This is a genomic window from Nitrincola tapanii (assembly GCF_008368715.1).
Taxonomy (GTDB): Bacteria; Pseudomonadota; Gammaproteobacteria; order Pseudomonadales; family Balneatricaceae; genus Nitrincola; species Nitrincola tapanii.
The window spans coordinates 173,015-230,685 of record NZ_SMRS01000004.1 but is presented as its reverse complement, the minus strand read 5'-3'; the positions used below and the strand labels follow the sequence as shown (position 1 = coordinate 230,685).

At 51.1% G+C, this 57,671-nt stretch carries 54 protein-coding genes (1 of these 54 cut by a window edge); 15 read left to right on the top strand and 39 right to left on the bottom strand.

The window, feature by feature from the left end; genetic code table 11:
* The 3 genes in view from E1H14_RS06920 to E1H14_RS06910 are tightly spaced (at most 2 nt apart) and all read left to right on the top strand, a layout consistent with a single transcriptional unit that may run on beyond the window.
* Positions 1-259: the 3' end of a 3'-5' exonuclease gene (locus tag E1H14_RS06920; RefSeq protein ID WP_149390726.1), read on the top strand. Its footprint begins 1,781 nt before the window's first position; only the last 259 of its 2,040 coding nucleotides appear in the window; the start codon falls outside the window, past its left edge; the stop codon is at positions 257-259.
* A 2-nt stretch (positions 260-261) separates the two neighbouring features.
* A complete protein-coding gene (locus tag E1H14_RS06915; RefSeq protein WP_149390725.1) occupies positions 262-465 on the top strand; it encodes a hypothetical protein in 204 nt (67 codons plus the stop codon).
* A complete protein-coding gene (locus E1H14_RS06910; protein WP_149390724.1) occupies positions 455-3,238 on the top strand; it encodes a sensor histidine kinase in 2,784 nt (927 codons plus the stop codon). Before E1H14_RS06915 ends, E1H14_RS06910 begins: the two co-directional genes overlap by 11 nt.
* Positions 3,239-3,257: 19 nt before the next feature.
* Here the strand turns inward: E1H14_RS06910 and E1H14_RS06905 are convergent, their stop codons facing one another.
* Positions 3,258-4,391: a DUF294 nucleotidyltransferase-like domain-containing protein gene (locus E1H14_RS06905; protein WP_149390723.1), complete on the bottom strand. Its 1,134-nt coding sequence runs from the start codon at positions 4,389-4,391 to the stop codon at positions 3,258-3,260.
* A 322-nt stretch (positions 4,392-4,713) separates the two neighbouring features.
* Here E1H14_RS06905 and E1H14_RS06900 point away from each other — a divergent pair, with 322 nt between their 5' ends.
* Together E1H14_RS06900 and E1H14_RS06895 are read left to right on the top strand one after the other, a co-directional pair.
* Positions 4,714-6,045, top strand: a complete 1,332-nt coding sequence (locus tag E1H14_RS06900) for a peptidoglycan DD-metalloendopeptidase family protein (RefSeq protein ID WP_200834052.1) — start codon at positions 4,714-4,716, stop codon at positions 6,043-6,045.
* A 23-nt stretch (positions 6,046-6,068) separates the two neighbouring features.
* Entirely contained in the window at positions 6,069-6,785 is a 717-nt protein-coding gene (locus E1H14_RS06895; RefSeq protein WP_149390721.1) for a hypothetical protein, read from the top strand.
* On the opposite strand, the gene E1H14_RS06890 is transcribed toward E1H14_RS06895, so the two are convergent.
* The gene (locus E1H14_RS06890) at positions 6,726-9,494 is read right to left on the bottom strand and encodes a glycosyltransferase (RefSeq protein ID WP_149390720.1); all 2,769 of its coding nucleotides are present in this window, start codon (positions 9,492-9,494) and stop codon (positions 6,726-6,728) included. The two genes, E1H14_RS06895 and E1H14_RS06890, sit on opposite strands and share 60 nt — an antisense overlap.
* A gap of 159 nt (positions 9,495-9,653) precedes the next feature.
* On the opposite strand from E1H14_RS06890, the gene E1H14_RS06885 reads away from it, so the two are divergent.
* Both E1H14_RS06885 and E1H14_RS06880 read left to right on the top strand, forming a co-directional pair.
* Positions 9,654-11,030 (top strand): two-component system sensor histidine kinase NtrB, encoded by a 1,377-nt coding sequence (locus E1H14_RS06885; RefSeq protein ID WP_149390719.1) that lies wholly within the window; start codon positions 9,654-9,656, stop codon positions 11,028-11,030.
* Positions 11,031-11,033: 3 nt separating this feature from the next.
* A complete protein-coding gene (locus E1H14_RS06880; protein WP_149390718.1) occupies positions 11,034-12,614 on the top strand; it encodes an ABC transporter ATP-binding protein in 1,581 nt (526 codons plus the stop codon).
* 156 nt (positions 12,615-12,770) lie between these two features.
* Here the strand turns inward: E1H14_RS06880 and E1H14_RS06875 are convergent, their stop codons facing one another.
* The 4 genes from E1H14_RS06875 to nfuA form a co-directional block, all read right to left on the bottom strand.
* Positions 12,771-14,651 carry a SurA N-terminal domain-containing protein gene (locus tag E1H14_RS06875; RefSeq protein ID WP_149390717.1) on the bottom strand — a complete coding sequence of 627 codons (1,881 nt, stop codon included), beginning with the start codon at positions 14,649-14,651 and terminating at the stop codon, positions 12,771-12,773.
* 160 nt (positions 14,652-14,811) lie between these two features.
* The gene (locus E1H14_RS06870; protein WP_268814360.1) at positions 14,812-15,138 is read right to left on the bottom strand and encodes an HU family DNA-binding protein; all 327 of its coding nucleotides are present in this window, start codon (positions 15,136-15,138) and stop codon (positions 14,812-14,814) included.
* A 76-nt stretch (positions 15,139-15,214) separates the two neighbouring features.
* Entirely contained in the window at positions 15,215-17,641 is a 2,427-nt protein-coding gene (gene lon / locus E1H14_RS06865) for an endopeptidase La (protein WP_149390715.1), read from the bottom strand.
* A 164-nt stretch (positions 17,642-17,805) separates the two neighbouring features.
* A complete protein-coding gene (nfuA, locus tag E1H14_RS06860; RefSeq protein WP_149390714.1) occupies positions 17,806-18,399 on the bottom strand; it encodes a Fe-S biogenesis protein NfuA in 594 nt (197 codons plus the stop codon).
* Positions 18,400-18,559: 160 nt separating this feature from the next.
* On the opposite strand from nfuA, the gene rlmD reads away from it, so the two are divergent.
* Together rlmD and E1H14_RS06850 are read left to right on the top strand one after the other, a co-directional pair.
* Positions 18,560-19,906: a 23S rRNA (uracil(1939)-C(5))-methyltransferase RlmD gene (gene rlmD / locus E1H14_RS06855; protein WP_149390713.1), complete on the top strand. Its 1,347-nt coding sequence runs from the start codon at positions 18,560-18,562 to the stop codon at positions 19,904-19,906.
* A gap of 17 nt (positions 19,907-19,923) precedes the next feature.
* Positions 19,924-20,544, top strand: a complete 621-nt coding sequence (locus E1H14_RS06850; protein WP_149390712.1) for an RluA family pseudouridine synthase — start codon at positions 19,924-19,926, stop codon at positions 20,542-20,544.
* A 74-nt stretch (positions 20,545-20,618) separates the two neighbouring features.
* On the opposite strand, the gene E1H14_RS06845 is transcribed toward E1H14_RS06850, so the two are convergent.
* The 4 genes from E1H14_RS06845 to dapA are packed head-to-tail and all read right to left on the bottom strand — an operon-like array spanning position 20,619 to position 24,646.
* Complete coding sequence (locus E1H14_RS06845) at positions 20,619-21,569, bottom strand: 2-hydroxyacid dehydrogenase (protein ID WP_149390711.1); 951 nt, start codon at positions 21,567-21,569, stop codon at positions 20,619-20,621.
* Positions 21,570-21,578: 9 nt separating this feature from the next.
* Entirely contained in the window at positions 21,579-22,304 is a 726-nt protein-coding gene (gene purC, locus E1H14_RS06840; protein WP_149390710.1) for a phosphoribosylaminoimidazolesuccinocarboxamide synthase, read from the bottom strand.
* Positions 22,305-22,358: 54 nt separating this feature from the next.
* Positions 22,359-23,759: an outer membrane protein assembly factor BamC gene (gene bamC / locus E1H14_RS06835; protein ID WP_149390709.1), complete on the bottom strand. Its 1,401-nt coding sequence runs from the start codon at positions 23,757-23,759 to the stop codon at positions 22,359-22,361.
* Between the two features lie 11 nt (positions 23,760-23,770).
* Complete coding sequence (gene dapA, locus E1H14_RS06830) at positions 23,771-24,646, bottom strand: 4-hydroxy-tetrahydrodipicolinate synthase (protein ID WP_149390708.1); 876 nt, start codon at positions 24,644-24,646, stop codon at positions 23,771-23,773.
* A gap of 175 nt (positions 24,647-24,821) precedes the next feature.
* Between dapA and E1H14_RS06825 the strand changes: the two genes are divergently transcribed.
* Entirely contained in the window at positions 24,822-25,289 is a 468-nt protein-coding gene (locus E1H14_RS06825) for a peroxiredoxin (RefSeq protein ID WP_149390707.1), read from the top strand.
* A gap of 4 nt (positions 25,290-25,293) precedes the next feature.
* Here E1H14_RS06825 and E1H14_RS06820 read toward each other — a convergent pair whose 3' ends face one another.
* Positions 25,294-26,382 (bottom strand): AI-2E family transporter, encoded by a 1,089-nt coding sequence (locus E1H14_RS06820; RefSeq protein WP_149390706.1) that lies wholly within the window; start codon positions 26,380-26,382, stop codon positions 25,294-25,296.
* A gap of 15 nt (positions 26,383-26,397) precedes the next feature.
* On the bottom strand, positions 26,398-26,646 hold the full coding sequence (locus E1H14_RS06815) for a sulfurtransferase TusA family protein (RefSeq protein WP_149390705.1): 249 nt from the start codon (positions 26,644-26,646) through the stop codon (positions 26,398-26,400).
* A 202-nt stretch (positions 26,647-26,848) separates the two neighbouring features.
* On the opposite strand from E1H14_RS06815, the gene E1H14_RS06810 reads away from it, so the two are divergent.
* On the top strand, positions 26,849-28,312 hold the full coding sequence (locus E1H14_RS06810) for a M48 family metallopeptidase (protein WP_235017408.1): 1,464 nt from the start codon (positions 26,849-26,851) through the stop codon (positions 28,310-28,312).
* A 124-nt stretch (positions 28,313-28,436) separates the two neighbouring features.
* Here the strand turns inward: E1H14_RS06810 and nadA are convergent, their stop codons facing one another.
* From nadA to E1H14_RS06725, 17 genes are all read right to left on the bottom strand, one after another.
* Entirely contained in the window at positions 28,437-29,480 is a 1,044-nt protein-coding gene (nadA, locus tag E1H14_RS06805) for a quinolinate synthase NadA (RefSeq protein WP_149390703.1), read from the bottom strand.
* 196 nt (positions 29,481-29,676) lie between these two features.
* The gene (queC, locus tag E1H14_RS06800) at positions 29,677-30,363 is read right to left on the bottom strand and encodes a 7-cyano-7-deazaguanine synthase QueC (protein ID WP_149390702.1); all 687 of its coding nucleotides are present in this window, start codon (positions 30,361-30,363) and stop codon (positions 29,677-29,679) included.
* A 9-nt stretch (positions 30,364-30,372) separates the two neighbouring features.
* Positions 30,373-31,128 (bottom strand): tol-pal system protein YbgF, encoded by a 756-nt coding sequence (gene ybgF / locus E1H14_RS06795; protein ID WP_235017414.1) that lies wholly within the window; start codon positions 31,126-31,128, stop codon positions 30,373-30,375.
* Between the two features lie 42 nt (positions 31,129-31,170).
* Positions 31,171-31,686 (bottom strand): peptidoglycan-associated lipoprotein Pal, encoded by a 516-nt coding sequence (gene pal / locus E1H14_RS06790; RefSeq protein ID WP_149390700.1) that lies wholly within the window; start codon positions 31,684-31,686, stop codon positions 31,171-31,173.
* Between the two features lie 59 nt (positions 31,687-31,745).
* The gene (gene tolB, locus E1H14_RS06785; RefSeq protein ID WP_149390699.1) at positions 31,746-33,041 is read right to left on the bottom strand and encodes a Tol-Pal system beta propeller repeat protein TolB; all 1,296 of its coding nucleotides are present in this window, start codon (positions 33,039-33,041) and stop codon (positions 31,746-31,748) included.
* Positions 33,042-33,045: 4 nt separating this feature from the next.
* Complete coding sequence (tolA, locus tag E1H14_RS06780; protein WP_149390698.1) at positions 33,046-34,065, bottom strand: cell envelope integrity protein TolA; 1,020 nt, start codon at positions 34,063-34,065, stop codon at positions 33,046-33,048.
* A gap of 6 nt (positions 34,066-34,071) precedes the next feature.
* Entirely contained in the window at positions 34,072-34,488 is a 417-nt protein-coding gene (tolR, locus tag E1H14_RS06775; protein WP_149390697.1) for a protein TolR, read from the bottom strand.
* 10 nt (positions 34,489-34,498) lie between these two features.
* The gene (gene tolQ, locus E1H14_RS06770) at positions 34,499-35,176 is read right to left on the bottom strand and encodes a protein TolQ (RefSeq protein WP_149390696.1); all 678 of its coding nucleotides are present in this window, start codon (positions 35,174-35,176) and stop codon (positions 34,499-34,501) included.
* Positions 35,177-35,185: 9 nt separating this feature from the next.
* Positions 35,186-35,596 carry a tol-pal system-associated acyl-CoA thioesterase gene (gene ybgC, locus E1H14_RS06765; RefSeq protein WP_149390695.1) on the bottom strand — a complete coding sequence of 137 codons (411 nt, stop codon included), beginning with the start codon at positions 35,594-35,596 and terminating at the stop codon, positions 35,186-35,188.
* A 101-nt stretch (positions 35,597-35,697) separates the two neighbouring features.
* On the bottom strand, positions 35,698-35,979 hold the full coding sequence (locus E1H14_RS06760; RefSeq protein WP_149390694.1) for a TraR/DksA family transcriptional regulator: 282 nt from the start codon (positions 35,977-35,979) through the stop codon (positions 35,698-35,700).
* 67 nt (positions 35,980-36,046) lie between these two features.
* Positions 36,047-37,075 (bottom strand): Holliday junction branch migration DNA helicase RuvB, encoded by a 1,029-nt coding sequence (gene ruvB / locus E1H14_RS06755; RefSeq protein ID WP_149390693.1) that lies wholly within the window; start codon positions 37,073-37,075, stop codon positions 36,047-36,049.
* Positions 37,076-37,090: 15 nt separating this feature from the next.
* Positions 37,091-37,720: a Holliday junction branch migration protein RuvA gene (gene ruvA / locus E1H14_RS06750; protein WP_149390692.1), complete on the bottom strand. Its 630-nt coding sequence runs from the start codon at positions 37,718-37,720 to the stop codon at positions 37,091-37,093.
* Positions 37,717-38,430, bottom strand: coding sequence for a trimeric intracellular cation channel family protein (locus E1H14_RS06745; RefSeq protein ID WP_149390691.1), 714 nt, complete (start codon positions 38,428-38,430; stop codon positions 37,717-37,719). Before E1H14_RS06745 ends, ruvA begins: the two co-directional genes overlap by 4 nt.
* Positions 38,427-38,942, bottom strand: a complete 516-nt coding sequence (gene ruvC, locus E1H14_RS06740) for a crossover junction endodeoxyribonuclease RuvC (protein ID WP_149390690.1) — start codon at positions 38,940-38,942, stop codon at positions 38,427-38,429. Before ruvC ends, E1H14_RS06745 begins: the two co-directional genes overlap by 4 nt.
* Before the next feature lie 13 nt (positions 38,943-38,955).
* Positions 38,956-39,690, bottom strand: coding sequence for a YebC/PmpR family DNA-binding transcriptional regulator (locus E1H14_RS06735; protein WP_149390689.1), 735 nt, complete (start codon positions 39,688-39,690; stop codon positions 38,956-38,958).
* An 84-nt stretch (positions 39,691-39,774) separates the two neighbouring features.
* On the bottom strand, positions 39,775-41,538 hold the full coding sequence (aspS, locus tag E1H14_RS06730; RefSeq protein ID WP_149390688.1) for an aspartate--tRNA ligase: 1,764 nt from the start codon (positions 41,536-41,538) through the stop codon (positions 39,775-39,777).
* Positions 41,539-41,651: 113 nt separating this feature from the next.
* Positions 41,652-42,101, bottom strand: coding sequence for an HIT domain-containing protein (locus E1H14_RS06725; RefSeq protein ID WP_149390687.1), 450 nt, complete (start codon positions 42,099-42,101; stop codon positions 41,652-41,654).
* Positions 42,102-42,489: 388 nt separating this feature from the next.
* On the opposite strand from E1H14_RS06725, the gene E1H14_RS06720 reads away from it, so the two are divergent.
* Positions 42,490-42,774, top strand: coding sequence for a hypothetical protein (locus E1H14_RS06720; protein WP_149390686.1), 285 nt, complete (start codon positions 42,490-42,492; stop codon positions 42,772-42,774).
* A 68-nt stretch (positions 42,775-42,842) separates the two neighbouring features.
* Here the strand turns inward: E1H14_RS06720 and E1H14_RS06715 are convergent, their stop codons facing one another.
* Together E1H14_RS06715 and E1H14_RS06710 are read right to left on the bottom strand one after the other, a co-directional pair.
* The gene (locus E1H14_RS06715) at positions 42,843-44,639 is read right to left on the bottom strand and encodes a potassium/proton antiporter (RefSeq protein ID WP_149390685.1); all 1,797 of its coding nucleotides are present in this window, start codon (positions 44,637-44,639) and stop codon (positions 42,843-42,845) included.
* A gap of 29 nt (positions 44,640-44,668) precedes the next feature.
* Positions 44,669-45,007, bottom strand: coding sequence for a hypothetical protein (locus E1H14_RS06710; protein WP_149390684.1), 339 nt, complete (start codon positions 45,005-45,007; stop codon positions 44,669-44,671).
* A 281-nt stretch (positions 45,008-45,288) separates the two neighbouring features.
* Here E1H14_RS06710 and E1H14_RS13365 point away from each other — a divergent pair, with 281 nt between their 5' ends.
* Complete coding sequence (locus E1H14_RS13365; RefSeq protein WP_149390683.1) at positions 45,289-48,024, top strand: cation-translocating P-type ATPase; 2,736 nt, start codon at positions 45,289-45,291, stop codon at positions 48,022-48,024.
* 67 nt (positions 48,025-48,091) lie between these two features.
* On the opposite strand, the gene E1H14_RS06700 is transcribed toward E1H14_RS13365, so the two are convergent.
* Positions 48,092-49,021 carry an electron transfer flavoprotein subunit alpha/FixB family protein gene (locus E1H14_RS06700; protein ID WP_149390682.1) on the bottom strand — a complete coding sequence of 310 codons (930 nt, stop codon included), beginning with the start codon at positions 49,019-49,021 and terminating at the stop codon, positions 48,092-48,094.
* Positions 49,021-49,770, bottom strand: a complete 750-nt coding sequence (locus E1H14_RS06695) for an electron transfer flavoprotein subunit beta/FixA family protein (RefSeq protein WP_149390681.1) — start codon at positions 49,768-49,770, stop codon at positions 49,021-49,023. Before E1H14_RS06695 ends, E1H14_RS06700 begins: the two co-directional genes overlap by 1 nt.
* A gap of 85 nt (positions 49,771-49,855) precedes the next feature.
* Here E1H14_RS06695 and E1H14_RS06690 point away from each other — a divergent pair, with 85 nt between their 5' ends.
* The gene (locus tag E1H14_RS06690; protein ID WP_149390680.1) at positions 49,856-51,502 is read left to right on the top strand and encodes an electron transfer flavoprotein-ubiquinone oxidoreductase; all 1,647 of its coding nucleotides are present in this window, start codon (positions 49,856-49,858) and stop codon (positions 51,500-51,502) included.
* A gap of 70 nt (positions 51,503-51,572) precedes the next feature.
* Here the strand turns inward: E1H14_RS06690 and E1H14_RS06685 are convergent, their stop codons facing one another.
* From E1H14_RS06685 to E1H14_RS06670, 4 genes are all read right to left on the bottom strand, one after another.
* On the bottom strand, positions 51,573-51,758 hold the full coding sequence (locus E1H14_RS06685) for a hypothetical protein (protein ID WP_149390679.1): 186 nt from the start codon (positions 51,756-51,758) through the stop codon (positions 51,573-51,575).
* Positions 51,759-51,795: 37 nt separating this feature from the next.
* Positions 51,796-52,875: a ferrochelatase gene (gene hemH / locus E1H14_RS06680; RefSeq protein WP_149390678.1), complete on the bottom strand. Its 1,080-nt coding sequence runs from the start codon at positions 52,873-52,875 to the stop codon at positions 51,796-51,798.
* Positions 52,876-52,977: 102 nt separating this feature from the next.
* Positions 52,978-54,183, bottom strand: coding sequence for an enoyl-ACP reductase FabV (gene fabV, locus E1H14_RS06675; RefSeq protein WP_149390677.1), 1,206 nt, complete (start codon positions 54,181-54,183; stop codon positions 52,978-52,980).
* Between the two features lie 198 nt (positions 54,184-54,381).
* A complete protein-coding gene (locus E1H14_RS06670) occupies positions 54,382-56,154 on the bottom strand; it encodes an acyl-CoA dehydrogenase family protein (protein ID WP_149390676.1) in 1,773 nt (590 codons plus the stop codon).
* 156 nt (positions 56,155-56,310) lie between these two features.
* On the opposite strand from E1H14_RS06670, the gene E1H14_RS06665 reads away from it, so the two are divergent.
* A complete protein-coding gene (locus tag E1H14_RS06665) occupies positions 56,311-56,742 on the top strand; it encodes a MaoC family dehydratase (protein WP_149390675.1) in 432 nt (143 codons plus the stop codon).
* A 72-nt stretch (positions 56,743-56,814) separates the two neighbouring features.
* On the opposite strand, the gene E1H14_RS06660 is transcribed toward E1H14_RS06665, so the two are convergent.
* Together E1H14_RS06660 and E1H14_RS06655 are read right to left on the bottom strand one after the other, a co-directional pair.
* Complete coding sequence (locus E1H14_RS06660; protein WP_149390674.1) at positions 56,815-57,180, bottom strand: HepT-like ribonuclease domain-containing protein; 366 nt, start codon at positions 57,178-57,180, stop codon at positions 56,815-56,817.
* On the bottom strand, positions 57,177-57,467 hold the full coding sequence (locus tag E1H14_RS06655; protein ID WP_149390673.1) for a nucleotidyltransferase family protein: 291 nt from the start codon (positions 57,465-57,467) through the stop codon (positions 57,177-57,179). Before E1H14_RS06655 ends, E1H14_RS06660 begins: the two co-directional genes overlap by 4 nt.
* Positions 57,468-57,671: the final 204 nt, after the last annotated feature.

Genomic DNA, 57,671 nt, shown 5'->3' with positions numbered 1-57,671 from the left:
GTTTAATATGCCCGTACTCGACACCTTACTCTTGTCGCGCGCCATCGATCCCGATTTTGAAGGCCATGGACTGGATGCTTTAGCAGAGCGTTTTCAAATTCAGATTCCACAAGGCCTGCGCCACACCGCTTTGGGTGATGCACAAGCCACGGCTGAACTGCTACTCTATTTACTGCCGCGCCTTGAGGCGCGTGGCATTACCACGCTTGATGAGGCTTTAAAACTTCAAGCCCAAATGGAACCCATACAGGTAGGTTAACCATGCTGCAGCCGCCCTCACGCCTCACCAGTCGCTTATTGTCACTCACTCTGCTAGGGCTGCTGCTGTTCACCCCCCCTCTACTACTTTTGCTGGATCGTCCCTCTAGTCACGGACTCTCTTGGCTACCAGCCTGGCTGTTTTTGATTTGGTTGGGTTTAATCGGCTTGGCCGCCTGGATACTGGAGCGCCAAGATGCGCAATGAAGCCATCGTTCTGGTTGTGGCCTTTGGTTATCTGGCACTGCTGTTTTTAATCGCCGCCATCGGAGATCGGCGGGCCGAACAAGGCCGCTCCCTGATCGGTTCATCTAGTGTGTATGCTCTCTCAATTGCGGTCTACTGTACCGCCTGGACTTTTTACGGCAGCGTCGGACGTGCCACCGAAGCCGGCCCTAGCTTTTTACTCATCTACCTCGGCCCTACACTCGCCATGCTGTGCGGTTGGATGTTGATTCGAAAAATGGTGCGCATTGCCCGCGCCCAGCGCCTCACCTCAATCGCGGACTTTATCAGTGCACGCTACGGTAAAAGCCAAAGTATCGGCGCCCTGGTCGCCCTGATTGCGGTGATTGGCATCATTCCTTATATCGCGCTACAACTCAAAGCGATTACCGTCAGCTATGCCATCCTGATCGACTATCCTGCTCAAACCTCGCTTCAGCATGCGGAGAGCCTGTTTTTTGCCGACAAGTCTTTCTGGATCGCGCTGGTATTAGCCGTTTTCATCATCTTATTTGGGACACGCCAACTCGATGCCAGTGAGCGCCATGAAGGGATGGTCACAGCCATCGCGTTTGAATCCCTAATCAAACTCCTGGCATTCCTGGCCGTTGGCATCTTTGTCACCTTTGTGCTCTATCAAGGCCCCGTGGATCTTTTTGCACGTGCTGCCGAGGACCCAAAACTTCTGCACCTTCTGGGCCTAGATAACGTCCCCGGCGGAGCCGCGGGCTGGGTTGGGCTGCTCATCCTTTCCACCCTCGCTTTTTTAACTTTGCCACGCCAATTTCAAGTCATGGTGGTAGAGAATGTCGATGAGCGCCATATCAAGCGCGCTTCCTGGTTGTTTCCACTCTATCTGCTCGCCATCAATATCTTTGTCATTCCCGTGGCGCTGGCAGGGTTAATGCTGGGCGAGGCCGCCCAGACACCGGACAGTTTTGTCCTCACCTTACCGCTCGCAGCGGGCTTGGAGTTTTTACCTCTGCTGGTCTTTATCGGCGGGTTATCGGCGGCCACGGGGATGGTCATCGTTGAAACCATCGCACTTTCCACCATGATCAGCAACCAGTTGGTGATGCCGCTTCTGCTGCGCTGGCGCCACCTGCATCTGGATCATCTGTATGATCTCAGTGGCTGGTTATTAGGCATCCGCCGTGTCGCGATCCTGTTTATTCTGTTTCTCGGTTATCTCTATCATGCACTGATCGGAGACTCTTACAGCCTGGTTACCATCGGGCTGGTGTCTTTTGCGGCAGCTGCACAATTTGCACCAGCCCTTTTGATCGGACTCTATTGGCGAGGAGCTACTCGTATTGCAGCGGCAGCCGGCTTGATGGGCGGCATTCTTGTCTGGGGCCACACCTTATTAATTCCAGGTTTTGCTCAATCCGGTTGGCTGGAAATGAGTTTGATTACAGCCGGCCCCTTTGGTATTGAAGCTCTGCGTCCCTACCAGCTTTTTGGGCTGCAAGGTTTGGATATTTACAGTCACTCCCTGTTCTGGAGTATGTTAGTCAATATAGGCTTGATTTTGCTGGTTTCACAATTCACCCAACCCAGCCGCCTCGAACAAACGCAAGCGGTCCTCTTTACCGATGCCCTTCAGAATGAACATCTGCACACCCCTGTTTGGCAAGGCCATACCAGTCGAGGTGAACTACGCCAACTGGTGCATCGTTATCTGGGCGCACAAGCCACGGAGCGTTTATTTGCACCCTTCCAATGTGAAGGCGATCTTTGTGACGATCAAGATCCAGCGCCCTCAGAGATGATTCACCAAGCCGAAAAACAGCTGGCGGGAGCGTTGGGCAGCGCCTCGGCACGGGTGTTGATTAACTCCGTCGTGCGTGGTGAAGCCCTTGATCTACAGGCTGTGCTTAGCATCCTCGATACCACTTCACAAACTCTGGAATACAATCGCCGCCTTGAGCAAAAATCCGAAGAGTTGACGCGCATTGGTCAAGAGTTAAAAGAAGCGAATGATCGCTTACGCGAACTGGATCGACTCAAAGACGAGTTTGTGGCGATGGTCAGCCATGAGCTACGCACCCCCCTCACCTCCATACGTGCATTCGCTGAAATTCTACGCGACACCCCCGATTTACCCGCTACCAAGCGTCAGCATTTTCTGGAAGTGATTGTGCGGGAAAGTGAGCGGTTATCCCGCCTGATTGAAGAGATTCTGGATCTTGCCCGCCTCGAATCGGGACGTATGACCCTGAATTTGCAAAAACTGAATCTGGTCGAAGTGGTTCAGCAAACACGCGATGCCGTGGCACGCCTGTATGAGGACGGCGGTGTTACCCTCACCTTTACACATCAGGCCCAGGATCCCTGGGTCAGTGCGGATCCCGATCGTTTACATCAGGTACTGATTAATTTGCTGGAAAACGCACGTAAATTTGCGAAAACAGGCGCGGGTGAAGTCAGCGTTTCCCTCAGCCAAGTCGGTCGTCACCTCCGCCTGGAGGTCGAAGACAATGGTGAGGGCATTCCAGAATCGGAAAGAGAAAAGGTTTTTGAGAAGTTTCACCAAGTCGAACAGGGGAATCAAGCCCGCCCTAAAGGACGGCCTCGTGGCACTGGCCTAGGCTTGCCGATCTGCCGTGGTATTGTGGCGCATCATGGCGGGCGACTCTGGATAGATGAGCCGGCTGATCTCGGTGGGGCTAATGTCATTCTCGAGCTGCCTAGAATTCCGCCTCCGGCTCAGGCACAGGATCTCGATGCCGTCACAACAGAGCCTTCTCCCTAACCCACTCCCTAATGTCCCCCTAGGACAAGGTTTTACTGTGTGCCGCTAGGCGCTGTAGATCACGCACGGCCAGCATCGCCAGACGCAGCGTTTGTTGCTGCTGGCGAGTGAGCGGACGCAGATCTATCCAACCATCAGCCTGACGTCCTTGCTCCAGAGCCTGCAGCTGCGCCTCCAACAAATAAGTGATAAAAACATGAAAAGCTTGCGTCACATCCACTGCCAGCGTTTTTTTCAGACTGCCCTCTTGCTGCAAAGCCTCAATCCGACTCAAACAATCGATTTCGGGCAGCTGCCGCTTCAGCGCCAACAAACGCAGCGCGCTTTGCAGGGGTAATAATCCCTGGCGCTTTAAATTTAACGCTTGCTGATGCGGAGCCTCTTTACCATCAGCAACCAAACGCTCAAAACGATCTAAGGCCACAGGCGTTTCCGTCATCAGTTCTGCCATTTCATCGAGAAACAATCCGGCGCGTGGCATCATCTGTAAGATGGATGAACGTAAGGTTTCGGTCAGCTCGGGATCACCGTACACCGTATTAAAGTCTAGAAAAATATTGGAGAACTGAACTTGGCGCACCAAACGGCGTCCCGTCCATAAGCGCATCTGCTGGGTCCATTGCGATAAGCTTTTGCGCCATAAAGGCCAGCGCGCCATGACATGGCCTTTACACAAGGGAATACCGGCCAAATCCAAACGTTCAGTAAAACGCTCAGCCAAACTCTGGAACCAGGTATCAATTTCATTGTGACGATCATCCGGATAGTCTTCGATGATCATGGCATTATCTTGATCAGGGCGCAGCAAGCTTTCATGACGCGCACCCGAACCCAGGGTTAAGACCGCAAACCGACAGGGCGCTTCTCCCCAACCTTGAACCGCCATCTCGGCCAGAGACTCACGCAGTGTATGCCGATAAATCCAGTCATTGTGATCACTGATCAATTGAGCAATCAGATAGGCAGGTAAACTCAATTCACGTAGCGCCTGCACCAGAGCCAACTGCCAGGCTTTAGCGTCTTGCAAGCTAGGCTGGGGTCCCAAATCTAAGAAGGCTTGTCGTAACCCTTGCAGCATCTCGGGCCATTGCTCAGTCGCGGGCAGACTCTCTGTTGCAAATAAGCGACGCCAGCTCGACTCTGACCTTGGCATGTTTATCATCCTTTTACTCATCTATTTTTATTTTTTCTTTGTTATACCCCTTAATCCTGCCAATCGCTTTAGGCCAAAAGTCTGATAGCACCGAGGTAGAATCCGTCAGATTCCCATGTAAAATCAGGTGCTATCACTTTTTATCTGAGTTATATCAAAAACTTTACACTTTGAATGCGGCCTGATGATTGCATTCCCCTTGCAGATATAGTGATAATGTATCGCCTTGATAGTTCAAATTGCTAATTGCAGAGAAACCGGATCCGACATGCAATTAAACCTGCCTCAAAATACCAAGAACCGCCTGCAAGGATTGCCCGTGATGCATCTTGGTGCCCTTGCGGTCGTCACAGCGATTACACTCACGGCACTTCTTTGGCCTGAATCTTCGCATGATGAACAAAGCGCTTGGACAGCTTCTGAACTGTTGGATCATTCAGCGCTGATCCGCGATGAAGACCTGCAACACGACTTCTTTAATCACAATCTTTTCTTAGATGAGTCTGAATTCTTAGCCAGCCTCAATGCCCGCCAAGCGGAACCCGGTGTTTTTCACTACAGCATTCAACAGGGTGATACGCTGAGTACAATTTTTGACAAGGCTGCAGTCGGCCAGACGATCATGCATCAGATCCTGGCCGCCGATGAACAGCTGTTGGCGCTCGATATTTTGCGTCCTGGCAACCACCTGACATTCCGTAAAGATGTCGAAACAGGCCATCTAGAAGAGATGGAGCTGTATATCCATGCTGGCAATCGTGTGATCTACCGCCGTGTGGATGAAAACAACTTTGAATTTGAAGAGAAGCTCATTCCTGGCAGCTGGGAGCAGCAGATTGTCAGCGGTGAAATCTATGGCAGCTTTTATGTGTCAGCCATTCGTGCTGGCTTGAGCAAAAGTGAGATTCTCGAAGTCAACAAACTGATGGGCGAGCAGATCGATTTTAATCGCCATATCCGTGCCGGTGATCGCTTCCAGGTGATCCGCAAAGCACAATTCGTTGAGACAGAAGCGACTGGGCAGTCACAAATTCAAGCCATTCGCTTACAACAAAATAACCGTGCTTACACCGCTTTCCTGTTTGAAGATGGTAACTACTATGATGCCAAGGGCGAGAGCTTAACACGTGCCTTCCGCCGCCTGCCGCATGATCAAAACTATCGCATCAGCTCGCCTTTTAATCCCAGACGCTTACATCCCGTAACACGCCGTGTTTCACCGCATAACGGTACAGACTTTGCGATGCCGATTGGTACGCCTGTCGTTTCGATTGGTGATGGTGTGGTCACTCGCGTTGAAAACCATCCTTTTGCTGGACGCTACATTGAGATTCAGCATGGCAGCACCTACAAAACTCGTTATTTGCATCTACATCGCCAATTGGTTAAGCGCGGCGATACGGTGAAGCGTGGTGAGCGTATCGCGTTATCCGGTAATACCGGACGCTCAACCGGCCCTCACCTGCACTTTGAGCTGCATGTAAATGGTCGTCCTGTGAACGCCATGACCGCCAGCCTACCTTTAGCCAAATCGGTTCCACGCGAGCAGTTGGCAAAGTTTAATGAGCAGGTGAATCAGTTGGTGAGTATCATGGATACCGCCTCTCAGGAACAGATTGCACAAAGACAGGATGCGAATCAGCCTGGCAGCTGATTCCAACTCTGAAGGTGAAGCCCATGCCTGTGCTGTCTAATCAAGGCCCTTCTCTCTTAGGTGTCCTACTCGATACGCATCAGCGTGCTTGGGCTAGGCAGGTGAGACGCTCCAGTCTTTGGGTGGTTGGGATTTACCTGCTATTGTCCTCCTCTTTTGTTTCCAGCCAAGAGAATCTAAACGCCGGTTATCGCTTTCTGGCCACACCTTCTGTTCTACAGCAGGGTGCCGGTGAAGTTCTCAACGCTTACATCCCTGCCAACTGGCACACCCTACACCGTGGCTGGGAAGATCAACGCGGCCTTGAAGAGTGGGCACCTCTCGGCCAAACCCTACTTAATTGGCGTGAGATGTTGGCCTTTCAATTATTGGAAGGTGTGCAGATGCAACCTGCCGCTTACTTGCGCCAGCAAGCTGAACACCTATCACGTCATTGTCATTTCAGCGCCTTCCATTCTCTCCCAGTACAGACAAGCAGTGCTCTGCAAGCACCCAACTATCCCAGCGCCATGCAAGCAAGCTGGTGTGGTCAGGTAGAGGGAGCGCCTTGGGGCGAGATACTCCTGACACGTGTCGTTCAAGGTGAACGCACACTGTATATCCTGAGCAAATCTTGGCGCACCATTCCCTTCACCTCCGTGGTGGGCATCGGACTACCGGAAAGCGAAATACAGCTCTGGTCAGAGACGCTCAGCCGCTCTTTCCTCTGCGACTCCAACCTTAACAACTGCCCTTTCTAAAGCGGCCACCCCATCACTAGAAACCGCCTCTAGACTCATGCCCTTAATTGGCATCATTGATGTCGAGGTATGCTGGCCTAAACCCAGATCAGACAACAGCTTCGCCAGAATTTCTCCAGCTTGATAGCTTTGTGCACGTTGAAAAGCCGCTTCGCGCATGGCGGCATGCAAGGGTGGACAACTGAAATAGGTCATACAGGCGTGCAGCATCTCTTGCTCACTCTCGACCAAGTAGCCACAGATTTCATGCTGAAGGATATCCTGCGGTCCCTTGTCACGATAAGCCACAACCGGTAAACCACAGCTCAGCGCTTCCAACACCACACAACCGAAGGTATCAAAGCGCGAGGGCAACACCAGCAGACTCGCCTGCTGATAAATTTCGACTAGGCTCGAGATGGGCAACCAACCTAAAAAACGCGCATGTGGCATTTGTGCTTCCAACTCTGCTTTTAACGGCCCATCACCGGCAATCCAAAGTTGCGCCTTGGGAAAACGCGCCTTGATCTGAGCAAACAGTGCCGGTAATTGTTTGACGCCCTTTTCATCACTCAAGCGCCCAACATAAAGCAATACCTCATCCTTAACGAGACCTATCTTCCCGGCTTGATCACGTAGCGGCTGGAAGACCTGGTTGACCCAGTGTCGCGTCAGCTTCACCTTCTCCACCGGTATATTCATCGCCTCTGAACTTAACCATTGAGCTTGTGCCGTATTTAAAACCAGTAGTTGATCAAACTGTTGATAAAACAGTCGTAACAAGCGGCGTAATCGATCTAAGTGCTGTCGATGATGCGGCTGGGTTTGTTCAAAATAACTCAGCCAATCGGTGTGTAGATAAAAACTCGCCGGAACCGAGTAGGCCTGCTTAAGATAGAGCGCGACCAATCCCATCACCAGCTCCGTTGAACAGACAATACGATCATAACCACCCTGTTCAAACAAGCGCTGGATTTCGAGCAGATCCGGCAGGTGTAAGACTTGATCCGATAAGGGTTCTAAAGGGATAGATTGCAAGGGTCTGACAACTTGCAGATGGGCTTGAGTGTTTAACTCTGGATCACACACGAGAAGATCGATCGGCAGATGGCGCTCACGCACTTCCTGCAAAAGTGTTTTTAAAACAGCCGATACACCGTTACTCCCTTGAAAACTATCTGTCAGCCACAGCACTCTTTGTGGGTGCTGATGCGTATTCAGCTCATCTGCAAGCTGATTCAAAAACTCACGATTAGCATATAACACCTGAGTTCCGGCAAACGAAGCCCCTGCCGTCACCGCTCCGGCCAGAGAGGGGAAGGTTAAACGATCCATCCAGCGCAGAAGATTGACTGAGTTCATACTCTTAGGCGTTTGCCGTTCGGCACCAAACAGGCTTCGCAAAGAGGTTGGCATCTCCAAATGGCTTAACAACTGATCCAAAGAACCACAGGCTTTTGTCTGCGTCGAAACCCGCGCCCACTCCTCCCCCAGACGCGCAAACAGAATACGACTGATATCTGTGAACAAACCTGGAATACTTTCTTCTAAACACTGTGTTAAATATTCAGGTTGTTGACGACGTGTGCGCGCGATCTGTTTTACGCGCTTTAAAACCGGTTTGAATTCTCGACTCACCCCGAGGCTGGTCCATAGCTTAGGACGCTTACCCGCCAAGGATTTATGAAAAGTATGCAGAAAAGTTAGTGTGTAACGATGACGACGCAGCTCCTGCATGACGTTGCTCACGCCCAAACACAAGAGTTTGTCCTGCATCGGTCCCTGATGCATAAACAGACGCAATAACCCCGGATCTTCCATATTCAGCGCCACCTGCGCAAAATAATCCAAAAAACTCGTGGTTAAGCGTTCACTGCCACCGGGATCGCCATAAGGAACACAGTGTCCTTCACGCAGCGCCTGCAAGGCGAGCTGAGAGGCCGGCTGATCCTTGAGCACTTGTTGTAGATTGGGCACCCACAACTGAGTCCCGCAGTGTCCCGCAAAAATGCCATTATGATCATCCGACCCCCCGGTCATCACTTTACGATAGGGATGCTGGCAAAACTCATCCAGGGCAATGCCTTGCTCACGACTGAGCCTATCTAAGCGCTCAGGTGTCAAACTTTCCACCCAAGCACGCGTAAGCTGGTTCTGCCAAACTCCACGCTGACCATTGAGCACTTCAAAACGCTCAAAGAGAATCGCCAACCTGTCTAGAAGTCTGGGATCTATTTTTTGGCGTTTAGAATAAAAAAACAGAGGATGCGGCAGTACCGTCGGCAGATGATGCAAACGGGTATAAGCCAAAAACTCATAGATATTATGGCGCAGGCGCTGTAAACGCCCCTCCTGTTCCGGCGTAAACCCATAGGTGAGAACATGAACACTCAAATGACCATCGGGAAAATGGCAGGTGAATTCAGCCGCCGCGAGAATATCCAAGCCCTGCTCCATTAAAGCCCAGCAGGAGCGTGCATTATTATGATTGGTGATGGTCAGAGCCTGGCAGCCAGCACCTTGTAACTGTTGTACGAGGTCTTTCGTTTTGAGCCAAGTTTCCGGCAAACCCAGTAACCGCCCCCAGAGCTCATCCGGTACATCACTGTTGGCATCATGACAGTGCAGATCCAGACGTAAACAACTTTGCGCATCCTGACTGGCAAGGCCCTGTTGAATAAACTGACGGTAATCTTCACGTAGCTGCTGATGAAACGGGCTGACCTTCATTCCTAAACTCCCCTATGGCGATCTAGACATGCTAGAAGGCAAAGATGACAAGCTTTTGACAGGGAATCACACCACCAGGGGTCAGCACCGATAGATTGGCCGAATTTGGCAAAAAACTGCTAGAATGCAGGCAGTTATTGGCGATCGGGACAGTTTTTTATGGCATCACGTTTCTGGGCAAGCTGCCTGTTGTTTATCAGTCCTCTGGTTTGGGCAGAAAACGGATTCATCAGTTATTTTAAAACCGAAGATGGCCGCACGAATTGGCAATATATCGCCAACTTCTCCAGTGGTGTGTTAATCATTCTGTTATCGATCAGCGCCTTGATTCTGCTGTTGATCTGGCGCAAAGCTTGGCATGCTAACCGCGAGCTTACCGCAATACGCAACGAGCTGGAGCTACGCGTTGAACAACGCACTGCCGAATTACGCGCTTCTGAGACCTATATTCAAAACATTTTACGCTCCCTCCCGCTGATGCTGGTGGGACTCGATCGCTCTGGCAAGATCACCCATTGGAACCAACGTGCCGAAGAGATCGCCGGCATCCCCATGGAAGAGGCTTTAGGTCATGATCTTTGGCAGATCTATCCGACGATTTCAATTGCACCGGATCAGATTCGCCAAGCTTTAGATCAGAATCAGACGCTGTACTTTAAGCAGAACCAGAGTGGCCTCTATTACTTTAATATCACCATCTATCCACTTCAGGATCAGAGTGAAGCCGGTGTGGTCTTGTTGATTGATGATGTGACACAAAAAATCATCGCCGAAAATATGCTCATCCACAATGACAAGATGGCGACTATGGGTGAACTGGCGGCAACCATGGCACATGATATCAACGCTCCCTTACAAGCCATTCTCTTTGATCTGAGTAGCTATCAAAGCCTACTTGAAAAAAGCACCCTGATGAACGATGAGTCGCAATGTAATCGTGAGGTGATGCGCTTAAGCACCCTGCTCACCGATGCCTCAGAAAAAGGACGTCAAGTCGCCGCCATCATCAACAACCTGCTTAACTTTGCACGCCGACGCAGCGATGAAAAACAAGCCGCGCAGCTGCCTGAGGTGATGGAACATGCCATTGAGTTAGCCCGAGATGTGTTGAATCTACCCGATCAACCGGCTTTCCGTGATATTCAGATTGAGCGCAACTACCAGGCGAATCTTCCACCGATTCCCTGCTATGTTATCGAACTGCAACAAGCCTTCCTCAACCTTTTGCGCCATGCCTATGAAGCCTTGATCGCCTGCCCACGTGATATTACCCCCACCCTGCGTATCTCCATGCAGGAATACTACGACCAAGCGATCTGGATTAAGATCGAGCACAATGGTTTGGGATTAAATCATGAAGAGCAGATGAGTTTGTTCGAGCCCTTCTTTAGTCAGGATCAACAAGGCGAACCCGATGATGCGCATAAACGCCTGTCTTTTCCCTACTTTATTATTACCGAACAGCATCAGGGCCACATGGCGGTCACCTCAGATGTGAACAGCGGCACGACTTTCCATATGCAGATAGGACGCTAAACGATGTCTCAACCCTTACTGCAGGTTTCCAATCTCCATGTCAACTTTGCCGATAAGCAGGTGGTGTGCGGTGTAGAGTTCAGCCTCAAGCCGGGGCAATGCCTCGCTTTAGTGGGTGAATCTGGCTCGGGCAAATCGGTGACCGCCCTGTCTATCTTGCAGTTGTTGCCCTACCCACACGCTCAGCATCCAAAGGGTAGTATTCTCTATCAAGGCCAAGAGTTGCTGGGCGCTGCACCTGGAGATTTACGTCAGTTACGCGGCAACCGTATCAGCATGATTTTTCAGGAGCCGATGACCTCCCTTAACCCTCTGCATACGGTTGAAAAGCAGCTGACGGAAAGCCTGTTACTGCATCGAAAACTCAACCGTCAACAAATTCAACAGCGCCTACTTGAACTCTTAGACCTGGTAGGAATTCCACAACCTGAAAGGCGCTTGCGCCAGTATCCACACGAGCTCTCCGGTGGATTGCGCCAACGTGTCATGATCGCCATGGCGCTGGCCAATGAGCCTGAGCTGCTCATCGCGGATGAGCCCACCACCGCTTTGGATGTCACCATTCAAAAGCAGATCCTGGAACTCTTGACCGAACTGCGCCAACGCTTAAATATGGCCATTTTACTCATTACCCATGATCTCAACGTCGTCCGGCGTTATGCCGACCAGGTTTGTGTACTCTATCAAGGTCAGCAGATCGAATATCAAGAATGTGCCAAGCTATTTGCACAGCCACAAGCACAATATACACGTGACCTGCTAGCGGCTGAGCCCGAAGGCCGTCCTGCGGCGGTAGCCAATGATGCCAAAACTCTGTTGGATGTGAGACAGTTAAAAGTCTGGTTTCCAATTCATGCCGGGGTGTTAAAGCGCATTGTCGATCATCACAAAGCGGTTCGGGAAGCGAGCTTTCAGCTCCGTCAGGGTGAGACCTTAGGGGTCGTTGGGGAATCCGGTTCAGGTAAAACCACGCTCGCGTTAGCGGTTCTACGTCTTTTGCGTTCTGAAGGTGAGATCCGCTTGCAGGATCACCGCCTAGACCAGCTCAATCAGAAAGCACTCCTACCATTACGTAAATCGATACAGATTGTTTTCCAAGACCCTTATGGCAGCCTCAGTCCACGCATGCTGATTGGGGAATCCATCGCCGAAGGACTGGAAATTCATGAACAGCTCAGCTCTACTGAACGTGAAGCACGAGTGATCGAGGCCTTGCGTGATGTGGGCTTAGATCCTGAAACGCGCCACCGCTATCCACACGAATTTTCAGGTGGACAGCGCCAACGTATCGCCATTGCACGCGCCCTTGTACTCAAACCGCAAGTCATTGTCTTGGATGAACCGACTTCAGCGCTCGATCGCAGCGTACAGAAACAGATAATCGAATTGCTACGTGCACTGCAGCAACGCTACGGCCTAAGCTATCTATTTATCAGCCATGATCTCGCCGTGGTACGTGCCCTAAGCCATAAAATACTGGTGATGAAAGAAGGGGATGTGGTCGAGCAAGGCGAGTCCGAGCAAATTTTTACCCAAGCTCAACACCCTTACACGCGTGCTTTGCTAGAAGCTGCTTTAGGTTAGGCCTAGGCTTAACGTACCCTTTCAACCCACTGCTTATGAACACAAAAAACCGCGATCTGAAGTCTGCCTCCTTTGTGGCCTGTCCACGGATAAAGAGGTCTTCAGATCGCGGTTTTTTAATTAACTAGATTGTGACAACCCAGAGATAGCGAAAGATCAGTTGCGCTCGATCCGCGCTGCATCACGCAGACTCTGCAAACGCGCTTGATACTCCTGCTGCCCCTGATTCGACCCCAAAATTGACTGCATCAGGCGCATCTCCTCTGCAGTTAACTCCGTAGCATTTTCATGGATAGCCTCTAGGCGTACCAAGACTTGACTGCCGTCCGCTAGCGCCAGCTGACTGAACGCAGCCCCCTCTGCGGGTAACTGCAAGGCAAATACATGGTTACGGATATCCGTTGGCACGTCGGCTGCACCGCGGTTAGCCCCTTGTAACGCTGTCCAGCTGTACTCTTGGGTTAAATCTTCCAGTGATTGCCCTTGGCGTAAAGCCTCTTTCCAATCTTGAATGCGCGTATTTAATTGCGCACGTGCCTTCTCAGTCAGCAGCTCCATCTCCAACTCTTGACGAACTTCAGTGAAGCTCAAGGCACGGGCCGGCAGGTGCTCCTTCACACGTACTACTAGTGTGGTATGACGGTTCAACTCGATCGGCGCACTGTTTAAGCGCTCGCGCAGCACATCCTGACTAAAAGCGGCTTCAAGCACGCGCGCATGACGTCCTAAAGGATCACCCGTACCATCACGTGCGATCGCCTCACTGGTCTGAACCTCAATGCCTAACTCTTCCGCCGGCAAGGATAAATCGGCTGCTGAAAAGGTCAGATCCGCCAGACGCTCAATCTCTTCAACATAACGTCTTTCAGCATCGCGCTCAGCAACCTCCATGCGTAGATCAAACGCGACCTCTGCCAGACTTGGTGGTGCCATAGCGCGCACCTCATCTAAGCGAATCAGGTGATAACCAAATTCGGTTTCAACTGGCGTGGAGACTTGTCCAGGCTCCAGGCTAAACAGGGTATCGGCAAAGGGACCGACTAGCATTTCTTGCGTGACAAAACCGATACTGCCACCGGCAGCAGACGAGCCTGGATCATCCGAAAACTCACGTGCCAAGTCTTCAAAGGAGGCTCCGGCCTCTAACTCCAGATGCAAGGACTGAATCTGTGCCAAGGCAGCCAAAGCATCACGCTCAGAATTAATCTCAATCAAAATATGAGAGGCCGAACGCTCCTCTTCACTTTGAAACTCCGCAACCATTTGCTGCCACAGACGCTCAACCTCTTCATCAGATACGGCATCAGGATCAACAAACTGATCACGCTCCAGCAATAGATACTCCAGAATAACTTTTTCAGGTGCCTGGAGTTGTGCCGCACGCGTTTCGTACAGTGCTTGGATCTCATCATCACTCACAGCCACCCGATTCATCTCAGGCAAAAGCGGGAAACGCACAAAGGCAAAGTCGCGTGTTTGCTGATCCAATGCCACTAAGCGTTCCACTTCAGACGGCGTGACAAAAGAGGATAAGGCATAAGCTGCCTGTTCCTGTTCTATCAAGGTTTCCATACGCAGCAATTCACGGTACATCAGTGGCGTAAATCCGGCTCCACGCAAAACCGCTTCAAACTGATTACGATCAAAACGGCCATCGATCTGAAATTGCGGCGTCATGACAATTAACTGATCGAGCATCTCTTCCGACAGATAGAGCCCCTGCTTGGCGGCTGACTGGGTCAACAAGGTGCGCTCTATCAGATCTTCCAAGACCATACGGCGTAAAAGATTTTCATCAATCTGTGTTGGATCGGCAGCCTCACCCATCTGCGATAGGATCTGTCTACGTTGTAGCTCAACACCTCGGAACAGCTCTTGCGCACTGATCTCTTCACCATTGACACTAGCCGGTGCTTTTTCTTTTGAGCCGAGGCCAACCAGTGATTCCACCCCCCAAAGTGCAAAAGTCAGCGCTATCAGGCCGACGATCACTTTGGCGATGATGCCCTGTGAGTTATCGCGAATGGTTTGTAGCATTGTTAAGAATTCACCCTGTTGATCGATACAAAAAAAGCGCACCCGTAGAATGCGCTTTTTTTGACATGGATAAAGCTTGTAACAGAGAAATGACGGGGGCCAAAGTGGCTAGAGTCATCACGGAGGTTCCAGGCTTCCCTTGATAGATACGAAACGTCTATCAGTTGTTTACAGCGTCTTTCAGCGCTTTGCCTGGCTTGAAAGTCGGCAGTGTTGCAGCAGAGATTTCGATTGGCTGACCAGTCTGAGGGTTGCGGCCAGTACGTGCAGCGCGCTCCTTCACAGAAAAAGTACCAAAGCCAACAAGTGCAACCGATTCATTATTCTGCAGCGCCTGGGTGATAGCTTCCAGCGTTGCATCCAGTGCGCGGCCAGCTGCTGCCTTAGGCAGATCCGCAGATGCTGCAATTGCATCGATCAGTTCAGACTTATTCACATTGTTCCCCTTAAATACACCGTTATTTTGTTCTGTAACTTTTACGCCCAGCGAGTTACCGCACTTTATACCAACTCACTGAAACCAGTGTCAACCGGCCAGAGGCCTTTTCTCACGCGGCTTTGCCTTAATGCGTGCTGACCTGACCTGGCTCAGTTTTTGTAGCGGACTCGGCTGAAACGACAGCGGCTTCTTCTTTCGGAAGTGGCTCAGGTTTGCGCGTTAACGCCAACTCCAGCACTTCGTCGATCCATTTTACCGCTTTTATCTGTAAATCTGCCTTAATATTTTCAGGGATTTCTTTCAAATCACGGGTATTTTCTTGGGGAATCACAACCGTTTTAATGCCACCACGATGGGCCGCCAAGAGTTTTTCTTTCAAACCACCAATCGGCAAGACCTGGCCACGCAGCGTGATCTCACCGGTCATGGCCACATCTGAACGCACCGGAATACCGGTCAGTGCCGAAACTAGAGCTGTACACATCCCGATGCCCGCGCTGGGACCATCTTTCGGGGTTGCACCTTCCGGCACATGAATATGAATATCATTTTTCTCATGGAAGTCGGCGGCAATCCCCAACTCTTGGGCGCGATGACGCACTACGGTTAATGCCGCTTGGATCGACTCTTTCATCACATCCCCTAACGAGCCGGTTTGCACCTGACGTCCTTTACCGGGTACCACCGCAGACTCGATGGTCAGAATCTCCCCTCCCACCTGCGTCCAAGCCAGGCCGGTCACATGACCAATCAGATCTTCCTCTTCCGCTTTTCCATAATTGAATTTATGCACACCCGAGTAAAACTCCAGATTCTCGGCAGTTAGTGGGTGATGATCCTGACGTGAGCGTTTCAGTGCGATCTCTTTCACCACCTTACGGCAGATTTTCGCAATCTCACGTTCCAGACCACGCACACCCGCTTCACGAGTGTAGTAACGGATCAGGTCACGAATGGCATCTTCACTGAAGCTCAGCTCCGATTCTTTCAAGCCATTTTGTTGAATCTGCTTGGGAACCAGATAATTACGAGCGATATTCAGCTTTTCATCTTCGGTGTAACCCGGGATACGGATGATCTCCATACGATCCAACAAAGGGCCTGGAATATTCATGGAGTTAGAGGTGCACACAAACATGACATCGGAAAGATCCAGGTCTACTTCCAGATAATGATCGTTGAAGGTGCTGTTCTGCTCAGGATCTAACACCTCAAGCAGCGCTGAAGAGGGGTCACCACGGTGATCCATGCCCATCTTATCGATCTCATCCAATAAGAAGAGCGGGTTGCGCACCCCAGCTTTGACGATCTTCTGCACCAGCTTGCCCGGCATGGAGCCGATATAGGTACGGCGGTGACCACGAATTTCCGCCTCATCACGCACCCCGCCTAGGGCCATACGCACATATTCACGGTTTGTCGCCCGTGCAATCGAACGACCTAGAGAGGTTTTACCTACACCCGGTGGGCCCACCAAACAGAGAATAGGTCCTTTCAGTTTTTTAACGCGTTTCTGTACCGCAAGGTATTCGATAATACGATCCTTAACCTCTTCCAAACCAAAGTGGTCTTCATTCAGGATCTTCTCAGCACGCTGCATGTCAAAACGCACTTTTGAACGCTGACTCCAAGGAATCTGTAGCATCCAATCGATGTAACCACGCACAACTGTCGCCTCAGCGCTCATCGGCGACATCATTTGCAATTTTTTATGTTCAGCCAGCGTTTTATTCAACGCCTCCTCTGGCATGCCTGCTGCTTCGATACGACGACGCAACTCGTCCATATCATTCGCACCACTTTCGTCCATGTCGCCTAGTTCTTTCTGAATCGCTTTCATCTGCTCATTCAGATAATACTCGCGCTGGCTTTTCTCCATCTGTTTTTTGACACGACCACGAATGCGCTTTTCGACCTCAACCAGATCGATTTCCGATTCCATTTTGGCCATTAAATGCTCAAGGCGCTCACGGCTGCCGAGCATTTCAAGAATCACCTGCTTATCTTCGAGCTTAAGCGCCATATGGGCGGCGATGGTATCGGCCAGACGCCCGATATCATCAATATTCTGTAAAGAGTTCAGGACTTCAGAAGGAATCTTTTTATTGACCTGAATAAAGCGCTCAAACTGCTCTAATGCCGTGTGTTTATAGATATCACTTTCGGCTTCACTGATTGCTTCAGACTCGAGTGGACTCACGGTAGCGGTAAAACAATCACCTTCATCCGTCAAACACTCCAACTGAGCACGATACTCCCCTTCAACCAGTACTTTGACTGTGCCATCCGGTAATTTGAGCATCTGTAGAATGTTGGCGACAGTTCCGACATGAAAAAGATCTTCGGCTAGAGGCTCATCTTCAGTGGCGCTTTTCTGCGCGACCAAAAGTATCTGCTTATCTTGCGCCATGGCGATATCCAGCGCATGGATCGACTTAGCACGACCAACAAATAAAGGGATTACCATATGCGGATAGACAACAACATCACGCAGTGGCAGAACTGGAAGCTCGATGCTTACAACATCTTCTTTGGCTTCAACATGACTCATAATATGCTTGCCTCTGTGCAGTGCACCAAGCCTGAGTGGCTTGTGCCTAAAACTCTTACATCAGTCTATGGGGGTCACGGGGGAAAAAACAAGCCGCCGTTTGCGAAGTTTGACGTTCTAATGACAAATACGGCGGCATGAAGGCTTTGGTGCAGATTAGGGGATTATTTGTAGTAAGCGTTATCTGTTTTGCTGTGGTCAGTGACATCTCGCACACCGACTAAACCTGGAACACGCTCAATCAAGGTACGCTCAACGCCATCTTTTAAAGTTAGATCCACCGCGCTACAGCCTTGGCAACCACCGCCAAACTGCAGAACAGCGATATGACCTTCTTCCTCTTCAACCAGCTCAACTAACTTGACTTCGCCACCGTGAGCCGACAAACCTGGATTTATATCTGAGTAAAGAATGTAATTGATTTGATCTTGAATTGGACTCTCCGGCGTGACCTTAGGCATTTTGGCATTAGGTGCCTTAATCGTCAGCTGTCCACCCATACGGTCTTCGGCAAAATCAATTTTGGCTTCCTCTAGGTAAGGCAAGCTGTTGCGTTCCAGATAAAAAGTTACCTGCGACAAGGCCAAGACTTCATCTTCGCTGTTGACTTCGTCTGGACGACAATAAGCTAGGCAGGTTTCAGCGTAGGGGGTCCCTGGCTGGGTGACAAATAAACGCACACCTATACCGGCGACCTGCTGCTTTTCCAGTAGTTGTGCCAGATAGGTTTCGGCGCTAGGAGTTATATCTATGCTCATCATCGCTCACATCTCATGCATTGAACCGACATAGAACAAAGCATACACGCAAATTAAATCCGAGTAAATTGCTCAGTTATTAACCACGTACCGCTTTTCTCTGCTCCCCTCTGTGCAATCTCTGCTAAACTAGGCCTTCAAAATTTTAGAGAGATTATCCATGCGTCGCAAAGCGCCGACCCGTTCCTCACGCAAGCCGCAAGCGCCTTCAGCCCAGCCGATCGAAGTCACCCTCGACAGCTTTAATCAGGATGGTCGCGGTGTCACGCGTCATGCCGGAAAAACCCTGTTTGTGCGGAATGCCTTGCCGGGAGAGCGTGTGCTTGTGCAGCTCACCGCCTGTCATGCGCGCTATGATGAAGGTGAAACATTGGAGCTGTTAAGCCCATCCAGTGATCGTCGTGAGCCGGGCTGTGTAGCCTATGGGCAATGCGGAGGGTGTGATCTGCAACATCTGGAAGCTGCCAAGGCATTGGAGCTTAAACAGCAGAGTGTTCTGCAACAGCTACAGCGCTTAGGAAAGGTTCAGCCTGAAACTCTCAGCGCGCCCATTACCTCTGCTGCCTGGAACTATCGGCGCAGCGCACGTATCGGCATGAATCAGCGCCAACGCGATCAACAACTCTTAGTTGGCTTTCGCCGACGCGGCTCTTCTAAGTTAATCGATCTTGATGGCTGCCCCGTTTTGCAATCGCGTGTTGAGAAACTTTTTATACAGATTAAACACGTGTTGGCGGAGGAAACCGAGCTTCGCCATCTAACGCATTTGGATCTACATCTCGGCGATGATTCGGGTGTCCTCTGCTTACGCATCACGCGCCCACTCAATTCAGCTTTAATTCAACGCTTAACAGCCCTAGCAGTAGAATTGAACCTAGCCCTCGTCACTGAAGATAACGACGGACAGCTTGCCTGGTTATATGGCTGCGCTGAAGACTTAACCTATTCACCCTACGCTGAACTGAAATTGCACTTCCAGCCGGGTGATTTTTTGCAGATCAATCCTGAAGTCAATCGCCAGTTGGTGGCCCGAGCGCTAGAGTGGCTCGCCCCTGCACCCGGCCAGCATCTCCTCGATCTGTTTTGCGGGCTGGGTAATTTTTCACTGCCGATCGCTGCAAGCGGTGCACGCCTTTCCGGTGTCGAAGGCAGTGCCGATATGGTAAAACGTGCCGAAGAGAATGCACGTAGCAATCAACTTGGGCACTGCCAATTTTATAGCGCAGATCTCAGCCAGGATATTCGCGCCCATCAATGGTACCGCCAAACCTATGATGCCATTCTGCTCGATCCTCCACGCTCAGGGGCCGCCAACCTGATTCCCGCTCTGGCCGCTCTTAAAACACAGAAGATTCTATATGTGGCTTGCAACCCCGCCGCGCTGGCACGCGATGCCGCTTTATTGGCCGCCGAAGGCTATCGCCTGACCCAGTTTTGTGTAGCCGATATGTTTCCGCAAACCTCACACATTGAATCTTTAGCGCTGTTTCAGCCACAGCGACGCTAGTCAGGAAACCTTCTTTCATGTTCGATATAGTCTATGCCGATGATGTTATGCTGGTGGTGAACAAACCAGAAGATCTACTTTCTGTTCCAGGCATCGGTGAGGAAAAAAAGGACTGTTTGGTCACACGCCTACAACGCGAATTTCCAACGGTGCGGATTGTTCATCGGCTCGATTTTGCGACCTCGGGCTTGATCGTTCTGGCACTCAATGCTGGCTCACATCGAGCCTTGAGTATTCAATTTCAGAACCGTGTGCCGAAGAAACGTTACCAGGCGCGCGTACATGGCCAGCTCACAGAGGATAAAGGAGAGATCCTCCTCCCTCTGGCACCCGATTGGGAAAGACGCCCCCGAATGAAGGTGGATCACGAACTGGGTAAACCCTCTCAAACACACTGGGAATGCATCAGTCGCGATCAAGATTCCAGTCGAGTTTTACTCTATCCCCACACCGGACGCTCACATCAACTACGTGTCCACCTGTTATCGATTGGTCATCCGATTCTAGGAGACGTGTTTTACACCGATGAAGCTCAACATCAAGGCTATCCCAGAATGATGCTGCATGCCGACCGCTTAGGATTAGAGCATCCCGTGCAGGGACATTGGCTAGAATTTAGCAGTGAGTGTCCGTTTTAACTCGGACACTCTGCAAGGCGCTCAAACCCAAAAAAAGCAAACCAGGATTCGGTCAGACTTCTGACTATGAAGGGTTAAACGATACGGCGCAGGGCAGCACCCTGTTGAAAGGCCAGGATATTTTCCTGAGTTTGCTGAAGAATCGTCTGACGCGCCTCAACACTTCCCCAAGCACTATGTGGGGTGACGATCAAATTCGGTAGAGTTGGATCTAACAAGCAATTACCTTGGCGCGGCGGCTCCACCGACAAAACATCCGTTGCCGCTCCCGCTAGATGACCTGAACGCAGCACGGAAGCCAAAGCCTCTTCGCAAACAATGCCACCGCGTGCAGCATTAATCAAAAAGCTACCCGGTTTCATCCGCGCCAACATCTCGGCATCCAGTAGGTTACGGGTCGCATCGTTCAAAGGGCAGTGAATACTCAACACATCGATTTGCGGGAGTAATTCCACCAGAGGGACGCGCCCAGCCTCACTCTGCTGCGTCCCTGGACGCTGAGCAATCATCACCTGCATCCCAAAGGCCTCAGCTAAACGTGCGACCTCAGCTCCCAAAACACCATAACCCAGAATCCCGAGAACACGACCACGCAGTTCGAAAATAGGGTAATCGAGCAAGCAGAATTGCTCAGCTTGATTCCATCGCCCCTGCTGCACAGCTTGATGATAATCCAGCAAGCGCGTGTGCAAGGCCAACATCAGGCTAAAGACATGCTGTGCAACAGAGTGGGTGCCATAGGCCTGGCAATTGACAACCGCTACACCCTGCGCCTGAGCGGCATTCAGATCGATGTTATTGACGCCGGTTGCCACTACACAGATCAAAGCCAGATGATCAGCTTGCTGGATCGCCTCGGCATCAATGACGACCTTATTGGTAATCACCAGATCAAAACCCTGAATGCGACTTTGTACTTGATTGGGTTGAGTGTTGGGATAGAGCACCAACTCCTCAACCACAGATTCCAGGCCACTAAAATCTAGGTCATCCAGACTGAGTGTATCGAGAAAGACTGCGCGCACGCCTAAACCTCAAGCGATAGGCTGATCAAAATCAATCCCTAAACGACGCCCCACCTCTTCATAGGCCTCGATCACACCGCCTAATCCTTGACGGAAACGATCTTTATCCATTTTTGTACGCGTCGCTTTGTCCCAGAGACGGCAGCCATCTGGGGAGAACTCATCACCGAGGACGACTTGACCTTTAAACAAACCAAATTCAAGTTTGTAATCCACCAGAAGCAGACCGGCATCATCAAATAACTTCTTCAACACTTCGTTGGCTTTAAACGTTAAGCGTTTCGCTTCTTCCACCTGCTCCAGATTTGCCCAACCAAAAGTCGCAATATGAGACTCATTGATCATCGGGTCACCCAACGCATCATTCTTCAAGAACATCTCAAAGGTCGGTGGATTTAACTCCAGGCCCTCTTCAATACCTAAACGACGGCAGATAGAACCGGCAGCAAAGTTACGCACTACACACTCAACCGGCATCATTTCCAGGCGCTTAACTAGGCTTTCTCTGTCGGATAACAGCTTTTCAAAATGCGTGGGAATTCCTGCCGCAGACAGTGTTTGCATGATAAAAGCATTGAACTGGTTATTCACCTTGCCCTTACGATCCAGCTGCTCAATTTTTTTACCATCAAATGCCGAGGTATCATCACGAAACAACATCACCATAAGATCGGGATTGTCCGTGGTAAAAACTGACTTAGCCTTGCCAGAATAGAGTTCTTCACGCTTTTCCATTCTTTACTCCAAAAGGCGGGCTCTGACAGCACCGCACTCATAAAAATTAACGTCTCAGATCTGCGCGGGCAGATACTCTCGAATGTCCCAAAGAATCTCTTCCGCTACGATGGCCGGTGCGGCAACCCCTTCATCCGTCAGAACGGTCACCACAACACCGGAACGTGTACGACTCAGCTGCACCTGGTAACGACCCACATGCTCAAACTCACCACTGGCCGTATTAAAGATGCCTCGTCGACCGCTACCAAAGACATAAATAACGCGCCCAGCAAACCAAATTTTATATCCTTCTTGGTTGGCCAAGTTATTTGGATCATTCAGGTCAACGGCCATATCGTCATCTTCCAACAACTCAGCCGTTGTCCGCGCGCCCTTAGAGGTGTAGCTAATGACTTCAGACGTTTCTTTGCCATCAAAGCCTAGTGCAGAGCTGATAATCCGTGTATCCAGCTTGATTTCACCACGATCGGAGTGCAGCCATTCAAAGAAGCCCATTTTCTTAGTGTCATCAAAAGGCGTTGTGGTGGTGTAGGTCATATAAAAGGTGCCAGAAGCCTGATCACGCGTCCCTACATCGAGGTTAGCTGACGTCAAGGCCGCATCGATCAGATGCCAGGCTGTATCAGCATCGGCACTGATACGTAACGCCGGATTACCACGTGAATCACGTCCTAACTGAGGCTGACTGCGGCGCTGCTGCTCCATCGCCAGCAAACTCTGCGCACTCGAGGGTGCCGTAGCACGGCTCAAATAACGCAGCATTTCAAACATCATGTCGGTTTTGAAGCCAACATCGGCAATCGAGCCATCCCAATCAATCGCCTCAGGCCCTTGACCGGCTGGGAACTGAGCATGCTTTAAACTGATGGCTGTGCGCGAATAATCTGCGGGATCTGGACGTACACTCACCCGAATTTTATTATCCGCAGGCCCTTCAATACCTTGCAGCGTCAAGCGCTTAATCCAACGATCAATAAAGCTGTAATCACGGCCGTCGGTACGAATCCATTCGGATTCCATCGTACCCAGACGAGGATCCGTACGTGCAATACGCACCCCATTGTATTCCCAGAAATCCAGCATTTTCAGCCAGACATCGGCAATCGGCTCATCCACAACGATAATACGCTGCCCTTCTAAACGGCTCAGACTGACGGTTTCTGAACCCGGATCGGCATAGAAAAATTCAGGTCGTGGGACTCGAAAGCGCTCACCACTGCGTGTTGCTGTCACGCCCACATCCGGAACCACCAGCTGCTCGCGCATCTCGCGCGCACGCAAATGCTCAGGCACCTGGAGACGCGATGCGCCTTCGGCTAATTCGTAGTCCTGGCTACGGTCACGGATCAGACCATGTTCACCGTACACCGGATTTTTCTTGATAGGGTTACAACCGATCAGGCCTAACGCCAGACCTGTCACGATACACGCAGAGATACCATACTTAATCATGCAATCGCCTGTCAGGATAAGCCGCTGTCGTGCATCGCTGCACGCACTAGGCCATGGTAACACGTTGACAAAGGTGTTAGAGGTAAGCGGATGCCTGGGCCAATCAAGCCCATTTCCGCCAAGGCCCACTTCACCGGAATTGGATTCGCTTCTACAAACAACTGAGTATGCAGAGGCATTAACTTAGCCTGCAAAGCACGCGCTTCCTCTACCTTGCCTTGCTCACCAAGCGCACAGAGTTTTGCCATTTCAGCCGGTGCCACATTCGCCGTCACCGAAATATTGCCATGCCCGCCCATCAGGATGAGTTCAATCGCGGTCGCATCATCACCGGAATAGACAGCAAACTCTTTTGGCAATGTCTCTATCAGAAAACGAGCGCGTTCGAGATTGCCTGTGGCTTCTTTGATGCCAACGATATTTTTGACTTCAGCCAAACGGATCACGGTCTCTGGCAACATGTCACAGGCGGTACGCCCCGGCACATTGTATAGAATCTGAGGAATATCAACGGCTTCAGCAATGGCTTTAAAATGCTGATACAAGCCTTCTTGTGTGGGCTTGTTGTAATAAGGCGTCACTAGGAGGCAAGCATCAGCACCTAAATCTTTAGCCGCTTGCGTCAGTTCAATCGCCTCTCGGGTTGAATTCGCGCCTGTCCCGGCAATGACTGGAATACGTCCCGCCACCTGCTCAATAATAAAGCGGATCACTTGGGTATGCTCATCACAATCCAAAGTGGCTGACTCACCGGTGGTGCCGACCGCAACAATCGAGGCGGTACCCTTGTCCACATGAAACTCGACTAGGCGTTTCAAAGCATCCCAGTCAATTTCACCTGTGGCGGTCATAGGGGTTACCAGCGCTACAATACTGCCGCGAATCATTCTCGTCTCCAATTGGCTTGCCAAGCAGTCATCCTGTATAAGCATCCTTGAAACCCAAGGCTTTTAGTGACTGCCGTACTTTTGTTATCTTGAACAGCTGAGCATTCTAAACGAATAAGACGCCTTTAGCGTAGTAGCCTTGCAAGATTCCCCCAGTTTTTTTTAAGGAGAGACCATGAGTTCCGCTCAACTTAACCAAGTCGTTCCCGATTTTACCGCCGCCGCCACCAGCGATCTGACTGTTACCCTCAGTGCACAGCGCGGACGTCATCTGGTGATCTACTTTTACCCGAAAGACAGCACGCCCGGTTGCACCACCGAGGGACAGGATTTTCGTGACCTCTATGCTGAATTCCAGGCCTTGGACACAGACATCTATGGCGTGTCGCGCGATGGTTTACGCAGCCATGAAAATTTTCGCAGCAAACAAGACTTTCCTTTCCAGCTCATCAGCGATGCGGATGAAGCACTTTGCCAACTCTTTGATGTAATTAAACTAAAAAAGATGTATGGCAAAGAGTCACTAGGCATTGAACGCAGCACTTTCCTAATTGACAAGGAAGGCGTGCTGCGTCAAGAGTGGCGTAAAGTAAAAGTTGCAGGCCACGCAGCAGAAGTCCTAGAGGCCGTCAAAAGTCTCTAAACCTCTACCCCTCTTCTGCATCCGGAGGAGGGGTTTCAGCATGATGCTCAAGCGCCTTGGGCCAAGCATTGACGATTGATTTCACCAAGGTCGCCAGAGGAATCGCAAAAAACACACCGACCACCCCCCAGAGCGAACCAAACAAAAGCACGGCCACAATAATCGACACAGGGTGCAAATTCACCGCTTCCGAAAATAGGATCGGCACCAGAACATTGCCATCCAAAGCCTGAATAATAAAATACGCAGCCATCAAGGTCATAAACTCTGTTCCCCAGCCCCACTGGAAAAAGGCCACACCGGCAACCGGCAGAGTCACCACTGCAGCACCTATATAGGGGATGACGACCGACAGCCCGACCATCAAAGCCAGCAACGCTGCATAATTCAAACCCAGAATCACAAAAACCACATAAGAGACAGCACCGACAATCAATATCTCGATCACCTTACCCCGAATGTAGTTTGCGATCTGAGCGTCCATTTCGGTCCAAACCCGGCGCATCATATCGCGCTTTTCGGGTAAATAAGCTGCCAGACTCATGGACAATTTGCCGCCGTCCATCAGAAAGAAAAACACCAGGATCGGTACTAAAATCAAGTAGATGAGTAGTGCCACTATGTTAGATAGCGAATGGATCGAAAAGGTTAATGCCCATTGCCAAGCACGGCCGATCTCCGTCGCCGCCATCGCAATCAACTGGCGAACCTGCTGCTCGGTGACCAACTCAGGATAATGTTCGGGTAGCAGCAACAAAACCTTCTGCACCTCCATCACCATCCGAGGGGCTTCATTGAGTAAGGTGACCAACTGCCGCCAGACCTGAGGCAAAACCAGCAACATAAAAGCCAAAAAAAGCGCCACAAAACCGGTAAAGACCAACAAAACAGCCAGTTTATGCGGCATATAACGCTTTAAGCGGTTAACTCCTCCCTGCATCAGGAAGGCTAGTATAATGCTGATGAAAACCGGTGCGAGCGCCCCTCCCAGAGTCAAAATCACAATCAGGGAAGCAGCCAAGAGGACAAATAACAGCAGCGCCTCTTCGTCAGAAAAGTAGCGATGAATCCATTTACTGATTATTTTCAGCATAAAGCTCAATCCTGCTTAAGCACGCGTCTTTAGACCACGCCGGATAACATAAATGAAACGCTCTGCGTCACGGAACGACTCTAATAACTCATGGTCTGACTGGTCTGTAAACGCCTGAAAATCACGTACTGAGCCAGCATCGGTTGCAATCACCTTGAGCACCTGTCCTGGCTGTAACCGATTTAGAGCCTGTTTCGCTTTTAACAGGGGTAAAGGACAGTTCAAACCTGAAGCATCCAGTAACTGATCCGGCCTATCGGACATCTAATCCCCCTAATTTCACAGTAAAAGACAATCGACTCTCGACTCAAACAGGCTTCCGTGTAGAGTAGGCAGAGCCCAGGTAGAATTCTGGCAGCTGCTGAGTCGCAAATGGCAGCTTATAGTATTACAACTGAAGTGTATTACAACCAACGCCTTCTTTACTTTAGGCGTGTATAGACAACCCTTTATGGAGTGTGTTCACGTGCGCAATGCTTTCCTCTCCGGCCATTTTTTCACCTTCGCTTTGATCGGTTTACTGGGTCTGAGTACACCGAGTGCCGCACAAACCGCTTTGGAAACACGGCTACCCGTGCTGAGCGATGCCACCTCAAGCGCCATCTCTTTACAGTCGGAATATCGTTTAGGGCGCAATTGGGCCAGAATTCTTCGTGGCCAGGCCCCCTTGATGCATGATGCGCTGGTTTATCATTATCTTGAGGAGCTGCTTTGGGATCTCGTTCCTCATAGCCAATTGCAAGATCGTCGTTTGGAATTAATCGTCTTAGATAATCCAACATTTAACGCCTTTGCCGTACCGGGCGGCATTGTTGGAGTACATGGTGGATTAGTCGTCGCCGCTGAAAGCGAAGATGAACTGGCCTCGGTGTTAGCACATGAGCTGGCACATCTGAGTCAAAGACATTTCGCCCAACGCTTGGAAGAGGAGCGCCGTAATCGGCCTGTCATGCTCGCCGGGGTACTCGCCAGCATCCTGATCGGTGCAATGGATACCCAGGGGGGTGCCGCTGCACTTTCCTCAACACTCGCGGCTTCGGCCCAAGCACAACTTGCTTTTAGTCGTCGCAACGAGGAGGAAGCAGATCGTATCGGCATGCAAACCCTCACAGCCAGTGGACGCGACCCACAAGCCATGCCCGATATGTTCTCGCGCCTCCAGCGCAACTATCGCTTTTACGGACAAAGACCTCCCGAGTTTTTGCTCACCCATCCAGTTACGGAATCACGTATTGCCGATTCACTTAACCGTGTGAGCAGCCTACAACGCCCCTCCCCCCGCCCTTACAGCCCAGATTTTGATCTGATTCGAACACGCTTACAGGTTCACTTTAGTAGCCAACCCGGCGAAATCCTGCAACGTTTTTTAGCCGATAGTCGTAGCAGCCAGGCTGGCCGACATGATTATGGTGTCATGCTCGCCGCCATGCGCACCGGTGATCTCGCTTTAGCCGAAACCCATTACCGCAAGCTTCCTGACAACTGGCGCCAGCACCTGTATACCGAAATCACCTATGTCGAATGGTTACTGGCAGCAGGACGCAAAGCTGAGGCCGCTGAAGCGAGCCAACGCTTATTGGCGCTCTACCCTGGTAGCCTTCCTGTGCAAAAGCTGCAGGCACGCGTGATGCGCGAATCGCAAAACTATACGCAAGCTACCGCTCAATATCGTGCTATTTTGCAGAACTATCCGAACGATACAGATGCCTGGTATGAGCTGGCTGAAACCGAAGGTTTATTAGGTAATATCTTGGCAGTACATGAAGCACGTATTGAATATTTTCTGCTTACCGGAAATTTTGATCAGGCACTTAGACAACTGGAGTTTGCCAAGCGTGAGCGCGGTTTAACCGCTTCCGACCAAGAGCGTCTAGAGCGTCGTGAAAAAGAAGCCCAAGAGATACGTCGCCAAATGCGTGAGGATTTTTGAAGCCAGAAATGTATCTGGCTAAGCTTTCCCCAGAGCCTGGGTTTTACCTAGAGGCTTGAATAAATAAAATCAAAACGGGGCGATGACGGCCCCGTTTTTTTATGCTGGCACCCTGCACTCAGGGCTATTTCAACGGAAAATCCAACATGCGCTGCAAAGGAATACGTGCGCGCTCAATCAGCTGAGCACTGACCTCAACTTCCTCTTTTGCCTGCAAGAGCCCATCACGAATCAACTCCAAACCGTTCATCGCCATCCAGGGACAGTGAGCACAACTGCGACAGGTCGCACCTGTTCCACCTGTGGGCGCTTCAATCAGGGTTTTATCCGGGGCCGCTTGCTGCATCTTGTAGAAAATACCGCGATCCGTCGCCACAATCATGATCTGATTAGGTAAGGCCGCCGCCGCATTGATCAGCTGACTGGTTGACCCCACCACATCTGCCAAAGCGACTACGGCATCAGGGGATTCAGGATGCACCAGCACCGCGGCATCTGGATAAACCTTTTTCAGTTCGCGTATGCCTTGGGCCTTAAACTCTTCATGCACAATGCAAGCACCATCCCACAGCAGCATCTGCGCACCCGTCTGGCGCTGAACGTATTCACCCAGATGCTTATCCGGGGCCCAGATAATTTTTTTACCTTCAGAAGCCAGGTGTTCGACCACACGCAAAGCGATGCTAGACGTCACCACCCAGTCGGCTCGCGCCTTCACGGCTGCCGAAGTATTGGCATAGACTACGACTTCATGATCCGGATGTTGATCACAAAATGCAGAGAAATCTTCGATCGGACAACCCAAATCCAAAGAGCAGGTGGCTTCTAAAGTCGGCATTAAAATCCGCTTTTCCGGGCTTAAAATTTTTGCTGTCTCGCCCATAAAACGCACACCCGCAACCATCAGAGTAGACGCTGGATGCCGACTTCCAAAGCGTGCCATCTCCAAAGAATCGGCAACGATGCCGCCGGTTTCTTCTGCCAGCGCTTGAATCATCGGATCGGTATAATAATGGGCCACCAAGCATGCATCTTTTTTGATTAAAAGATCACGAATTTCTGCTTGTAAAGCATCACGGGTGGCTTCATCCATCGCCGAAGGAAGGTGCTCTTGTGCAAAATGCTCCTGCACCAAAATACGGTCATCTAAATCACGTTTAGTCAGCATGAAGGTATCTTAGATCCGAATAGTCTGCCGCTAGGCAGGCGAGTTAAACAGAAGTGTCATTGTAACATAGGCAGAAGTCTGCGCACCTGAGAAAATGACGCAAGAGAATGGCAACTAGCGAGTTTTCCGGCCCGTTCATAGAGTGATCAAAATACTGAAGCTGCGCCAACACTCATGCCCAGTGGCGGCAAGGAGATCAATTTACACTAGATTGATAGCGTGTAGGATCGGCAACACCGGCATCAGCAAAGCCTTTCGCACGCAAACGGCAACTATCACAACGACCACAGGCACGCCCCTGCTCGTCCGCCTGATAACAGGAGAGGGTTTGCGCGTAATCCACACCTAGGGACAAGCCTGCTTGAATAATTTCGGCTTTGGTGAGGTATAACAGCGGTGTTTCAATACGGATAGGTCGCCCTTCTACGCCTTGACGTGTTGCCAGCGCAGCCATAGCTTCAAAAGCACGGATAAATTCAGGACGACAATCCGGGTAACCGGAATAATCCACGGCATTCACGCCAATAAAGATCGCGTCGGCATCCAGCACCTCAGCCCAGCCCAAAGCCAAAGACAAAAAGACTGTGTTACGTGCCGGCACATAGGTCACCGGAATTTCACCTTCGACCGAATACTCTGGAACCTCCAAAGTATTGTCCGTTAGGGCAGACCCGCCAAAATCCTCGAGATGTAAACGCAAAACACGGTGTTCTTTTACGGCCATTGCTGAGGCTAAGGCACGTGCCGCATTCAGCTCTGTTGCCGAACGCTGGCCATAGTCAAAACTCAACACATAACACTCATAACCCTGGGATTGCGCCAAGGCCAAGCAGGTTGCTGAATCTAAACCACCCGATAAAAGTACAACCGCACGCTGGGTCACACGCTCTCCTTATTGATTTGGGGGACGGTAATTGCGAGCTAAGGTTGCCGCTGTGCTCTGTGGGAATTCAGACTGCACACGGCTCAGCATACTGCGAGAGCGTTCCATTTCACCAAGTTGGGCGTAAGTCACTCCCAACTTATACATGGTATCTGGAACTTTGTGATGGCTGGCAAACGCCTCCAGCACTTTTTCGAAATGCACGCGTGCTTGGGCAGGCGTTTGCTGGGCGAGATACAACTCGCCCAACCAGTAATAACCATTCGCGGTATTGTCGCGATCAGGATAAGACTGTACAAACGCCTCAAATGCTTTGATCGCCTCCGCAAAACGGCGCTCACGCACCAATGCAAAGGCTTGATCATAAGCCTCTTGATCACTCACTGAAGACGCTTCAGAAGGGGTTGCTGGCGTCGGTGCCGCCTCGGCTGTCTCTTCTGCCGGCGCAGGTGACATATCCATCATAGGCGCACCGCCTGCCGCATCCGCAGATTCTAAGGCCGCTTGCATCAGCACGCTTAAGCGTCGGTCTACGTCACGATAACGATCGCGGGAATCCGCTTCTAAGCGGTTCAGCTTGTGCTGAGCGGTTTCCAACTCACCACGCAACTGCTGCACCTCTTCTTGAAGCTGCTGTACCAGCAAGATCAATTCGCTTTGCGCGGACTGCGTGCTGAACCCTTGATCCATGCGTGACGCATCACTTCCACTGATCTGAAACACCGGGACCTGGCCATAGACCAGTGCAGATACCGGCAGTGTCATTGTCAAGAGAAGTGCTTTCAGTGAGTGTTTCATCATCGATAATTAACGGCTAACGTATTTCAGTTCAACGCGACGGTTCTGAGACCAAGCACCTTCGTGGTTACCGGTCACAGCAGGACGCTCTTCACCGTAGCTGATGGTTTCGATCTGACGTGCCTGCACGCCATTCACAACCAGCAGACGCTCAACCGCTTTCGCACGACGCTCACCCAGAGCCATGTTGTATTCACGCGTACCACGCTCATCCGCATGACCTTCTAAGCGAACGGCTGCAGAGGGATTAGCAGCCAGGTAGCGAGCATGGCCTTCCAGATCAGAAAATCCTTCTTGACGTACAACGGCACGGTCGAAGTCGAAGTAGAACACAGTACGCAGATTTGCAACGGCTTCCCAGCTGCCCGCGCCTACACCGGCACCCTGACCTGCACCGTAAGCAGAGGCATCAGCGCCTGCACCCATGGAATCAGAATCGGTTTTAGCACTCTTAGAGCTACAACCCGCAGCAAAAGCCATAACGGCCGCCAACGCCAAAGCTTTAGTTACATTCGTTGAACGCATGTTTATCTCCTGCATGCAATCCTCGTGGATTGCGCTTATTAAGTTAAGGTTTACTCAGTTTATCTAAGAAATGGCGACCACGCAGGTTCTCTGACATCCCCTTGGGCAGCAGGCATATTAAAACGTATGCGGCCGTCTAGGGAAACCGCAGCCAAGACCCCACGGGTACCCTGCTGCGTTGCATAGATTATGATGCTGCCATTGGGCGCAATGCTCGGCGATTCATCGTAATCACTGTTGGTCAAAATATCCAGACGTCCGCTCTGTAAGTCTTGAACGGCTATCTGAAAACGGCGCGAACTGCCACGGTGAACCATGGCCAGGAAACGTCCATCCTGGGTGAGACGTCCGCGAGCATTATAATTGCCCTCGAATGTCACACGCTCAACTCCACGGGAGCTCATATCCAGTCGATAGATCTGGGGCGAGCCTCCACGGTCAGAGGTAAAGTACAGATGACGACCATCCGGTGACCAGAAAGGCTCGGTATCGATCGCACTGTTATTCGTCATACGCTCCAGATTGCGGCTCTGGAGATCTAAAACATAGACTTCGGGGTTGCCATCTTTAGACAGGGTCAACGCCAAACGACGTCCATCCGGTGACCAAGCCGGCGCACCATTCAAACCTGGGAAGGATTGAATACGTTCACGTTGACCTGTGGCCAAATGCTGCACATACACAGAAGGACGCGACGTTTCAAAGGACACATAAGCCAACTTACTGCCATCAAACGACCAGGCTGGGGATAGGATCGGCTCACTGGATTCCAAGATCGTGCGTGGACGCATACCGTCCCAATCCGCCATGTGCAAACGGAAACGTTGCTGGTTCGGCCCAAGCTGCTCCGATGTCACGTAAGCAATACGAGTCGAAAAGGCACCCTTGATGCCCGTTAACTGCTCAAAAATAATGTCAGATATAAAATGTGCCACATCACGCAGGTTCGCAGTCGATCCGCTCACTTGCTGAGCATGAATGCGCTGCTCTTTGAGGACGTCATACAACTCAAATACGACAGAAACCTGATCACCGCCACTGGGCTCCATACGCCCGATCACCAGATAATCATTTTTCTGTACCCGCCAGTCACGGAAAAACACTTGCTCCTGAGTCGAAGGAAAGCTCAGCATATTTTCACGCGCCATGGATTTAAAGAAACCACTGCGCTCAAGATTCTGACCAATAATTGCCGCCACATCCTCATTCAGAGGCTGTCCACTCCAAGCAAAGGGCACTACAGCGATCGGATTGGCGCTGTCCATACCTTGGGTCACTTCAACCACCAGCTGCTGTGAATGGGCCAGGTGACTCCAGAGAGTCACCCACAGGACAAATATCCATGCTTTTTTCATGCGCTTACCACCTCAAACCTTCAGGTCTAAAAACCACTTGTGTGCGACGTAAACGTCGCTCAAAGAGTAATGGATCCACTTCTGCCACGCGCGGTAACCGCTCAGTACGACGTACAGCCTGTTCAGCCGAACGATCAAAGGCTAGATCACCACTACTCTTAACAATTCGTACGTCCGCAATCTCGCCATTCGGCAGCAATTGTATTTCGACTGTCGCCTCCATACCATTGCGCGCGCTGGCTGGAATCATCCAATTTCGCGTTAGCATGGCACTAATATACGAGCCTATGTCACCTATCACCGCATTCGCGGCCGCCTGAGCAGCCGCTGCGGCTTCGGCACGCGCTTTTTCTTCGGCGGCTTTTTGCGCAGCCAGTTCACGCTGACGCGCCTCTTCACGCGCTTTGGCCTGCGCCTCTTCCTGCTTACGCTTTTCCTCTGCCGCGCGCTTCGCAGCTTCTTCTTGCTTACGCTTCTCTTCTGCTGCTTTCGCCGCTTCTTCCTGCTTGCGTTTCTCTTCCGCTGCTTTCTGTGCGGCCAACTCTTCCTGCTTTTTACGTTCAGCTTCCGCTTTCTGGCGTTCCTGTTCCGCCTTCAAGCGCGACTCCGCTTCTCGCTGCGCAACCAATTCTTGCTGCTTCTTACGCTCAGCCTCAACGCGCTGACGCTCAGCTTCCTGCGCTTTGCGCTGCTCTTCTTGGCGTTGCTGTTCCTGCCTTTGTGCCGCCTGACGCTGTTCTTCTTGGCGCTTCTGTTCCTCTTGACGGCGCTGCTCTTCCTGCCGCGGTTGTGGTGGTGGCGGCTCAACCGGTTTCGGCGGCTCAGGTGTCGGTGCCGGCGTGGGCGCAGGGCTGGGCGAAGCGGGTAGATCTAGACTGGCTAAATCTATCATCTGCGCCTGCATGGGCCTGGGTGTCTTTTGCGCTTGTTTTAAGTCAAACCAATGCCCCAATAACAGCAAAACAGCCGCCAAATGCACCAGGGTTGCCCAAACGACTGGCAGTCTGTAACTGCGATTATCCACTTCAGCCTACTCTGTAACCAAGCCTACACTGGGAGCCCCTGCACGCTGCAGCAGCACCATCAGCTGTATGATCTGATCATAGGATACCGTTTTATCTCCACGCACCAGCAACATTTTATCAGGGTCCGTATTCAATACTTTCTCGATACGATCCTGAAGGATTTCAGCCGCTACGGGTTCGCGATCATCACCGCCGATATTCACATAATAAAGACCCTGAGCATCCAAAGTCACAATCAAAGGCTCATCATCTTTGGTATCCACGGGTTGAGCTGTCGCTTGCGGCAGATCCACATCGACCCCCTGAGTCAGCATCGGGGTGGTTAACATAAACACCACCAGCAACACCACCATCACCTCGATATAAGGAACGACGTTGATGTCCGAGTTCAACTTACGCTTTTTACGTACTCGCCATTCCATTCAAGCAACCTCAGAGCGCATGTACACGACGGTAGAGAATGCTCGAAAACTCATCAGCAAAGGTTTCATAATTGCTCATCAGAGATTCTGACTGCGCGGTGAAACGGTTGAATGCAATCACCGCCGGAATCGCCGCAAACAAACCTATTGCCGTTGTGATCAAGGCTTCAGCAATACCCGGTGCGACCACTGAAATGGTAGCTGTATGCATAGTGGCCAGACCACGGAAAGAGTTCATAATTCCCCATACGGTTCCAAATAATCCCATATAGGGTGTCGTCGAACCGACCGTTGCCAGGAATGGCAGGTGTTTTTCCAGCTTTTCCTCTTCGCGCGCGATAGCCACACGCATACTGCGCTGTACACCGTTCATTACTACATCAGGATGCGCCTTACCCTGGTGAGTTAAACGCGTAAACTCTTTCAAACCCGCACGGAAAATATTTTCGACACCACAGTCTTCATTCGGATTTTGGCTGACTTCGCGATAGAGTTGACCTAAATCGGCTCCCGACCAAAAGCGCTCTTCAAACTCACGCATCGAACGGATCGCAGCACGAATCACGCTACGACGCTGAAAGATCATGACCCAGGATAAAAAAGAAGCGATCAGCATAGCCAACATGAGCAACTGAACGATAAAGCTGGCGTCGACGATTAGACTCCAGATGGACAACTTTTCTTGCACGTTTCACTCCTAGGCAGAAGACTGGCCTTCTATTGCAGCAAGCAGCCCAGCAGGCAGCCGCCGTGGTTTCAACTCATCTGCTGAGACACAGACAATTTGAACCCTTGCTTCACATAATTTAACTGAATCGGTTTTACGAAAGATCCGCTGCAGAAACGTCAACTGCACGGGGGTCGAGGTTTCAATCGAAACATCCACCAATAATTCATCATCAAGACGGGCAGGCTGAAGATAGGTACACTCTGTTTTACGAACCACAAAGACAAAATTGTCATCACGCAATTGCTGCTGAGACACCCCTGCACTGCGTAACAGTTCGGTTCGAGCGCGCTCCATGAACTTGAGATAATTTACGTAGTAAACAATGCCGCCAAAGTCAGTGTCTTCTATGTAAACTCTCTGTGTCCAGGTAAACGCCATCTCCCCCACCGCGAGTGCTTTTCGAAGTGCACACAATAGCAGCAGTTAAAATTTATACAAGTCTCCACTGGTACAGAAAGTGTAATTTTTTGTGCAACTGCTCAGCCTAGGTGTTTACCTGTACAGGCCATGCAGTAAGGCGTGGTGGGATCGGCTTTTAAGAAGCTCAATTCGATGCATTCTCCACAATCAAGACAGCGACCATACTGGTCAGCCCCTATACGTTCAAGCGCTTGCACACAACGGCGCAGATCATGCAGGGGAATCACCGCTCGCGGATCACTCATCGCTAAACGCGCCTCACTCGCAAGTTGCTGATAAAGTGTTTCCAGCTCCACGCGAAAGGGCGCCAAAGGCGGATACCCTAGGGACTTTTGCGACATGGAAGGCGACTCCAATAGAAAGGAACCTTCATCTTATCAATCTGGTTAGGCGGGCTTTTGATCCGGATCAGCTTTCATCCAGTTTCTGACTCTGCGGTGGCTGAAAACCAAAATGTACATACGCGTGCTCAGTGACCATACGTCCGCGTGGCGTACGCATCATAAATCCCTGTTGAATCAAATAGGGTTCAAGCACATCTTCAATGGTGTCGCGCTCTTCACTAATCGCCGCAGCCAAACTATCAACTCCGACCGGGCCACCGGAGAACTTTTCAATCATCGCCAAAAGCAAGCGCCGATCCATCTGATCAAAGCCCCGCTCATCGACATTTAACATGTTCAGCGCCAAATCTGCCATCTGTCGTGTTATCTCACCCCGCCCTTTCACTTCAGCATAATCGCGTGCTCGACGCAGCAGTCGATTGGCGATACGTGGGGTTCCACGGGCACGTCGCGCGATTTCACGCGCACCATCTGGATCGATCGGCGTCCCGGTTAGCGCCGCAGCACGCTGCACAATGCCGGTCAAATCCTCAATAGAATAGAACTCAAGACGCTGGACGATACCAAAACGATCTCGCAGCGGAGAGGTTAACAGCCCGGCACGCGTGGTCGCACCTACCAGGGTAAAGGGTGGTAAATCAATTTTAATCGACCGGGCGGCCGGACCTTCCCCTATCATAATATCCAGCTGATAGTCCTCCATCGCTGGATACAGGATCTCCTCAACCTGAGGACTCAGGCGATGTATCTCATCGATAAACAGAACATCACCCGCATCCAAATTGGTCAAAAGAGCCGCCACATCACCGGCCTTTTCCAACACTGGGCCAGACGTGGTTTTAATCTGCGACCCCATTTCATTGGCAATGATATTGGCTAAAGTGGTTTTACCCAGCCCCGGCGGGCCAAAAATCAGGGTGTGATCCAAGGCCTCGCCTCGTTGACGGGCGGCATGGATAAAAATCTCCATCTGCTCACGCACCACTGGCTGCCCTTGATAATCGGCTAAGGACTGAGGCCGCACCGCCTTATCCTGAACCTCCTCTACCTTACCCGCGACTCGGGGAGTGATAAAGCGATCCGCTTCAATCATCCTCGCCTTCCTCTGTTAACTGATCATCGATTTCAAGGACTGACGAATTAAGGCTTCAACACTCGCCTCTTCTCCCAGTTGCTTTTGCGCCTGACTCACGGCACGAGTGGCCTGTACAGGTTTGTAGCCCAAAGCCAGCAGCGCACTTTCCGCTTCAGAGACTGCATCCTGAATCCACTCCTCGGATACAGCCGGAGCCGCCGCAAACAAGCCACTGACCGGAAGCGAGGGCACAGACATTAACGGTTTTAAGCGATCCTTCATCTCAATAATCAGACGCTCCGCCGTTTTCTTACCCACCCCTGGCAGCTTGACCAGGGTTGCCACATCTTCCTGCTCAACACAACGAATAAACGCCTCACCACTGGTTCCAGACAGGATCGTCAACGCAAGCTTAGGACCCACACCGTTGGTTTTAATTAACTCACGAAACAGCGTGCGTTCGGCACGATCCGCAAAACCATATAGCAACTGCGCATCTTCACGCACCACTAAATGAGTGTACAGAGCCACTTCCTGACCCACCTCCGGTAAGCGATAACAGGCGTTCATCGAGGCCTCAACCTCGTAACCTACACCCGCCGCCTCCAGCAACAGAAAAGGAGGCTGCTTTTCCAACAAACGCCCACGCAGATGACCGATCATTTATTCTCTTCCTTATCCGAACCCGGACGTTGGCGCCGCCGCTTTAAACGCTTCGGCAAGCTCGGACGTCGTGGTGGATGATCCAAACCGGCCACCAAAAACACCGGCAAACGCACACCACTGAACACCGCCAATAGACGTATCACAAAAATCAGAAGCATCGATAAAAAGGCCAAAATATTGGGATCCACATAACCATGCACCAGCACATAAAATGCGGCGCCCAAGAGGGCGCAGGTGGCATAAAACTCGTCATGCTGCAAAATAGCGGGGATTCGACCCGTCATCAAATCGCGGATCATGCCGCCGGCACAACCGGTGCTGATCGCCATAATCACGGCGATAAGGGGCGAGAAACCCAAAGCCATGGCTTTTTCCGCCCCAGCGATCGCAAAAAGCGCAAGGCCTGCGGCATCCAAGACCAAAAGCGTGCGACGTGGATAGGGCCAATAGCGACAAAGCACAAAGGTCAGCAATGCTGCTCCCAGTGCTGTCCAAAGTAAAATAGGGTCTGCAATCCAGATTAACGGATGCGCGTTCAGCGCTAGATCTCGAATCGTTCCGCCGCCTAGTGCGGTAACAACGGCCAACACCATGACTCCAAACAGATCAATTTGTTTGCCTTGAGCGGCCAGCACACCGGTCACCGCAAAAACGGCCACCCCGAGAAGGTCGGCATAATACACAAAATCTTCAATATGTAACGTCATCGCCAACGACCACCCTGCCCACGATGGGCCATTGCTAAACTCAGAAGGGAGCTGCGCGCATGCGCATGGCAGAGAGCAATCGCTAACGCATCGGCCGCATCCGCCTGCGGCAAGCCCGGGAGCTTCAGCAGATGCGACACCATATGCTGCACCTGCACCTTATCCGCGCCCCCAGCGCCTACCACCGATTGCTTAACTTTACGCGCAGAATATTCAAACACCGGCAAAGCTTGATTCGCTGCGGCCACGATCGCGACACCACGCGCCTGCCCCAGCTTTAACGCAGAATCGGCATTACGCGCCATAAAGACCTGCTCGATGGCGAACTCTTCAGGGCGATAGGTCTCAATAATCTCACTGACACCGGCATAGACTTGGCGCAAACGCTCTGCTAAATCCTCGCCCTGTATGCGGATACAACCACTGGCCACATACTCATTCCGCCCCGCCAAGGAGCGTATCACGCCATAACCGGTGATACGCGAGCCAGGATCTATGCCCAAGACTAGCATTCACGCAGGCCCATTAAAGCATCGCCTCTTCTGGGATATCCGCGTTATGGAAGACATTCTGGGTATCATCCAGATCTTCCAGAGCATCCAGCAGCTTTAACGCCTTCTGACCGGCCTCAAGATCCAACTCCACACGTGTCGCCGCAATCATCGCCACCTCGGCATCCACCGGTTCTAAACCGGCAGCCACCAACGCCTGTTTCACATCCATGAAATCCGCAACCTGAGTTAAAACCTCGATCGACCCATCTTCATGGCTAATCACATCCTCAGCACCGGCGTCTAGGGCCAGCTCCATAATCTGGTCTTCATCACCGGTTTCAAAGCTGATCTGGCCTTTTTTCTCAAACAGATAAGAAACCGAGCCATGCGTGCCTAAATTACCGCCATGCTTGGTAAAGGCCGCGCGCACCTGCGAAACGGTGCGGTTGACGTTATCCGTCATACACTCAACCAGAATAGCCACGCCATTCGGACCATAGCCCTCGTAGGTTAGCTCATCATAGTTATCCCCATCCCCACCGCCGACACCACGCTGGATCGCCTTTTCGATGGTATCCTTTTTCATATTTGCACCCAGCGCTTTATCAACGGCGGCTCGCAAACGTGGATTGTCATCCGGCACGCCACCGCCCTCTTTAGCCGCGACCGTCAACTCACGAATCAACTTGGTAAAGATTTTGCCGCGTTTCGCATCCTGGGCCGCTTTACGATGTTTAATATTCGCCCACTTGGAATGACCTGCCATTTTTTCACCTCTAGAGAATGAAAGCGGGGCTAAACAGCCCCGTAAGATTCACACTAACCCTGGAAGGCCCTCAGGCCTCAGCACTTAGGGCGTTTTGCGCAGTTTGATGTTCAATTCACGCAATTGCGCCGCACTGACTTCACCCGGCGCATCGGTTAAGAGGCACGCCGCACTCTGGGTTTTCGGGAACGCAATCACTTCGCGAATTGACGTTGAACCGGTCATCAACATCACCAATCGATCCAAACCAAACGCCAGTCCGCCATGCGGTGGCGCACCATAGCGCAACGCATTCAGCAGGAAGCCAAACTTCTCTTCGGCTTCTTCATCACTGATACCAAGCACTTTAAACACCGCACGCTGCATGGCTTGGTCATGGATACGGACCGACCCTCCGCCCAGCTCAGTTCCGTTCAGCACCATGTCGTAGGCACGAGACAGCTTACCTTCAGGCTGCGCAATCAGCTCTTCAGGGGTGCAGTTAGGTGAAGTAAAGGGATGGTGTAATGCCGTCAAGCCACCCTTGCCATCGTCTTCGAACATCGGGAAATCGACCACCCACAAGGGTGCCCACTCACACTCGAGTCGATTCAAGTCATGGCCAACTTTAATACGCAGAGCGCCGAGTGCTTCATTGACGATTTTTGCAGAATCCGCGCCAAAGAAGACAAGATCACCATTCTGAGCATCCAGGCGCTGCATAATTTTCAGCGCGACCTCTTCACCCAGGAACTTAACAATCGGTGACTGCAAACCTTCTGCACCCTGCTCCAGAGCATTGACCTTGATCCAAGCCAAGCCCTTAGCACCGTAGATGGAGACAAACTTAGTGTAATCATCGATCTGTTTACGCGTCAGCTCAGCTCCACCCGGCACTTTTAAAGCCGCCACACGCCCTTTAGGATCCTTAGCCGGCGCCGCGAAAACTTTGAAATCCACGTCTGCGACCAGATCGGCCACATCAACCAGCTCCATCGCAATACGCAGATCCGGTTTATCTGAACCAAAACGACGCATCGCTTCCGAGTAAGGCATGCGAGGGAAATCCCCCAGATCCACTCCCAACTGATCGATAAACAGACCCCGGATCATCTTTTCGGTGATCTCGATGATCTGCTCTTCGCTCATAAACGAAGTTTCGATATCGATCTGAGTAAATTCAGGTTGACGATCTGCGCGCAGATCCTCATCACGGAAACATTTTGCGATCTGATAATAACGATCAAAGCCGGACACCATCAGCAGCTGTTTAAACAACTGAGGTGACTGAGGTAAGGCAAAAAAGTGACCCTCATGGGTACGACTGGGTACCAGATAATCGCGCGCGCCTTCTGGCGTGGCACGCGTCAGAATCGGCGTTTCAATATCCAGGAAGCCATTTTCTTCGAGATAGTTACGAATGTAGTGGGTAATTTTTGAGCGGAAACGCAGTTTGCGCTGAATTTCCGGACGACGCAGATCGATAAAACGATTACGCAGACGAACATCTTCACTGACCTGCTGATGCTCATCTAACTGGAAAGGCGGTGTATCCGCCTTGTTGAGGATATCCAGTTCTTGACCTAAAACTTCGATGCAACCTGTTGGCATCTCCGCGTTTTCTGTGCCTTCAGGACGCGCACGGACTCTACCCTGGATTTTGACGACATACTCACTGCGCACAGAGTCGGCCAGCTTAAAGCTTTCTTCACGATCCGGATCAAACACCACCTGAGTGATGCCTTCACGGTCACGTACATCGAGAAATATGACGCCACCATGATCGCGACGGCGGTGCACCCAGCCCGTCAGTGTAATGTCCTGTCCGATATGCTCTGTACGTAAATCGCCGCAATAATGGCTGCGCATGGTTGAGTGTTCCTGTGTCCGAATATTGGTATAACTGAATAAGCGCGAAATTATACCCGATATTACGGCGACTGACAGCGCTTCCCGACATCTGAGCCGATCAAGTCTTCGACTTAATACTCCAGCCAATGGAAATCCATCTCTCCCAGCAGTAAAGCCGCGAGCTTTTGGCGTATCTGCTGGGCCTCCTCCAGAGTGTAAGGTTTGGCTTCCGCCACGCCCCACACGGGGCCAGGCCAAGCAATATCATCCTCATAACGCACCACATGATGCAGATGCAGCTGAGGCACCATATTTCCCAGCGCCGCGACATTCATTTTACGTGCCTGAAACAGGTCGGCCAGTGTCTGCGACAAGGCCGAAGACTCTAAAATCAACTGTTGCTGCTCTTGACTGGAAAGGTGGTAAATCTCGGTGACTCCCGCTCGGCGTGGTACCAGAATAAACCAAGGGTAGTGAGCATCATTCATCAGCAAAAGACGAGACAGCGGAAAATCACCCAACGCAAAGGTGTCGGCGGCCAATCGGGGATGTAATTCAAACTCAAGCTCTAACTCATCCATCTTAAGATCCTTAATGCCAAAACGAGATAGGAAATGGGCTGCACCTTAACAACCTTCTTACAACTATAGAAGAGACCTGGCTGCAAAGAAAAATCTGACTTAGATCAATAAAAAGTTCTGCTAAAATTTAGAAGAGTCACGCAACCTGTCGCGCCCATCTGTTGCTTTGCAACATGATGACAATCGTCAGGTTAGCTGTCTTTTACTTATAAAAGACTGATTTTTTGTGCTTTTGCAGCATGAGCCGGCCTGCTGACAAGGTGTCGGTTTGTTGAAATTTTGTCCAATCCCAGCACTGGACTCATGCTTTAGTTCACCTAAACTAATACCAGAGTAGCAAGCAGCGCTCAGCTTTCCGACTAAAAACAAGATGCGGAGGTAACCTGGTATGTTGACCTATGACGAATGTCTGGCAATGTGTGATCTCACCTGTGATGAGATAGATGCCATTGCTGAACATGAGCATGTAGACCCGATGATTGCGCTCGCTCTGGGCAATTATTTGGTCAGTCATCATGAAGCCTGTGAAGTGAAACGCTTCATCGTGGATGATATTGAAGCAGCAAGACGCAGCGGCAATACTGAAAAAATGATTTTATTGAAACAGACTTTGCTGCACTTTCTGACCACTCACCCTGATGCCTGCCAGGGAAGCCATCGCCAAGTGGCCTAACCAGATTTCATAGGCTTGAGCTTAAACCTTGCCCGGCGAGATGTTGACTCACATTTCGCTGGGCGGTTTTATGATTTAAACCAATGCAAAAGCTTCTCTTTGAATCCTACTGCAGCAGGCTGCGATCTACGCACGTAGGCCGACCTGGCTTTTTCTACCGCAAAAGCCAAACCCACCTCAGTGATCTGCTTACCTTGGTGCACCCTTCGCACCACTAGATCGATCGATCCCAGCCTCACTCTATCTCCTGCCACCGGATTATTTCTCAACTCTCGCAACATAAACTCAGCAATCGAAAGCTCGGCATCCACACCCTCTGTGGGTGGCAGTTTATAGGCCTCCAGCAACTCTTTGAGCTTGCTTTCAGGGCTCACCTGAAACTCACCAAAAAACTCCGTATCACTGACCTCAGGCTCCTTAAGCTGTGAAAAAAAGCGATCCAGAAGAGCCGTATACTCAGGCGGTGAAAATAGATATACCAAATCTCCTGCTTGCAGAGGGTAAGCATATTCATAAGGCATAGAACGCCCTTCGCGCATCACCAAAGAGGGTCGAGCCCAATGAGGAAGCTCTACACCGCCCTGTGTCAACGAACTGCGCTCCATCACACGATAGATTAACAACTCATGTTTAGGATTACCCGGCAACTCCAACTCAATTCTTTCCAGCGGCCCTAAGCCCGCAGGGACAATCAAGTTGAGCAAGCGTGCCGCCGGAGCAATGGTCCAGCCCTGAACAATCAATGACGTCAGCACCATGATAAACGCGACATTAATAAAAATATTCGCGCCTTCCACTCCCATCACTGAGGGCAAAATACCCAACAGAATAGAAACCGCCCCACGCAACCCCACCCAAGCATTAAATGAGAGGGTTTGGCGGTCATAACGAAACGGCAAAAGGCAGATCAAAACAGCCAAAGGACGTCCGAAAACAATCAAAAATAGCCCTAACAAGAGCGCAGGAATCAGTACTGCAGAAAACTCTGAAGGGGTGACAAAAAGACCTAACACCAAAAACATGACGATCTGTGCTAACCAGGTCATCCCCTTCTGGTAACGCCTCAGAGCCGAAGACCCTTTCATACTGCTATTACCGGCTACGATCCCCGCCACATAAATAGCCAAGAAACCACTGCCGCCAAGATAGCCTGTCAAAGCAAAAATACTTAAGGCACAGGCCATCACCAGAATAGGATATAAGGCTTCCTCCAGATGCACGCGGTTGACGATCTGTACAATCAAAAAACCACCCAACAAGCCAAGAATCAACCCCAACCCCATCTGGGTGCCAAAACCTGTGATAAAACTGATAAGCACATTTGTTTGGCGCTCAGCCAGAATCATTTCGATAAAAAGCAGGGTAAGGAAAATAGCCATGGGATCGTTGGAACCAGACTCAACCTCCAACATGGAGCGCACGCGTTTGTAGATCTTAACGCCCCCGGCACGCAATAAGAAAAACACCGCGGCTGCATCGGTAGAGCTGATAATGGCGCCCATCAACAGCGCATACAACCAAGGCATTGCAAATAAAAAATGCGCTGCGATCCCAACAAAAACAGTGGTGAGTAAGACCCCTAAGGTCGCTAACAAAAAAGCCGGAGCCGCTGCACGCTGAATGGTTTGCAGCCGTGTGCCAAACCCCGAATCAAACAGAATGACGGCCAGTGCGAGACTACCGAGAAAATAAGCAATCTCGGCATCATCAAACATCAGGCCTAAACCATCTTCACCCGCAATCAGGCCTATACACAGGAAGACTAAAAGAAGTGGCGTTCCAAATCGAAACGCCAGCGCACTGGTTAGGATCGAAATGGCGATCAATCCAGCTCCGATGAGGACGAGCGTGAACATCCAGTCCATAACGTGCCATTATGCCATCTAAGCACACATTAATTGGGCGTAGGCCGCTTTAAATTCAACCCGTGCAACTGATCAATTGTCAGAGTCAAAGCCAAGCCCTGTTGCGGCGAATCCAGATTCAACTCCTGTTTTAAAACCTCAGCAGTGCGGTTTGCTGTGTCCGTCTCCGCAATCCAAAAGAGCAAGGTCATGGCTGTCTGAAATGTTAAGCCAAAAAAAACTTTGATCGGCTGCTGACTGATACCACTGGCAGGCAGAATAGTGGCACCACGAATACCTTCACGCTCAGCAATACTAAGGGCTTTATCTGCTACCTCCGCAGTTAAAATCGCTACCAACAAAGATGCGTTACCGACTGCTTCACTCATAGTCACCTCTTTTCTTGTCTCTGTAGACATTCCATTTCTTTCTGCCAGCCATGTCTGCGCGGCAGTACTTCGAACTCAGCTAATTAACTGTTTATCTTGGTTTTTGTTTTACCGCCTAAGATTAACATATAAAAACAAATAACCCACTCAGTACAGATTAGGACATCACGACTGAGATATGATCCGCATCAAACAAACACACGAGTTTTTAGAATGAACTAAGAGGCCTGCAACGTTTCAATGTTAGGATAGGTGAATCACGGTCAAAATGGAGGCAAGCCATGCAACCTAAACATTCTGAACTCTGGCACCACCTCACCGAAGAAGATGTGTTTGAGGCCTTGAACAGTCATCAACATCAAGGGTTAGATGCCAGCAGCATCACTGAGCGCCAACGCCTGTTCGGTGCCAATATCATCAGCAGTCGAGCCGCCACGCCTGCATGGAAGCGCCTGCTGTTACAGTTTCATAATCCTTTAATTTACATTCTTCTGATCGCCACACTCGTCACCTTTTTTCTGCAAGAGTACGTTGATGCCGGCGTGATTCTGGCGGTGGTCCTGATCAATGCCTTGATCGGCTTTATTCAAGAATCGAAAGCAGAAGCCGCGATCAACTCCTTAAAGAATCTCCTGTCCGCACAAGCGCGCGTGATTCGTGACGGCCAGGTACAAACCATTTCGGCCAGTGAACTGGTTCCCGGTGATCTGCTCATTCTGGCCTCAGGGGATAAGGTCAGTGCCGATATTCGACTCTATGAGTGCAAGGATTTACAAATCGACGAATCGGCACTAACCGGCGAATCCGTGGCGTCACAAAAAACCTTACGCCGTTTAGATAAGGACACGCTGCTGGCGGATCGCCAGAATATGGCTTTTGCAGGAACCTTAGTCACCTATGGCACCGGCAAGGGGGTGGTGATTGCCACCGGCGATCACACCGAAACCGGCAAAATTGCGCACATGATTGCGGAAGCCACACAGATCGACACCCCCCTCACGCGCAAAATTCATGCGTTTAGCCGTTTACTCCTCTGGGTCATTCTTGGTTTAGCCCTCGCCACTTTTGCGATCGGTTTGCTCTATGGCATGGCGGCGACGGAAACCTTTATGGCCGCTGTGGCCCTGGCTGTGGCTGCGATTCCAGAAGGCTTACCTGCCGTGGTCACCATTACGCTCGCCATCGGGGTGCGGCGCATGGCTAAGCGTAATGCCATCATCCGTACCCTCTCTGCCGTGGAAACGCTCGGTTCCACGACGGTGATCTGCTCAGATAAAACCGGCACCCTGACTGAAAACCAGATGACTGTGCAGGCCATTTTTGCCGCTGGGCACCGCTATCAAATCAGTGGCAGCGGTTATCAACCGGAAGGCGAAATCACTCCCGCCTCAGGCAGCCCTGAACTCGGAGATAATTTGGCCCTGCAGCACTGCTTACGCGCCGGTTTGATCAGCAATGATTCGCTGCTTAAATTCAAGTCTGAACGTTGGCAGGTGGAAGGCGATCCAACAGAGGGTGCCCTAATCACGGCTGCGCTCAAGTCAGGGTTAGAATCTGCCGACTGCCATCAGGACTATCCTCGTCTGGATAGCATCCCCTTTGAGTCTGATCGCCAATATATGGCAACTCTGCACGCCACCCCTCAAGGGGAAAAGCTACTCTACTTAAAAGGGTCGGTTGAGCAGGTGCTGAAGCGCTGTAAAGAGCAAATGACCTCTCAGGGTCAAACCGAGAACTTGAACAGTTCCGCCATCAATGCCCAAGTTGAAACGCTAGCGGCACAAGGGCTGCGTGTACTGGCTTTTGCCTGTCAAAAGCTCCCCTCTGAAGTGAACAACCTAGATGCTTTTCAAACACATGAAGCGGAGGAGCAACTCTGCTTTATCGGCCTGCAAGCGATGATCGATCCGCCGCGTGCCGAAGCGATCCGCGCAGTCGCCACCTGCCAGTCTGCGGGGATTAATATCAAAATGATCACCGGCGACCATGCCTTAACAGCAGGCGCCATCGCCAAGCAGATCGGCATCCTCAGTGCTGAAGAGTCGCTCGACCAAGGTAAGACACAAAAAGTGCTGACCGGACGCGACCTGGCTGAAATGAGTGACCATGAGCTACTCGACTGTGTTGAGCAGGTGTCCGTTTATGCTCGCGTCGCCCCCGAGCAAAAACTCAAACTCGTGACGGCCTTACAAGCGCATAGCCAGGTGGTGGCCATGACCGGTGATGGTGTGAACGATGCACCTGCGCTCAAGCAGGCGGATATCGGCATTGCGATGGGACTCAGCGGTACCGAAGTGGCGAAAGAAGCGTCGGACATGGTGCTCACCGATGACAACTTCTCTTCCATTGAGGCAGCCGTGGAAGAAGGACGCACCGTTTTTGATAACCTGATCAAGTTCATTAGCTGGATTTTGCCCACGAATCTTGGCCAAGGGCTGGTGATTATGCTGGCGATTTTGCTCGGGGTCACCCTCCCCGTCCTGCCTGTTCAGGCGTTATGGCTCAATATGACCACCGCCGTCTTTTTGGGCTTAATGCTCGCCTTTGAGCCGAAAGAGCCAGGGATCATGACACGCGCTCCACGTGAACCCAACTCACCGATTCTGTCGGTGGAAATGATTGGCCGCATCGTCTCTGTCAGCAGTCTGTTACTGCTCGGTGCCTTTGGTTTATTCCAATGGTCACAATCACATGGTGCCAGTCTGGAGGAGTCGCGTACACTGGCCGTCACCCTATTTGTCATCGTTCAGAGTTTCTTCCTGCTCAACTGTCGTTCCCTTAGCCGCAGCCTATTCAAAACCGAAATGCTGAGCAACTTGTGGATCTGGGGAGGAATCGCCGCCATGCTGCTTGCACAACTGCTGTTCATCTATTTGCCGATCATGAATCAGCTGTTCCATAGTGCGCCACTGAGCTTCAACTACTGGCTGGTCATGCTGGCGTATGGCGCGGCCGTGCTGCTTTTAGTCGAGCTGGAAAAGGCCTTGTGGCGGCGGCATAAAATAAAGCAGGCGTGAAACAATGAATTAAACAAAAAACCGGGCACCGCCTAGACGGTAGCCCGGTGAGATGTGAATGGAAGGATTAGAGCGCTTTAGCCAATTCCGGCAAGGCTTCGTTTAAATCCGCCACCAGACCATAGTCCGCCACCTGGAAGATGGGCGCATCTTCATCTTTATTGATGGCCACAATCACTTTTGAGTCCTTAATCCCGGCAACATGCTGAATCGCGCCGGAAATCCCTACGCCAATATAAAGTTCAGGCGCAATGATTTTACCGGTTTGACCTATCTGGGTGTCATTGGCCACAAACCCCGCATCCACTGCTGCGCGCGTCGCGCCGATCGCGGCACCGAGTTTATCGGCCAGGGCTTCAAGCAGTGCAAAATGCTCTTTATTCCCCATGCCACGCCCCCCTGCCAACACCACACGTGCTGCGGTGAGCTCAGGACGATCCGACTGCGCACGCTCTTCCTTAACAAAACGACTTATACCGGCATCGTGCACTTGAGTTAAGCTCGCGACCTCCGCATTGCCACCACTTGCAGGTGCCGCATCAAATGCCGTGGTACGCACAGTAATCACTTTCACCGGATCTAAAGATTCGACGCTGGCCAAGGCATTTCCCGCATAAACTGGGCGCACAAATTGCGTGGGGGATTCAATCGCGACAATTTCAGAAACCTGCCCGACATCCAAAAGTGCCGCCACACGTGGCATCAGGTTTTTACCCTGAGTCGTGGCCGGTGCCAAAAGATGTGAGTAATCAGTGGCCAAATCCAGCACTAAGGGCGTCAGATTCTCAGCCAATCCTTGAGCATAGGCGGCCGCTTCCGCCAGATAGACTTTACGCACACCGGCAATCTGTGCCGCTTGCGTCGCAACCGCCGCGCAGCCCTCACCCGCGACCAAAAGATCTACCTCAGCACCTAAGGCTAACGCCGCTGTCACCGCTGCATAGGTGGCCGCTTTTAAAGACTGGTTGTCGTGCTCACAAATCAGTAACGTCGCCATTAGATCACCTTCGCCTCATTCTTCAGTTTGTCGACCAGTTCAGCCACGCTGGATACCTTAATGCCCGCTTGGCGCTCGGCAGGGGGCACAACTTTTAAAACACGCGTATTGGCTTTCACTTCCACACCTAAATCTGCCGGTGTTTTGATCTCCAAAGGCTTTTTCTTTGCTTTCATGATATCCGGTAACTTCGCATAACGCGGCTCATTCAAACGCAAATCAGCCGTCAGCACGGCAGGCAAACGCAGTGCGAGAGTTTGTAACCCCCCGTCGACTTCACGTGTCACTTCCACTTCTTCCGCGCTGACACGCATTTCTGAGATAAATGTCCCCTGCGCCGCACCGATCAAAGCCGCCAGCATCTGGCCGGTTTGATTGTTATCTGTGTCGATCGACTGCTTGCCCATTAGGACTAAACCTGGCTGTTCGGATTCACAGATTTTGGCTAAAGTCTTGGCGACGGTCAGAGATTCTAACTTCTCATCGGTTTCCACCAAAATGGCTCGATCAGCACCCATCGCCAAGGCTGTGCGTAATTGCTCCTGCGCAGCACTGGGGCCTACGCTTGCCACAATCACTTCACTGGCCACACCGGCTTCCTTGAGACGAATCGCTTGCTCAACCGCAATTTCACAGAAAGGGTTCATCGCCATTTTTACGTTCTTCAGATCCACATCGCTGTGATCTGCCAAAACTCTTACCTTGACGTTGTAGTCAATCACACGTTTGACCGTCACTAGAACCTTCATTCAACCTTCCTTTTTGTCAGATAACATAGGACTCTGTAGACTATATCATGATATTTAATCATTACATCTTTAGGAGTGGTCAAACATGCGTGAATCCATGGAATTTGACGTTGTCATAGTCGGTGCAGGTGTCACCGGTCTGGCTGCCGCGTGTCGCTTAATGCAGAAGGCTCAGGAACGTGAGCAAACGCTCAGCGTTTGTGTGCTGGAAAAGGGCTCGGAGCTCGGCGCGCATGTACTGTCCGGGGGGGTGATGGAAACCCGTGCACTGGATGAGCTCTTTCCCGACTGGCAAGAGCGTGGCGCACCGCTAAAGATTAAGATTGAGCGTGAGCAAACCTGGCTGCTGACCAGTGCCCAAAAGGGTGTGAAACTGCCCGGTATCGGTGTTCCCAAAACCATGCATAACAAGGGCAACTATGTTGTCTCCCTGGCCAATCTCACACGCTGGATGGGTGAACAGGCTGAAGCCCTGGGTGTAGAGATTTTTCCAGGCTTTGCTGCCAACGAAGTACTCTACCATGAAGATGGCAGCGTCAAGGGTGTGGCAACCGGCGATATGGGTGTCGGGGCGGATGGACAGCCGAAAGACAGCTATACAGAGGGTATGGAGTTACACGCTAAATACACCCTCTTTACAGAGGGTGTACGCGGCCATCTAGGTAAGCAGGTGATCGAACGTTTCCAGCTGGATGCCGGCAAAGATCCGCAGCACTACGGCATCGGGATGAAAGAGATCTGGGAGATCGATCCTGCGAAAAGCCAGCCTGGCTTGGTGGTGCACGGCGCCGGTTGGCCGTTAAGTGATGGGGCCAGCGGCGGCTTCTTCCTCTATCACGATGAAAACAATCAGGTTGAAGTCGGTTTAATTGTTGACCTGAATTACTCCAACCCCTGGTTAAGCCCATTTGATGAGTTCCAGCGCTTGAAGCATCATCCTGTGCTCAAAGCGCATCTTGAAGGTGGCACACGCGTCTCTTATGGTGCACGTGCTGTGGTTAAAGGCGGCTTTAACACACTCCCCAAGATGTCGATGCCCGGTGCTTTTATCCTCGGTTGCAATGCAGGCACCTTGAACTTCGCCAAAATCAAAGGCATCCATACGGGCATGAAATCCGGCATGTTGGCCGCGGAAGTCATCGCCGATGCCTTAGCCGCAGGTGATCTTGGTGGCAAAGATCTGAGTGCCTTCCAAAGCGCTTATGAAAACTCCTGGCTTTACGATGAACTCTATCGGGGGCGCAACTTCTCTCCGGCGCTGCATAAGTTTGGTGTCCTACTCGGTGGCACCTTTAACTATATTGATCAGAATATCTTTGGCGGCAAGATACCCATCACTTTGCATGACACACATGCCGACCATGAAGGCATGCGCCTAGCCAGTGACGCCAAAAAAATCGACTACCCGAAACCGGATGGCAAACTCTCTTTCGATCGTCTCTCATCGGTTTATCTCTCCAATACTGTGCATGAGGAAGATCAACCTTGCCACCTGGTACTCAAAGATCCGGATCTACCCATGCGTGAGAACTGGCCTAAGTATGCCGAACCGGCACAGCGCTACTGCCCGGCCGGGGTTTATGAAGTGCTAGAGGAAGCGGAAGGGCCTAAATTGCAGATTAATTTCACTAACTGCGTACACTGCAAAACCTGTGACATTAAAGATCCAGCACAAAATATTGTCTGGATTGCCCCTGAAGGGGGTGGCGGTCCGAACTACCCTAATATGTAAACACGTTTTACCGAGGCGGCCAGAATGCCGCCTCGCGTGTCAGTCTAATGCCAAATAGAAAAAGACTGATTCAATGATAAGTCTGCTCGTATTTCTTTTGGATCGCGATCAAAGCGGGCTGAATATCCAAGGGCGCATATTTCATCGCCTGCTCGAACAACTCCTTATTCTCTTCCGACAGACGCTCCTCTTCACTCATCAGTTTTAGCTTGCGCATCGCTTCCATAAACTTGGGGTGCGGTTTGGCATGGCTCATCGGAGTGTCTCCTGAATTAACTTGGATCAACCAAGGATTAAAGTTTTACGGCATCTGCCAGGGTTGCGCTCAGTTTTGCATCACGCTCAGGTCGGCTCAACCACTGTGTTAAGGTCGGTGCCAATAGGCTTTGCATCATCTGTATATGCTCAGCATCATCATTCAGCGCAGGAATATACGCATACTCCTCACCTCCTGCTTCCATAAAATACTCGCGGTTCTCCTGCCCGATCTCTTCGATCGTTTCCAGACAATCCGCAGAAAAGCCCGGACACACCAGCTGTACAGATTTGACACCCTGAGCCGGTAAAGATTTCAGTGTTTCATCGGTATAAGGCTTTAACCACTCTTCCCGACCAAAACGCGATTGAAAAGTCGTTACATACTCATCCTGCACCAACCCCAAACGCTCCGCCAACAAACGTGACGTTTTGTGGCACTCACAATGGTAAGGATCTCCCTTCAACAGATAGCGCTTAGGCACACCGTGATAGGAGAGAATTAACTTTTGTGCTCGGCCATTTTCCGCCCAGAAGGTTTCAATTTTATGAGCCAAAGCCTCGATGTAGGCAGGATAGTCATGATAATGACTGATAAAATGCAGTTCTGGCAACCATCTACGCTGCATAAAATCGGCCGCCAGTGCATCAAAAGTCGAGGCACTGGTCGCGCCTGAATATTGCGGATAAAGTGGCAGAACAATCAGCTGACGCACACCCGCTTGCTGCATCTTTTCCAACACCGATGGGATCGAAGGATTGCCATAACGCATCGCAAAATCGACATAAACACGCTCGCCATACTCAGCTTGCAGTGCCTGCTTTAACGCCTCGGCTTGTTTCTGCGTAATGCTTAATAAGGGGGAGCCTTCCTCTGTCCAAACTTCACGATAGGCCGCAGCAGAGCGTTTCGGACGAATATTCAGAATCACACCATTAAGAATCAGCCACCAAAGCGGGCGCGGCACCTCGACAACACGCGGATCCCAGAGAAACTCTTTTAAATAACGGCGAAGAGCCTTAGGCGTTGGGGCATCGGGTGTGCCAAGGTTGGTCAGTAACACACCGATTTTATCTTTCTGATCATGGCGGAAAGCACTGGCTCCCTGATAACGCATGGACTGCTCCTTAAAAAAGCCTGAAAAGCGGCTCTACGCAATTCAGGCTTAAAGCGTTCAATAAAGGTTAATCAATCGCCTAGACGTGATCTAAACCTTACCTCAGGCCACGTCAATCACATCAAATACGACCTCTGGATTCACCTCAGCCTCATAATCGATGCCTTCAATCCCAAAACCAAAGAGCTTCAAGAATTCAGCCTTATAGGCTGCATAATCGGTCAGCTCAAACAGATTTTCGGTGGTCACCTGAGGCCAGAGTTCGCGACAAGCATTCTGCACCTCATCTCGTAACTCCCAATCATCCAAACGGAAGCGCTGCTGCTCATCCATCACCCCCCCTTCACCATACAAACCGGTGCTGAACAAACGCCAAACCTGCTCCATGCAGCCCTCATGCAACCCTTGCTCTTTCATCACTTTAAAGACCATAGAAAGATACAGAGGCATCACCGGAATCGCTGAGCTGGCCTGGGTCACAACCGACTTTAATACCGCCACATTGGCTTGCCCTTGAATCTCTGCCAGCTGTGCACTCAAGGCTGCGGCGGTATCATCCAGGTGCTGCTTGGCTTTACCCAAAGCACCATGCCAATAAATCGGCCAAGTAATATCGGTTCCGATATAGCTGTACGCAACCGTTTTGAAGCCAGATGCCAAAACACCGGCCTGAGAAAGCGCATCAATCCACAGCTTCCAGTCCTCACCGCCCATCACTTTAACGGTAGCTTCCACCTCTTCTGGAGTGGCCGGCTCGACCTCAGCCTCAATAATACAATCCTTGTTGGTATCGATGGCGGTTGAGCGGTAAGGCTCACCGATAGGCTTTAATACAGAGCGAATCACTTCACCAGTGTCTGGAAGCTTGCGCACAGGTGAAGCCAAGGAGTAGACCACCAGATCGATCTGGCCTAAATCCTCTTTGATCAGCTCAATGGCTTTCGCACGCACTTCATTGGAGAAGGCATCACCATTAATGCTTTTCGCATACAACCCTGCTTCATGCGCCAGACGCTCAAAGGCCGCCGCATTGTACCAACCGGCTGTCCCAGGCTTCTTCTCAGTCCCTGCTTTTTCAAAAAAGACACCCAGAGTTGCCGCGCCCGCCCCAAAGGCCGCCGCAATACGAGAAGCCAGGCCATAACCACTGGACGCCCCTAAAACCAACACACGTTTAGGTGCCGCCTGCAAAGGGAGATTTTGGACTTGAGCCTGGGTATAAGCGATCTGCTCACGCACATTCACTTCACAGCCTTGAGGATGGGTAGTGGTACAAATGAAACCACGGATTTTCGGTTTGATAATCATAAGAAGAGATCTATCCAATGACAGCGAATTAACAAATGATCGCGATAAGATAGCTTATTTTGGGCGTTGATTCAGTAAAAATGATCGGACTGAGCGCCGAGCAAGACGGCAAAACGCCGCCTTGCTTTCAATACTACTTGCCAATACCCACTCGCGCAGGCTTAGACCGCTATCCTACCTCGAGACGCAACACCTTCTTTACCAAGCGCTGGCAAAGTGAGCATCATTCATAGCCACCACCGGCTCACTGCCGGACTGTACCATGTCTGCAAAACCCATCGCGCGGGGTAGAATATGCGCAAAGTAGAAGTTTGTGGTCAGCTGCTTAGCCTCCAAGAAGGCATCGTCCTCACCGCGCGCCTGAGCCGCACGACAGGCCAGTGCCTGACGCAACAACTCCCAAGCACCAGCCACCACACCCAACTGCATCAAAAAGTTAAAGGCAATTGCACCGGCGAGCTGCGGATCCTCCTGCGCCCCCTGCAATAAGCCATCACGGCTGGCCTCCACCCCTTGTACCGCGACTTCTAACTGAGCGGCAAGTGGCGCAAAATCACCGGCCTGATTCAAGGTTTCACGCATTTCAGCCAAGAGACGATTCAAAGCGGCACCCTGATCCAGTAAAACTTTACGCCCGACCAAATCCAGAGCCTGAATACCGTTTGTACCCTCATAAATCGACAGAACACGTGCATCACGCATATATTGCGCAGCACCGGTTTCTTCCACATAGCCCATGCCGCCATGCACCTGTACCCCCAAAGAGGTCACTTCATTGGCATTCTCGGTACACCAGGCTTTTACCACCGGGGTTAAAAGCGCAGCACGCGCCTTTTCGTCGGCGCGACGCTGCTCATCTTCCGCGTGCTCAGCAAAATCCAAGCTCCCACAGGCATCATAGGCCAAAGCACGCCCTGCTTCTGTCAGCGCCTTCATGGTCAATAACATGCGGCGCACATCACCATGGCGCATAATCGGACCGGCTTCTTTGTAACCCACCGCCGGCGCTTGAATACGCTCTTGAGCATAATTTAACGCCTGCTGGTAAGCACGCTCAGCCACGGCAACTCCCTGCAAACCGACTCCTAAGCGCGCATTGTTCATCATAGTGAACATACAAGCCAAACCACGATTTTCCTGGCCGACCAGATAACCCACTGAATTGTCAAAACCCATCACACAGGTGGCACTGCCATGAATCCCCAACTTATGCTCTAAAGACAGGGTATGCGTCTGGTTATACTCACCTAGATTACCTTCTGCATCGACTCGGTATTTCGGGACTAAAAACAAAGAGATTCCGCGCACTCCTGCTGGAGCATCCGGCAAACGTGCCAACACCAGGTGAATGATGTTGCGCGTCATATTCTGATCACCCCAGGTGATGAACACCTTCTCACCCGTGATGCGATACACCTCGCCATCACGCTCCGCTTTACAGCGCACGGTGGATAGATCCGAACCGGCATTACCTTCAGTCAAACACATGGTGCCGGCCCACTCACCGCTAATCAGTTGCGGCAAATAAGCCGCTTTCAGCTCATCACTGGCATTCAGGCTTAAACACTCTACCGCCCCTTGAGATAACAAAGGACACAAACCCCAAGACACATTCGCAGCTTGCCACAGCTCCATGACAGGAACAGATAAAAGATAGGGCAGCCCCTGGCCACCGTATTCAGGATCAAACTGCAACGAACCCCAACCCCCTTCTGCGTACTGCTGATAGGCGCTCACAAAACTTTCCGGGCAGATCACCGCCCCTTCTTGCAGATGCACACCCTGCTGATCGCCATCCCAATTCGTCGGTGCCACCACTTCAGAAGCGACACGCCCGGCTTCCTCCAGAATCGCACTCACCATATCTTCCGACGCATCAGCAAAACGCTCCATCGCCGCTAACTCAGGCAAACGTGCCACCGCATTTAATGCTAGGTTAATGTCTTTTAAGGGAGCTTTGAAATCGGCCATAACCTTTCCTTTTCCTGTTTAAAACTTGCCGCTACCAAGAACGGCGCAAAGTGGATGCCTGCAGCCTGCCATAAGGGTGACTGCCTTAGCAAAAATCGGGTACTCTCTCCATCATAATGAATGATCTTCCCTACCAACAGATGAAAGGCTAAAAAGATGCAAGAAATTCATGGCTATTACCTGGAAGACCTCAGCGTGGGCCTGTCCGCCTCCTATGAAAAAACCCTCACCGATGAAGATGTGCGCCAGTTTGCCAGCCTCTCAGGTGATCACAACCCCGTGCATCTGAACGATGATTACGCCAAAACCACTCTGTTTGGTCAGCGCATCGTTCATGGCATGTTCAGCGCCGCCCTCATCTCGACAGTCGCCGGTATGCACCTGCCCGGGCCTGGAGCCATCTACATCGATCAGCAGTTAAAATTTAAAGCGCCGGTATTTATTGGCGATACCGCTAAAGCCGTGGTTACGGTCATGGAGATCGATGAGCGCCGCCGCCGCGTTAAGGCGCAAACGGATGTATTTGTCGGAGAGAAGCTGGTGGCAACAGGTGAAGCGACGTTTATGGTGGATAAGCGCGGGGGTTAAGAACTCGGATTGATGGACTCATCACCTTGAACGATGGGGATTTATCGCGCTTGTTAAGATGGGTCTAACGGATCATTCAATGCTGGATTGAATGATCTCACTCACCTGGACTCCTAATTTCGGCAAATCCCTTTCGATGGTTTTCCAGACAACATCCAGATCAACTTTAAAATAGCCATGCGCTAAAGCGTTACGCGTTCCATAAGCCGCTTTAAGGGGAAAATCGGGGTATCGCATCGAAAACTCTGGGAAATGGCGCTGAATCTTACCGGCAGCTTCGCCGATAATTTCAAGATTACGGATCACAGCATCCTGCTTTTCTTCATTTACAAGAAAGCTTGCATGATCAATTTCTTCAATATAGCGTTGAATACGATGAATTGCCTGTTCGATATGTTCAAGATAATCCCTTAAAGCAAGCTCATCTCGACGACTCATACAGCCTGAGCCTCATTGAGTACTTCCATCCTCCATCTATCAGGAAGCGCGGCGGGTGTCAGGACATCAACCTCGACACCAAGCAGCTCGGTGAGCTCTACGCAAATAGCTCCCACATCAAATAGAGTGGTTTCTTCTGTAGTGTCAATGAGCAGATCGAGATCACTTTCATCTGTATCTTGGCCATGAAGAACGGAACCAAAAATACGCGGATTTTTGGCATGATGCCTTTCTACAATCTGCAATATCGCCTTGCGATGTCGTTTATAGGCTAAAGATGGCTTCATAAAAGACTCTTCAGTGACTCGTTAATCTCATTCAGATTAGAATATCAAACACATGACTTCAATCCCACCTTCTTTTTGTGCATGAGTCACGCTTATAAGCTTTAGACACAAAATTCATTGCACCTACTCAAGCCCAGACAAACAAGGCGCAAACGGATGTATTTGTCGGAGAGAAGCTGGTGGCAACAGGTGAAGCGACGTTTA

Bases quoted from the DNA above. Each gene is read 5' to 3' on its own strand.
- E1H14_RS06895 (WP_149390721.1), top strand. From the start codon at position 6,069: ATGCCTGTGCTGTCTAATCAAGGCCCTTCTCTCTTAGGTGTCCTACTC.
- tolB (WP_149390699.1), bottom strand. From the start codon at position 33,041: ATGAAAAAAGCATGGATATTTGTCCTGTGGGTGACTCTCTGGAGTCAC.
- E1H14_RS06905 (WP_149390723.1), bottom strand. From the start codon at position 4,391: ATGCCAAGGTCAGAGTCGAGCTGGCGTCGCTTATTTGCAACAGAGAGT.
- E1H14_RS06900 (WP_200834052.1), top strand. From the start codon at position 4,714: ATGCATCTTGGTGCCCTTGCGGTCGTCACAGCGATTACACTCACGGCA.
- tolR (WP_149390697.1), bottom strand. From the start codon at position 34,488: ATGGAATGGCGAGTACGTAAAAAGCGTAAGTTGAACTCGGACATCAAC.
- dapA (WP_149390708.1), bottom strand. From the start codon at position 24,646: ATGATTCGCGGCAGTATTGTAGCGCTGGTAACCCCTATGACCGCCACA.
- E1H14_RS06715 (WP_149390685.1), bottom strand. From the start codon at position 44,639: ATGGACTGGATGTTCACGCTCGTCCTCATCGGAGCTGGATTGATCGCC.
- ruvB (WP_149390693.1), bottom strand. From the start codon at position 37,075: ATGATTGAAGCGGATCGCTTTATCACTCCCCGAGTCGCGGGTAAGGTA.
- E1H14_RS06760 (WP_149390694.1), bottom strand. From the start codon at position 35,979: ATGTCGCAAAAGTCCCTAGGGTATCCGCCTTTGGCGCCCTTTCGCGTG.
- E1H14_RS06850 (WP_149390712.1), top strand. From the start codon at position 19,924: ATGTTCGATATAGTCTATGCCGATGATGTTATGCTGGTGGTGAACAAA.
- pal (WP_149390700.1), bottom strand. From the start codon at position 31,686: ATGCGTTCAACGAATGTAACTAAAGCTTTGGCGTTGGCGGCCGTTATG.
- E1H14_RS06815 (WP_149390705.1), bottom strand. From the start codon at position 26,646: ATGTCCGATAGGCCGGATCAGTTACTGGATGCTTCAGGTTTGAACTGT.
- ybgF (WP_235017414.1), bottom strand. From the start codon at position 31,128: ATGACACTGCCGGTATCTGCACTGGTCTATGGCCAGGTCCCGGTGTTT.
- E1H14_RS06670 (WP_149390676.1), bottom strand. From the start codon at position 56,154: ATGGCCGATTTCAAAGCTCCCTTAAAAGACATTAACCTAGCATTAAAT.
- ruvC (WP_149390690.1), bottom strand. From the start codon at position 38,942: ATGCTAGTCTTGGGCATAGATCCTGGCTCGCGTATCACCGGTTATGGC.
- E1H14_RS06725 (WP_149390687.1), bottom strand. From the start codon at position 42,101: ATGGATGAGTTAGAGCTTGAGTTTGAATTACATCCCCGATTGGCCGCC.
- E1H14_RS06665 (WP_149390675.1), top strand. From the start codon at position 56,311: ATGCAAGAAATTCATGGCTATTACCTGGAAGACCTCAGCGTGGGCCTG.
- purC (WP_149390710.1), bottom strand. From the start codon at position 22,304: ATGGAAAAGCGTGAAGAACTCTATTCTGGCAAGGCTAAGTCAGTTTTT.
- E1H14_RS06875 (WP_149390717.1), bottom strand. From the start codon at position 14,651: ATGCTACAAACCATTCGCGATAACTCACAGGGCATCATCGCCAAAGTG.
- E1H14_RS06885 (WP_149390719.1), top strand. From the start codon at position 9,654: ATGGCATCACGTTTCTGGGCAAGCTGCCTGTTGTTTATCAGTCCTCTG.
- E1H14_RS06695 (WP_149390681.1), bottom strand. From the start codon at position 49,770: ATGAAGGTTCTAGTGACGGTCAAACGTGTGATTGACTACAACGTCAAG.
- E1H14_RS06685 (WP_149390679.1), bottom strand. From the start codon at position 51,758: ATGAGCCATGCCAAACCGCACCCCAAGTTTATGGAAGCGATGCGCAAG.
- aspS (WP_149390688.1), bottom strand. From the start codon at position 41,538: ATGCGCAGCCATTATTGCGGCGATTTACGTACAGAGCATATCGGACAG.
- E1H14_RS06825 (WP_149390707.1), top strand. From the start codon at position 24,822: ATGAGTTCCGCTCAACTTAACCAAGTCGTTCCCGATTTTACCGCCGCC.
- E1H14_RS06660 (WP_149390674.1), bottom strand. From the start codon at position 57,180: ATGAGTCGTCGAGATGAGCTTGCTTTAAGGGATTATCTTGAACATATC.
- hemH (WP_149390678.1), bottom strand. From the start codon at position 52,875: ATGCGTTATCAGGGAGCCAGTGCTTTCCGCCATGATCAGAAAGATAAA.
- ybgC (WP_149390695.1), bottom strand. From the start codon at position 35,596: ATGGCGTTTACCTGGACACAGAGAGTTTACATAGAAGACACTGACTTT.
- E1H14_RS06710 (WP_149390684.1), bottom strand. From the start codon at position 45,007: ATGAGTGAAGCAGTCGGTAACGCATCTTTGTTGGTAGCGATTTTAACT.
- E1H14_RS06735 (WP_149390689.1), bottom strand. From the start codon at position 39,690: ATGGCAGGTCATTCCAAGTGGGCGAATATTAAACATCGTAAAGCGGCC.
- E1H14_RS06910 (WP_149390724.1), top strand. From the start codon at position 455: ATGCGCAATGAAGCCATCGTTCTGGTTGTGGCCTTTGGTTATCTGGCA.
- fabV (WP_149390677.1), bottom strand. From the start codon at position 54,183: ATGATTATCAAACCGAAAATCCGTGGTTTCATTTGTACCACTACCCAT.
- nadA (WP_149390703.1), bottom strand. From the start codon at position 29,480: ATGCTGACTAAACGTGATTTAGATGACCGTATTTTGGTGCAGGAGCAT.
- E1H14_RS06745 (WP_149390691.1), bottom strand. From the start codon at position 38,430: ATGACGTTACATATTGAAGATTTTGTGTATTATGCCGACCTTCTCGGG.
- nfuA (WP_149390714.1), bottom strand. From the start codon at position 18,399: ATGAGCATAGATATAACTCCTAGCGCCGAAACCTATCTGGCACAACTA.
- E1H14_RS06720 (WP_149390686.1), top strand. From the start codon at position 42,490: ATGTTGACCTATGACGAATGTCTGGCAATGTGTGATCTCACCTGTGAT.
- E1H14_RS06655 (WP_149390673.1), bottom strand. From the start codon at position 57,467: ATGAAGCCATCTTTAGCCTATAAACGACATCGCAAGGCGATATTGCAG.
- lon (WP_149390715.1), bottom strand. From the start codon at position 17,641: ATGAGTCATGTTGAAGCCAAAGAAGATGTTGTAAGCATCGAGCTTCCA.
- E1H14_RS06690 (WP_149390680.1), top strand. From the start codon at position 49,856: ATGCGTGAATCCATGGAATTTGACGTTGTCATAGTCGGTGCAGGTGTC.
- E1H14_RS13365 (WP_149390683.1), top strand. From the start codon at position 45,289: ATGCAACCTAAACATTCTGAACTCTGGCACCACCTCACCGAAGAAGAT.
- E1H14_RS06915 (WP_149390725.1), top strand. From the start codon at position 262: ATGCTGCAGCCGCCCTCACGCCTCACCAGTCGCTTATTGTCACTCACT.
- E1H14_RS06880 (WP_149390718.1), top strand. From the start codon at position 11,034: ATGTCTCAACCCTTACTGCAGGTTTCCAATCTCCATGTCAACTTTGCC.
- bamC (WP_149390709.1), bottom strand. From the start codon at position 23,759: ATGATTAAGTATGGTATCTCTGCGTGTATCGTGACAGGTCTGGCGTTA.
- E1H14_RS06820 (WP_149390706.1), bottom strand. From the start codon at position 26,382: ATGCTGAAAATAATCAGTAAATGGATTCATCGCTACTTTTCTGACGAA.
- E1H14_RS06890 (WP_149390720.1), bottom strand. From the start codon at position 9,494: ATGAAGGTCAGCCCGTTTCATCAGCAGCTACGTGAAGATTACCGTCAG.
- rlmD (WP_149390713.1), top strand. From the start codon at position 18,560: ATGCGTCGCAAAGCGCCGACCCGTTCCTCACGCAAGCCGCAAGCGCCT.
- E1H14_RS06700 (WP_149390682.1), bottom strand. From the start codon at position 49,021: ATGGCGACGTTACTGATTTGTGAGCACGACAACCAGTCTTTAAAAGCG.
- ruvA (WP_149390692.1), bottom strand. From the start codon at position 37,720: ATGATCGGTCATCTGCGTGGGCGTTTGTTGGAAAAGCAGCCTCCTTTT.